The 56,975-nt window shown below is 69.3% G+C and carries 56 protein-coding genes and 1 riboswitch (1 of these 57 only partly in view); of the genes, 23 read left to right on the top strand and 33 right to left on the bottom strand.

Annotation, left to right across the window (positions count from 1 at the left end):
• The first annotated feature begins 282 nt into the window (after positions 1–282).
• Positions 283–347: riboswitch (guanidine-III (ykkC-III) riboswitch) on the top strand.
• A gap of 11 nt (positions 348–358) precedes the next feature.
• Positions 359–673 carry a DMT family transporter gene (locus ACYVLQ_RS03145; RefSeq protein ID WP_460695874.1) on the top strand — a complete coding sequence of 105 codons (315 nt, stop codon included), beginning with the start codon at positions 359–361 and terminating at the stop codon, positions 671–673.
• A gap of 34 nt (positions 674–707) precedes the next feature.
• Here ACYVLQ_RS03145 and ACYVLQ_RS03140 read toward each other — a convergent pair whose 3' ends face one another.
• Positions 708–2,144 carry a mannitol dehydrogenase family protein gene (locus tag ACYVLQ_RS03140; protein ID WP_460695837.1) on the bottom strand — a complete coding sequence of 479 codons (1,437 nt, stop codon included), beginning with the start codon at positions 2,142–2,144 and terminating at the stop codon, positions 708–710.
• Positions 2,145–2,213: 69 nt separating this feature from the next.
• Here ACYVLQ_RS03140 and ACYVLQ_RS03135 point away from each other — a divergent pair, with 69 nt between their 5' ends.
• The 6 genes from ACYVLQ_RS03135 to ACYVLQ_RS03110 all read left to right on the top strand — a co-directional run bounded on the left by ACYVLQ_RS03135 (position 2,214) and on the right by ACYVLQ_RS03110 (position 7,908).
• Positions 2,214–3,197 (top strand): sugar-binding transcriptional regulator, encoded by a 984-nt coding sequence (locus ACYVLQ_RS03135; RefSeq protein WP_460695836.1) that lies wholly within the window; start codon positions 2,214–2,216, stop codon positions 3,195–3,197.
• 6 nt (positions 3,198–3,203) lie between these two features.
• Positions 3,204–4,580, top strand: coding sequence for an ABC transporter substrate-binding protein (locus tag ACYVLQ_RS03130; protein WP_460695835.1), 1,377 nt, complete (start codon positions 3,204–3,206; stop codon positions 4,578–4,580).
• A 2-nt stretch (positions 4,581–4,582) separates the two neighbouring features.
• Complete coding sequence (locus ACYVLQ_RS03125; RefSeq protein WP_460695834.1) at positions 4,583–5,536, top strand: carbohydrate ABC transporter permease; 954 nt, start codon at positions 4,583–4,585, stop codon at positions 5,534–5,536.
• Positions 5,536–6,396 (top strand): carbohydrate ABC transporter permease, encoded by an 861-nt coding sequence (locus tag ACYVLQ_RS03120; protein ID WP_460695833.1) that lies wholly within the window; start codon positions 5,536–5,538, stop codon positions 6,394–6,396. The genes ACYVLQ_RS03125 and ACYVLQ_RS03120 overlap by 1 nt, the downstream gene beginning before the upstream one ends.
• A 10-nt stretch (positions 6,397–6,406) precedes the next feature.
• Positions 6,407–7,519, top strand: a complete 1,113-nt coding sequence (locus ACYVLQ_RS03115) for an ABC transporter ATP-binding protein (protein WP_460695832.1) — start codon at positions 6,407–6,409, stop codon at positions 7,517–7,519.
• A 74-nt stretch (positions 7,520–7,593) separates the two neighbouring features.
• Entirely contained in the window at positions 7,594–7,908 is a 315-nt protein-coding gene (locus tag ACYVLQ_RS03110; protein WP_460695831.1) for a DMT family transporter, read from the top strand.
• Between the two features lie 517 nt (positions 7,909–8,425).
• Here the strand turns inward: ACYVLQ_RS03110 and ACYVLQ_RS03105 are convergent.
• A complete protein-coding gene (locus ACYVLQ_RS03105; protein ID WP_460695830.1) occupies positions 8,426–9,145 on the bottom strand; it encodes a haloacid dehalogenase type II in 720 nt (239 codons plus the stop codon).
• 325 nt (positions 9,146–9,470) lie between these two features.
• Between ACYVLQ_RS03105 and ACYVLQ_RS03100 the strand changes: the two genes are divergently transcribed.
• Genes ACYVLQ_RS03100 through ACYVLQ_RS03090 form a run of 3 tightly spaced genes read left to right on the top strand, consistent with a single transcriptional unit; the run spans position 9,471 to position 10,652 of the window.
• Positions 9,471–9,746 (top strand): YggT family protein, encoded by a 276-nt coding sequence (locus tag ACYVLQ_RS03100; protein WP_460695829.1) that lies wholly within the window; start codon positions 9,471–9,473, stop codon positions 9,744–9,746.
• Positions 9,747–9,792: 46 nt separating this feature from the next.
• The gene (locus ACYVLQ_RS03095; protein ID WP_460695828.1) at positions 9,793–10,161 is read left to right on the top strand and encodes a metalloregulator ArsR/SmtB family transcription factor; all 369 of its coding nucleotides are present in this window, start codon (positions 9,793–9,795) and stop codon (positions 10,159–10,161) included.
• Positions 10,158–10,652 carry an SRPBCC family protein gene (locus tag ACYVLQ_RS03090; RefSeq protein ID WP_460695827.1) on the top strand — a complete coding sequence of 165 codons (495 nt, stop codon included), beginning with the start codon at positions 10,158–10,160 and terminating at the stop codon, positions 10,650–10,652. Before ACYVLQ_RS03095 ends, ACYVLQ_RS03090 begins: the two co-directional genes overlap by 4 nt.
• Positions 10,653–10,698: 46 nt before the next feature.
• Here ACYVLQ_RS03090 and ACYVLQ_RS03085 read toward each other — a convergent pair whose 3' ends face one another.
• On the bottom strand, positions 10,699–11,451 hold the full coding sequence (locus ACYVLQ_RS03085; protein WP_460695826.1) for a YebC/PmpR family DNA-binding transcriptional regulator: 753 nt from the start codon (positions 11,449–11,451) through the stop codon (positions 10,699–10,701).
• A gap of 115 nt (positions 11,452–11,566) precedes the next feature.
• Positions 11,567–12,175, bottom strand: coding sequence for a pyridoxal 5'-phosphate synthase glutaminase subunit PdxT (gene pdxT, locus ACYVLQ_RS03080; protein WP_460695825.1), 609 nt, complete (start codon positions 12,173–12,175; stop codon positions 11,567–11,569).
• 239 nt (positions 12,176–12,414) lie between these two features.
• Here pdxT and ACYVLQ_RS03075 point away from each other — a divergent pair, with 239 nt between their 5' ends.
• Both ACYVLQ_RS03075 and ACYVLQ_RS03070 read left to right on the top strand, forming a co-directional pair.
• Positions 12,415–14,100 (top strand): APC family permease, encoded by a 1,686-nt coding sequence (locus ACYVLQ_RS03075; RefSeq protein WP_460695873.1) that lies wholly within the window; start codon positions 12,415–12,417, stop codon positions 14,098–14,100.
• 120 nt (positions 14,101–14,220) lie between these two features.
• Positions 14,221–15,192 (top strand): Acg family FMN-binding oxidoreductase, encoded by a 972-nt coding sequence (locus tag ACYVLQ_RS03070; RefSeq protein WP_460695824.1) that lies wholly within the window; start codon positions 14,221–14,223, stop codon positions 15,190–15,192.
• Positions 15,193–15,194: 2 nt separating this feature from the next.
• On the opposite strand, the gene ACYVLQ_RS03065 is transcribed toward ACYVLQ_RS03070, so the two are convergent.
• The 4 genes from ACYVLQ_RS03065 to ACYVLQ_RS03050 all read right to left on the bottom strand — a co-directional run bounded on the left by ACYVLQ_RS03065 (position 15,195) and on the right by ACYVLQ_RS03050 (position 19,429).
• The gene (locus ACYVLQ_RS03065) at positions 15,195–15,845 is read right to left on the bottom strand and encodes a response regulator (RefSeq protein WP_460695823.1); all 651 of its coding nucleotides are present in this window, start codon (positions 15,843–15,845) and stop codon (positions 15,195–15,197) included.
• A gap of 126 nt (positions 15,846–15,971) precedes the next feature.
• Positions 15,972–16,793 (bottom strand): acyl-CoA thioesterase, encoded by an 822-nt coding sequence (locus ACYVLQ_RS03060; protein ID WP_460695822.1) that lies wholly within the window; start codon positions 16,791–16,793, stop codon positions 15,972–15,974.
• Positions 16,794–17,329: 536 nt separating this feature from the next.
• A complete protein-coding gene (locus ACYVLQ_RS03055) occupies positions 17,330–18,268 on the bottom strand; it encodes a toprim domain-containing protein (RefSeq protein WP_460695821.1) in 939 nt (312 codons plus the stop codon).
• 177 nt (positions 18,269–18,445) lie between these two features.
• Positions 18,446–19,429, bottom strand: coding sequence for a helix-turn-helix transcriptional regulator (locus ACYVLQ_RS03050; protein WP_460695820.1), 984 nt, complete (start codon positions 19,427–19,429; stop codon positions 18,446–18,448).
• 153 nt (positions 19,430–19,582) lie between these two features.
• Between ACYVLQ_RS03050 and ACYVLQ_RS03045 the strand changes: the two genes are divergently transcribed.
• Entirely contained in the window at positions 19,583–20,044 is a 462-nt protein-coding gene (locus tag ACYVLQ_RS03045) for a VOC family protein (protein ID WP_460695819.1), read from the top strand.
• Between the two features lie 40 nt (positions 20,045–20,084).
• Here ACYVLQ_RS03045 and ACYVLQ_RS03040 read toward each other — a convergent pair whose 3' ends face one another.
• Complete coding sequence (locus tag ACYVLQ_RS03040; RefSeq protein WP_460695818.1) at positions 20,085–21,734, bottom strand: ABC-F family ATP-binding cassette domain-containing protein; 1,650 nt, start codon at positions 21,732–21,734, stop codon at positions 20,085–20,087.
• Positions 21,735–22,089: 355 nt separating this feature from the next.
• Complete coding sequence (locus ACYVLQ_RS03035) at positions 22,090–23,070, bottom strand: LysR family transcriptional regulator (RefSeq protein WP_460695817.1); 981 nt, start codon at positions 23,068–23,070, stop codon at positions 22,090–22,092.
• A 165-nt stretch (positions 23,071–23,235) separates the two neighbouring features.
• Here ACYVLQ_RS03035 and dnaE point away from each other — a divergent pair, with 165 nt between their 5' ends.
• A complete protein-coding gene (dnaE, locus tag ACYVLQ_RS03030) occupies positions 23,236–26,766 on the top strand; it encodes a DNA polymerase III subunit alpha (protein WP_460695816.1) in 3,531 nt (1,176 codons plus the stop codon).
• A gap of 111 nt (positions 26,767–26,877) precedes the next feature.
• On the opposite strand, the gene ACYVLQ_RS03025 is transcribed toward dnaE, so the two are convergent.
• From ACYVLQ_RS03025 to pdxS, 3 genes are all read right to left on the bottom strand, one after another.
• A complete protein-coding gene (locus tag ACYVLQ_RS03025; protein WP_460695815.1) occupies positions 26,878–27,801 on the bottom strand; it encodes a cytochrome c oxidase subunit II in 924 nt (307 codons plus the stop codon).
• Complete coding sequence (locus ACYVLQ_RS03020; RefSeq protein WP_460695814.1) at positions 27,794–28,171, bottom strand: hypothetical protein; 378 nt, start codon at positions 28,169–28,171, stop codon at positions 27,794–27,796. The genes ACYVLQ_RS03025 and ACYVLQ_RS03020 overlap by 8 nt, the downstream gene beginning before the upstream one ends.
• A gap of 680 nt (positions 28,172–28,851) precedes the next feature.
• Positions 28,852–29,754: a pyridoxal 5'-phosphate synthase lyase subunit PdxS gene (gene pdxS, locus ACYVLQ_RS03015; RefSeq protein ID WP_460695813.1), complete on the bottom strand. Its 903-nt coding sequence runs from the start codon at positions 29,752–29,754 to the stop codon at positions 28,852–28,854.
• A gap of 375 nt (positions 29,755–30,129) precedes the next feature.
• On the opposite strand from pdxS, the gene ACYVLQ_RS03010 reads away from it, so the two are divergent.
• Positions 30,130–30,561 (top strand): OsmC family protein, encoded by a 432-nt coding sequence (locus ACYVLQ_RS03010; RefSeq protein WP_460695812.1) that lies wholly within the window; start codon positions 30,130–30,132, stop codon positions 30,559–30,561.
• A gap of 22 nt (positions 30,562–30,583) precedes the next feature.
• Here the strand turns inward: ACYVLQ_RS03010 and ACYVLQ_RS03005 are convergent, their stop codons facing one another.
• A complete protein-coding gene (locus ACYVLQ_RS03005; protein WP_460695811.1) occupies positions 30,584–30,796 on the bottom strand; it encodes a hypothetical protein in 213 nt (70 codons plus the stop codon).
• On the opposite strand from ACYVLQ_RS03005, the gene ACYVLQ_RS03000 reads away from it, so the two are divergent.
• A complete protein-coding gene (locus ACYVLQ_RS03000) occupies positions 30,791–31,105 on the top strand; it encodes an alpha/beta fold hydrolase (RefSeq protein WP_460695810.1) in 315 nt (104 codons plus the stop codon). The two genes, ACYVLQ_RS03005 and ACYVLQ_RS03000, sit on opposite strands and share 6 nt — an antisense overlap.
• Positions 31,106–31,128: 23 nt before the next feature.
• Here ACYVLQ_RS03000 and ACYVLQ_RS02995 read toward each other — a convergent pair whose 3' ends face one another.
• Entirely contained in the window at positions 31,129–31,572 is a 444-nt protein-coding gene (locus ACYVLQ_RS02995) for a pyridoxamine 5'-phosphate oxidase family protein (protein ID WP_460695809.1), read from the bottom strand.
• 256 nt (positions 31,573–31,828) lie between these two features.
• Here ACYVLQ_RS02995 and ACYVLQ_RS02990 point away from each other — a divergent pair, with 256 nt between their 5' ends.
• Positions 31,829–32,194, top strand: a complete 366-nt coding sequence (locus ACYVLQ_RS02990) for a hypothetical protein (protein WP_460695808.1) — start codon at positions 31,829–31,831, stop codon at positions 32,192–32,194.
• 5 nt (positions 32,195–32,199) lie between these two features.
• Here ACYVLQ_RS02990 and ACYVLQ_RS02985 read toward each other — a convergent pair whose 3' ends face one another.
• From ACYVLQ_RS02985 to ACYVLQ_RS02930, 12 genes are all read right to left on the bottom strand, one after another.
• Positions 32,200–33,240, bottom strand: coding sequence for an NUDIX hydrolase (locus tag ACYVLQ_RS02985; RefSeq protein WP_460695872.1), 1,041 nt, complete (start codon positions 33,238–33,240; stop codon positions 32,200–32,202).
• 55 nt (positions 33,241–33,295) lie between these two features.
• Positions 33,296–34,420: a glycosyltransferase family 4 protein gene (locus ACYVLQ_RS02980; protein ID WP_460695807.1), complete on the bottom strand. Its 1,125-nt coding sequence runs from the start codon at positions 34,418–34,420 to the stop codon at positions 33,296–33,298.
• Positions 34,417–35,409, bottom strand: a complete 993-nt coding sequence (locus tag ACYVLQ_RS02975; protein WP_460695806.1) for a phosphatidylinositol mannoside acyltransferase — start codon at positions 35,407–35,409, stop codon at positions 34,417–34,419. Before ACYVLQ_RS02975 ends, ACYVLQ_RS02980 begins: the two co-directional genes overlap by 4 nt.
• 207 nt (positions 35,410–35,616) lie before the next feature.
• The gene (gene pgsA, locus ACYVLQ_RS02970; protein ID WP_460695805.1) at positions 35,617–36,285 is read right to left on the bottom strand and encodes a phosphatidylinositol phosphate synthase; all 669 of its coding nucleotides are present in this window, start codon (positions 36,283–36,285) and stop codon (positions 35,617–35,619) included.
• An 82-nt stretch (positions 36,286–36,367) separates the two neighbouring features.
• Positions 36,368–36,961 (bottom strand): ATP adenylyltransferase, encoded by a 594-nt coding sequence (locus ACYVLQ_RS02965; protein ID WP_460695804.1) that lies wholly within the window; start codon positions 36,959–36,961, stop codon positions 36,368–36,370.
• Positions 36,958–39,030 (bottom strand): threonine--tRNA ligase, encoded by a 2,073-nt coding sequence (thrS, locus tag ACYVLQ_RS02960; RefSeq protein ID WP_460695803.1) that lies wholly within the window; start codon positions 39,028–39,030, stop codon positions 36,958–36,960. Before thrS ends, ACYVLQ_RS02965 begins: the two co-directional genes overlap by 4 nt.
• A gap of 183 nt (positions 39,031–39,213) precedes the next feature.
• Complete coding sequence (locus tag ACYVLQ_RS02955) at positions 39,214–39,861, bottom strand: (2Fe-2S)-binding protein (protein ID WP_460695802.1); 648 nt, start codon at positions 39,859–39,861, stop codon at positions 39,214–39,216.
• 116 nt (positions 39,862–39,977) lie between these two features.
• Positions 39,978–40,382 carry a TIGR02611 family protein gene (locus ACYVLQ_RS02950; protein ID WP_460695801.1) on the bottom strand — a complete coding sequence of 135 codons (405 nt, stop codon included), beginning with the start codon at positions 40,380–40,382 and terminating at the stop codon, positions 39,978–39,980.
• Positions 40,383–40,601: 219 nt separating this feature from the next.
• Positions 40,602–42,824: a SulP family inorganic anion transporter gene (locus tag ACYVLQ_RS02945; RefSeq protein ID WP_460695800.1), complete on the bottom strand. Its 2,223-nt coding sequence runs from the start codon at positions 42,822–42,824 to the stop codon at positions 40,602–40,604.
• 380 nt (positions 42,825–43,204) lie between these two features.
• Positions 43,205–45,421: a SulP family inorganic anion transporter gene (locus ACYVLQ_RS02940; protein ID WP_460695799.1), complete on the bottom strand. Its 2,217-nt coding sequence runs from the start codon at positions 45,419–45,421 to the stop codon at positions 43,205–43,207.
• Between the two features lie 230 nt (positions 45,422–45,651).
• Positions 45,652–46,053, bottom strand: a complete 402-nt coding sequence (locus ACYVLQ_RS02935; RefSeq protein ID WP_460695798.1) for a YaeQ family protein — start codon at positions 46,051–46,053, stop codon at positions 45,652–45,654.
• Positions 46,054–46,065: 12 nt separating this feature from the next.
• Positions 46,066–46,650, bottom strand: a complete 585-nt coding sequence (locus ACYVLQ_RS02930) for a winged helix-turn-helix transcriptional regulator (RefSeq protein ID WP_460695797.1) — start codon at positions 46,648–46,650, stop codon at positions 46,066–46,068.
• 94 nt (positions 46,651–46,744) lie between these two features.
• Between ACYVLQ_RS02930 and ACYVLQ_RS02925 the strand changes: the two genes are divergently transcribed.
• Positions 46,745–47,956 (top strand): pyridoxal phosphate-dependent aminotransferase, encoded by a 1,212-nt coding sequence (locus ACYVLQ_RS02925; RefSeq protein WP_460695796.1) that lies wholly within the window; start codon positions 46,745–46,747, stop codon positions 47,954–47,956.
• Positions 47,957–47,958: 2 nt separating this feature from the next.
• On the opposite strand, the gene ACYVLQ_RS02920 is transcribed toward ACYVLQ_RS02925, so the two are convergent.
• Together ACYVLQ_RS02920 and ACYVLQ_RS02915 are read right to left on the bottom strand one after the other, a co-directional pair.
• Positions 47,959–48,291: a nitroreductase family deazaflavin-dependent oxidoreductase gene (locus ACYVLQ_RS02920; protein WP_460695795.1), complete on the bottom strand. Its 333-nt coding sequence runs from the start codon at positions 48,289–48,291 to the stop codon at positions 47,959–47,961.
• Between the two features lie 43 nt (positions 48,292–48,334).
• Positions 48,335–48,517: a hypothetical protein gene (locus ACYVLQ_RS02915; RefSeq protein WP_460695794.1), complete on the bottom strand. Its 183-nt coding sequence runs from the start codon at positions 48,515–48,517 to the stop codon at positions 48,335–48,337.
• Positions 48,518–48,879: 362 nt separating this feature from the next.
• Between ACYVLQ_RS02915 and ACYVLQ_RS02910 the strand changes: the two genes are divergently transcribed.
• Positions 48,880–50,469, top strand: a complete 1,590-nt coding sequence (locus ACYVLQ_RS02910; RefSeq protein ID WP_460695793.1) for an amidase — start codon at positions 48,880–48,882, stop codon at positions 50,467–50,469.
• 14 nt (positions 50,470–50,483) lie between these two features.
• Here ACYVLQ_RS02910 and ACYVLQ_RS02905 read toward each other — a convergent pair whose 3' ends face one another.
• The 4 genes from ACYVLQ_RS02905 to ACYVLQ_RS02890 form a co-directional block, all read right to left on the bottom strand.
• Positions 50,484–50,648, bottom strand: coding sequence for a hypothetical protein (locus ACYVLQ_RS02905; RefSeq protein ID WP_460695792.1), 165 nt, complete (start codon positions 50,646–50,648; stop codon positions 50,484–50,486).
• 27 nt (positions 50,649–50,675) lie between these two features.
• Complete coding sequence (locus ACYVLQ_RS02900) at positions 50,676–51,746, bottom strand: alpha/beta hydrolase (RefSeq protein ID WP_460695871.1); 1,071 nt, start codon at positions 51,744–51,746, stop codon at positions 50,676–50,678.
• A 97-nt stretch (positions 51,747–51,843) separates the two neighbouring features.
• Entirely contained in the window at positions 51,844–52,056 is a 213-nt protein-coding gene (locus ACYVLQ_RS02895) for a hypothetical protein (protein ID WP_460695791.1), read from the bottom strand.
• 77 nt (positions 52,057–52,133) lie between these two features.
• Positions 52,134–52,367 (bottom strand): hypothetical protein, encoded by a 234-nt coding sequence (locus tag ACYVLQ_RS02890; protein WP_460695790.1) that lies wholly within the window; start codon positions 52,365–52,367, stop codon positions 52,134–52,136.
• Between the two features lie 430 nt (positions 52,368–52,797).
• On the opposite strand from ACYVLQ_RS02890, the gene ACYVLQ_RS02885 reads away from it, so the two are divergent.
• The 4 genes from ACYVLQ_RS02885 to ACYVLQ_RS02870 all read left to right on the top strand — a co-directional run.
• On the top strand, positions 52,798–54,255 hold the full coding sequence (locus ACYVLQ_RS02885; protein WP_460695789.1) for a serine hydrolase domain-containing protein: 1,458 nt from the start codon (positions 52,798–52,800) through the stop codon (positions 54,253–54,255).
• Between the two features lie 64 nt (positions 54,256–54,319).
• Positions 54,320–55,702, top strand: coding sequence for a glutamine synthetase family protein (locus ACYVLQ_RS02880; RefSeq protein WP_460695788.1), 1,383 nt, complete (start codon positions 54,320–54,322; stop codon positions 55,700–55,702).
• Positions 55,683–56,426 (top strand): gamma-glutamyl-gamma-aminobutyrate hydrolase family protein, encoded by a 744-nt coding sequence (locus tag ACYVLQ_RS02875; RefSeq protein WP_460695787.1) that lies wholly within the window; start codon positions 55,683–55,685, stop codon positions 56,424–56,426. The genes ACYVLQ_RS02880 and ACYVLQ_RS02875 overlap by 20 nt, the downstream gene beginning before the upstream one ends.
• Positions 56,423–56,975 carry the beginning of an aldehyde dehydrogenase family protein gene (locus ACYVLQ_RS02870; protein WP_460695786.1) on the top strand. 809 nt of this gene lie beyond the right edge of the window, so the window shows 553 of its 1,362 coding nt (coding positions 1–553); it begins with the start codon at positions 56,423–56,425; its stop codon lies beyond the right edge, outside the window. The genes ACYVLQ_RS02875 and ACYVLQ_RS02870 overlap by 4 nt, the downstream gene beginning before the upstream one ends.

Raw genomic sequence — 56,975 nt, 5'->3', positions numbered from 1 at the left:
GCTCTACCTCACCTCCGGCACGTTCTGCCTCACCTCCGGCGCGCTCTACCTCACCTCCGGCATGCTCTGCCTCACCTCCGGCGCGCTCTACCTCACCTCCGGCATGCTCTGCCTCACTTCCGGCGCGCTCGGCCTCACTTCCGGCGCGCTCGGCCTCACTTCCGGCGCTCCTCATTCGTTTCCCGGCGTGTTTTTGGCCGGGATCCTTCGCTGGCTGACAAATGGCTCCGGGGTGGTGACGGAGTTGACATTGCTGGGTTGTGGGGGGTGTGACAGGTTGGAGGTGAGCCTGGCAAGGGGCTTCCGGACGAGGGTGCCGTACCCGGTGTGCGACAAGACGGCCTATTGGGAGGCTGTGATGTCGTGGGTCGTGCTGGTGTTCTCCGGGGTGCTCGAGGCGGTGTGGGCGACCGCGCTGGGCAAGTCCGCGGGCTTCAGTCGGCTGGGCCCGTCGGTGATCTTCTTCGTCGGATTGATCGCGAGCATGGCGGGATTGGCCTACGCGATGCGCGACCTGCCGGTGGGCACGTCCTACGCGGTCTGGGTCGGCATCGGCGCGGTACTGACCGTGGCCTTCGCCATGGCCACCGGCGAGCAACCGGTCACCGCTCTCGAAGTCGTATTCCTGGCCATGATCGTCGGCGGCGTCACAGGCCTCAAACTTCTGCACTGATTCCGGCAAGAGCGTGGCGGAAATTCTGGGATGGCTAACTCAGTAGGTCGGTCAGTGTCGCGCGGGATCCCTTGGCATGCAGGGATTCGAGGATCTCGGTGTAGGTGCGGACGAAGCGGGGGTGGTCGGGGAGGTCACCGAAGACGGGGTCGGCGAGGAAGGCGGTGGGGGTGGTGCGCTGGCGGCGGGCCAGAGGCCGCAACCGGTCCCGGAGGCGGTCGACTACCTCGATCGGGTCGCCCTGTTCGTCGACGCCCTCCGCGTAGCGCGCCCAGCTCGCCACGATCGCTGTCGCACAACGGATCTCGCCGCCCGACGCGAGCTGGTCCCGGATCACCGGAAGCACCCACTTGGGGATCCGGTCGGAGGATTCGGCGCACAGGCGGGCGATGGTGTCGCCGATCGCGGGATTGGCGAAGCGCTCGAGCAAGGTGCGGCGGTAGTCGCCGAGGTCGACACCCGGCACCGGGCGCAGGGTGGGCGTGGCCTCGTCGGCCATGTAGCGCAACAGGAATCGTTCGAACAGCGGATCCGCCGCCGCCTCGTCCACCATCCGGTAACCGCAGAGGTGACCGAAGTACGCCAGCGCCTGATGGCTCGCGTTGAGCAGCCGCAGCTTCATCGACTCGTACGGCGCCACGTCGTCGACCAGTTGCACGCCGACCTTCTCCAGCGCCGGGCGACCGAGCCCGAAGGAATCCTCCAGCACCCACTGCGTGAACGGCTCCGTCAGCACCGGCCACCGATCCCGCACACCGTAGCGCCGCTCGATCTCGATGGACGCCTCCACCGGCGTCGCCGGAGTGATCCGATCCACCATGGAGTTCGGGAACCGGACGTGCCGTTCGATCCACTCGCCCAGGCTAGGATCCCGCAGCCGCGCAAAGGAACCGAACGCTCGCCGCGCCACCGCTCCGTTGCCCTCGATGTTGTCGCACGACATCACCGTGAACGGGGCCAGGCCCCGCGCTCGCCGTCGCGCCAGCCCCTCCACCACGAAACCGAAAACCGTCGCGGGCGCGGCCCCCGGCGTCAGATCCGCGGCGATCGCCGGATCTCCCGCGTCGAATTCGCCGGTGCCCGGGGCGATGCCGTACCCGCCCTCGGTGATGGTCAGCGAGGCGATGCGCGTCGCCGGATCGGCGAGCTTGTCCAGCACGGCCTCCGGATCATCGGGGGCGTACAGATAGTCGACGATGGAGCCGATCATCCGGGTCTCCCAGCGGTCGGGCCGGACCACCGACAGCGTGTACTCGAAGTCCTGCCGCACCAATACATCTCGCATGGCCCGGTCGCCCGGCAGCACTCCCACCCCGCAGATCGCCCACTCGCGGGAACCACCGCGCTCCAGCAGCCGGTCCACGTACATCGCCTGATGCGCGCGATGGAAGCCGCCGACGCCGAAGTGCACGAGCCCGGTGGCCAATCCGGTGCGGTCGTAACCCGGTCGGAAAAGTGTTGTCTGCGTCACACTGCGATGGTACCGTGATTTGAGCAACAGTTCACACCGTGAGCATATAATCACTCGCCGAGGAGTGCCGTGGCGTCCGAACCATCCCGGCAACAGCATCCGGACGATGTCCGGCTCGCCCTGCGCGCCGCGCAGCTCTATCACCTCGAGGGCGCGACGCAGGCGGAAATCGCTGGGAAACTGGGGGTTTCGCGTCCCACGGCGGGCCGACTCATCGCCCGGGCCCGCGCCCAGGGCCTGGTCCGCATCGAGATCTCCGTCCCCGACGAGCTGAGCGCGGCCGTCCACACCGACCTCGAGAGCGATCTGGAGGCGCACTTCGGGCTGACCGAGGCGGTGGTGCTCGGCGACGCGCCGGACGGCTCCCCCTCCGGCCTGCAGCCCCTCGCTCATGCGGCGGTCGGAGTGCTGGCGCGCCGCTTGCGGGCTTCCGACACGCTCGGATTCACCTGGGGCCCGGAGACGATCGCGATCGCGCGCGAGCTGCGCCCGAGTTCCGCGCGCTGCGCCACGGTCGTCCAGCTCGACGGCTCGATGACCTCCTCCGACTACCAGACAGGCGTCGACTACACCCTGGGCCGCTGCGCCGATCGGCTACGGGCCACCGCGGTCCGCCTGCACGCCCCACTGTATGCCGACGCCGCGACCGTCACCGCGCTGGAACAGGATTCGGTGCTCGGCCGCGCCATGGCGATCGGCCGCGAGGCGCAGGTGATGATGTTCGGCGTCGGTCCGGTCTCCACCGCCACCACCTTGTTCGAGGGCAGCTACCTCGATGCCGCCATTCTGGACGAACTACGCGGCCTCGGCGCCGTCGGGGAGATCGGCGGGCGGTTCTTCCGCGCCGATGGCGGCGACGTCGACGGACCGCTGGTCGCCCGCACGGTCTCGGTGAGCCTAGGGGCTATTCGCGCCTGTCCCGCAACGCTGTTGATCTCGGGCGGCCCGGACAAGCACGAGGCCGTCCTGGGCGCGCTGCGCGGGGGTCTGGCCTCGATTCTCGTCACCGACGTCGACTGCGCCCGGTGGCTGCTGGAACAGAAGGAGGGGTAGCGCCCGATGACCGATGACGGCCCCCGATATCGACCGGGGCGCACAAGATCGCTTGCCGCCCTGGCGGCTACCACCATGCTGGCGCTCACCGGCTGCGCCGGAGCCGGATCGTTCACGTCCGGCGGCGGCGATACGGTGACCATCGCGATGGTGTCCAACTCGCAGATGCAGGACGCCATCGCGCTGTCCGACGAGTTCGAACGCGAGAATCCGGGCACCAAGCTGAAATTCGTCTCGCTGTCGGAGAACGAGGCCCGCGCCAAGATCACCGCCTCGGTGGCCACCGGCGGCGGCGAATTCGACGTCGTGATGATCAGCAACTTCGAGACGCCGCAGTGGGCGGCCAACGGCTGGCTGGTCGACCTGTCCGAGCACGCGCGCCGCGCTCCCGGCTACGACACCGAGGATTTCATCCCGTCGCTGCGAAAGTCACTGTCCTACCACGGGAATATGTACTCGGTGCCGTTCTACGGCGAATCGTCGTTCCTGATGTACCGCAAGGATCTGTTCGAACAGGCGGGGCTCGCCATGCCCGCCGATCCGACCTGGGAGCAGGTGGCGGAGTTCGCCGCGAAACTCGACGATCCGACGGACGGCCGATCGGGAATCTGCCTGCGCGGCAAGCCCGGCTGGGGCGAATCGCTCGCCCCGCTCAACACGGTCATCAACACCTTCGGCGGCCGCTGGTTCGACGAGCACTGGAACGCCCAGCTGACCAGCCCGGAAGTCGTTCGCGCCGTGCGGTTCTACGTCGACCTGGTGCGCACGCACGGCGAACCCGGCGCCTCCACCAGCGGTTTCAGCGAATGCGCGACGCAGCTGTCGCAGGGAAACACCGCAATGTGGTACGACGCCACCTCGGCGGTATCGGTGCTCGAGGATCCGGATTCCAGCAAGGTCGTCGGCAAGATCGGCTACGCGCCCGCCCCCGTGGCGCAGAAGCCGAATTCGGGCTGGCTCTACACCTGGTCCCTGGGCATTCCGACCTCCAGCGAGAAGCCCGACGCCGCATGGAAGTTCATCTCCTGGATGACCGGCAAACCGTACATCCGCATGGTGGGCGAGCGGCTCGGCTGGTCGCATGTGCCGCCCGGCAGCCGCCTGTCGACCTACCAGATTCCGGAGTACCGCGAGACGTCGAAGGCCTACGGGGAGCGCACGCTGTCGGCCATGGCGGGCGCGGATCCGGAACACCCCACGGTGCAACCGGTTCCGTACACCGGCGTGCAGTTCCTCACCATTCCCGAATTCCAGGATCTCGGCACCCGGGTGAGCCAGCAGATCAGCGCCGCGGTCGCGGGCCGGATCAGCGTGCGCGCCGCGCTCGAGCAGGCCCAGCAGTACGCCGACACCGTCGGCAAGTCGTATCGAGGGAATCAGTAGCCATGTCCGACACAGCCGTCGCCGCGGCGACCGTCGCCACACCGTTGGCGAAAGCACGACGACCACCCCGTATCTCGCGCGGCGAGAGCTGGCGCCGTCGCGGTCCCCTGCTCCCCGCGCTGATCTTCCTCATCGTGGTCACGCAGGTGCCGTTCGTGTTCACGCTGTACTACTCGACGCAGTCGTGGAACCTGGTGCGACCCGGCTCCCGGGAGTTCATCGGCCTGCGGAACTACGTGGATGTGTTCCGTGACAGTCAGTTTCGACAGGTCACGCTGAATACGGTGATCATGATCGTCGGCACGGTGATCGTCGCGGTCGTGCTCGGCCTGCTGCTGGCGCTGCTGCTCGACCGCGCCTTCCTCGGCCGCGGCATCGTGCGCACCCTGCTGATCACACCGTTTCTCGTGACACCCGTCGCCGCGGCGCTGATCTGGAAGACGACCATGCTCGACCCGGTGTTCGGCCTGATCAACTTCGTGCTGCAGCCGTTCGGGGTGGACCGGATCGACTGGGTGAGCCGGTATCCGCTGCCCGCGGTCATGGCCGACCTGGTGTGGCAGTGGACGCCGTTCATGATGCTGCTGATCCTGGCCGGGCTGCAGTCGATGCCGCGCGATGTCGTCGAGGCGGCCCGCGTGGACGGCGCCAACTCCCTGCAGATCTTCCGCGAGCTCACGCTGCCGCATCTGCGCCGGTTCATCGAACTCGGCGCCGTTCTCGGCGCGATCTACCTGATCAACACCTTCGACGCGGTGTACATGATGACCTCGGGCGGGCCGGGCATCGCCAGCTCGAATCTGCCGTTCTACATCTATCAGCGCGCCTTCCTCGGCTTCGATATCGGCCAGGCCGCCGCCATGGGCGTGGTCACCGTCATCGCCACGACCGTCGTCGCGACGTTCGCGCTGCGACTGCTGTTCAAATCCTTCACCGGGAAAGAGGAGGCGGCCTGATGACAACCACCGAAACCATTGCCGCACAGCGTGTTCCGGTGCGAAAGCGACGCTGGGGCGCGGGCATGCTCTGGGGTGTGCTGGCGTGGGTGGTCGGCATCGGGATGTTCTTCCCGGTGTTGTGGATGGTGCTCACGGCCTTCAAACAGGAGGGTGACGCCTACACCGATCCACCCAGGCTGTTCTTCACACCCACCCTGGACCAGTTCTCCGCCGTCCTGGACAGCGGCATCGGCACGGCGCTGCTGAACTCCACCTTCGCCACCGCGATGTCCACGATTCTGGTGCTGGCCCTGGGTATTCCGGCCGCGTTCGCGCTGTCGCTGCGCCCGGTACGCAACACCCGCGACGCCATGATGTTCTTCATCGGCACCAAGATGCTGCCGATCGTGGCCGCGATCGTCCCGCTGTATGTGATCGTCGGCGATATCGGCCTGCTGGACCACATCTGGGCGCTGGTGGTGCTCTACACCGCCATGAACCTGCCGATCGCGGTGTGGATGATGCGCTCGTTCTTCCTGGAGGTCCCGGGCGAGTTGCTGGAGGCCGCGAGCATGGACGGCGCGAGCCTGTGGACCGCGGTGCGCGAGGTGATTCTTCCGCTGATCTCCCCCGGGATCGCCGCGACCGCGCTGATCTGCGTCATCTTCTCCTGGAACGAATTCTTCTTCGCCGTGAACTTGACCGCCGTGCAGGCTCAGACGATGCCGGTGTTCCTCGTCGGATTCATCACCGGCGAGGGGCTGTACTGGGCGCGACTGTCGGCCGCGGCCGTGCTCGCCGCCCTCCCCGTCGTCCTCGCCGGGTGGCTCGCGCAGAACAAGCTCGTGCGCGGCCTGTCCTTCGGCGCCATCAAGTAAGGAAAAGTCCGTGGCCACAATTCATTACGATCAAGCCTCCTGCGTCTACGCCGGCGCCGACACCCTCGCCGTGGACGCGCTCGATCTCGATATCGACGACGGGGAGTTCATCGTCCTGGTCGGGCCCTCCGGGTCGGGCAAGTCCACCGCGCTGCGCATGCTGGCCGGGCTGGAGGAGATCGACGCGGGGTCGATCCGCATCGACGGCCGCGACATGGTCGGGGTGCCGTCGAAGGATCGCGATATCGCCATGGTGTTCCAGAACTACGCGCTGTATCCGAACAAGACCGTCGGCGAGAACATGGGTTTCGCGCTGAAGATGATGAAAGTTCCTGTCGCCGAACGCAAGCAGCGGGTGGCCGCGGCCGCCGAACTGCTCGGTCTGACGCCGTTCCTGGACCGCAAACCGGCGAAACTGTCGGGCGGGCAACGCCAGCGGGTGGCGATGGGCCGCGCCATCGTACGGGAGCCGCGGGTGTTCTGCATGGACGAACCGCTCAGCAATCTCGACGCCAAGCTGCGCGTGCAGACCCGCACCCAGATCGCTGCGCTGCAGCGGCGATTGGGCACCACGACGGTCTACGTCACCCACGACCAGGTCGAGGCGATGACCATGGGCGACCGGGTCGCGGTGCTGCGCGACGGGCGGCTGCAGCAGTTCAGCACCCCGGCCGAACTCTACGACCGCCCCGCCAACGCGTTCGTGGCCGGATTCTTCGGCTCACCGTCGATGAACCTGTGCACCGTGCCGGTCGTCACGGGCGGCGTCGACCTCGCGGGCAGCACGGTGGACCTGCCGCGGGAGCGGATGACCGCGATCGCGGCGGCGGGACTGGACCGGGTGACGATCGGTATCCGTCCCGAGCACCTCGAATTACGCCGCGACGGAACAGGTTTCGGCGTCACCGTCGAACTGGTCGAGGAACTGGGGAGCGAATCGTTCGTCTACAGCCGCCTCCCCGACGCCTCACCGACGCCTCTGGAGGGCGATTCACCCACACTGGTGGCCCGCTCCCCGCACCGCGCCCCGGCCCGACCCGCCGAATCCGTCACGCTCCGAGTCACCGATCCCACGGCCGTACACGTCTTCGACCCGGTGAGCGGGGCCCGCGTGGGCGAATGACCCGACAGCCGGGACTGCTCGGCGACGTGCCCAAATCCCCGGAAGCGACCATGCGGTCGCCTACGGTGACTGCCATGACCTGGATTCTGCTCGTCGTGTCGGGATTCATGGAAACCGCGTGGGCGATCGCGTTGGAGCGGTCGCACGGATTCAGCAAACCGCTGCCGACGGTCCTCTTCGTGATCACCCTGGCGCTCAGCATGGGTGGACTGGGGCTGGCCCTGCACAAGATCCCGGTGGGCACCGGGTACGCGGTGTGGGTCGGCATCGGTGCGGTCGGCACCGCCCTGGTGGGGATGATCTGGCTCGGCGAATCCACTTCCCTGCCCCGCATCCTGTGCCTGCTGCTGATCATCGCGGGCGTGGTCGGACTGAAGATCTTCACCTGAACGTCATTCGGTGTCGGCGGAGACTTCGCCGATCCCGCTGAGCGGTATCAGTTCGAGGTGGTCCGAGACCGGCGCGGAGCGCGTGCATCCGGTGCGGGCCGCGATCACGCTCACCCCACCCCCGTGCGCGGCCAGCCACCTGCCGCACACGCAGCGTAGATAGCGCACCGAGCCGTGCGAGGACACATGCATCGGCGACGGCCAGGAACAGGACGGGCAAGCCACGGACATACCGGCCCACCCTGCGCACCGATCGACCCATTTGCAATCACCTCGGCGGCGTGGCGGGCAAACTCGTTATCACACTCCGCAATTCGTCCGCCAGTTCGTCCGCCGTTCCTGCGACTACACCAGCACACCGTTCTCGGCCACCAGCGCGGGAAACTGCTGCTCACGGTAGGGCCCCGGTGGCGACGGGGCGATATGCCAGTGCGGATGCGAACTACCCTGGCGGCTGCCCGCCTCGGCCTCCGTGGTGGGCGCCTTGGCCGCGCTGCGCGACTGATCTCGGGGCGGTTCAGCAGCCCAGGAGGTCGGCCAGTTCGAAGAAACTCGCGACTGTCAGGTCGCTGGTGGTGCTCTCGGGGCGGTCGGCCTTGCGGTGCGGGCCCTTCTCGTCCGGGCGTTCGAGGAAGGCGGTGCGCAGACCCGCGGCGCGGGCACCGTCGATATCCCAGATGTGCGCCGCCACCATCAGCACCCGGGCGGGGTCGACATCGAGCAGGCTCGCGGCGGTGCGGTACACCTCCGGGGCCGGTTTGTAGGTGCGTGCCAGTTCCGCGGAGACGAGGCAGTCGAAGGGCAGTCCCTCGTTCTTGATCAGGCGGGTGAGCAGCGCGAACCCGCCGTTGGACAGCGCGGCCAGGGTGTAGCGCTCCCGCAGGCGGCCCAGCCCCGCGAACGCGTCCGGCCAGGCGGGCAGCAGGTGCCAGGCGAGCACCAGCCGGGCGCGCGCGGCCTCGTCCAGGTCCACCCCGTGGCGGGCGAGCAGGGTGTCCAGCGATTCGCGATGCAGGGTGTCGAGGTAGACCCACGAGCGCTCGCCGTCCCGAACCCGTTGCATCGCGGGCAGATACATGTCCCGCCATGCGTTGGTGAAGGCGCCCGCGTCGAGATCGACCCCCGCCGAACGGAATTCGGTGGCCGCCTGTTCACTGACGCCGGTGAACCAGTCCACCGTCGTGCCGAAGATGTCGCAGGCCACCACGTGGACGCTGTCCGTGTCGAATTCGGTCATGGAGCATCTCCTTCGAATCGTCCCGGCGGGTCGGCGCGCGGACCCGAGGCAGCCGTGCGAACGGGACGCGCCCACCAACGATTCTGCGCCCCCACACCGGACGCCCACCACCCCACGCTCCTGGCGCGACGTCGACCACCACCGCCCGCGCCGGAGCCGCCATGGTGGCGCGGCCCTTCCACTACCGTCGGCCGCGATAACCCGCAGTCGGGAAGGGTCACTGTTCTGGTGTCCGTTTCGTCCGGGGCACTTTCGCACACCGTGGAGCGTTGATACGGGTAGGACGACGCGGCCCCGCCCCGGGGCCGGTTGGGAAGGTGACGACATGAGTCTCATCGGAACCTTGCTCGGCTGGGTCTTGACGATCTTTCTGCTCCTGCTCATCGCCCGACTGGTCGTGGACTGGGCGGAGATGCTGGGCAACAACCCCCGCTGGCTGTGGAAGGTACGCAGGTTCACCCACTCGGCGACCGAGCCCGTGATCGCACCGGCGCGGCGCGTGCTGAAACCGGTCCGGATCGGAAATGTCGGGCTCGACCTGGCCTTCACCGTCATTTTCATCGCCGTTCTGATCCTGCGCTCGATCGCCTTCGGCCTCTGATGCGACCGGCTCGACAAACGCGTAACTAGGTCGTTACACTTTCCGTGTGGACGATGTGGCGGGCGCGATCGCCGATCCGGTCCGGCGGGAGATCCTCGAGATGCTGCGCGGGGCGCCGCTCACCGCGGGTGCGATCGCCGCGGAGTTCAGCATCAGTCGGCCCGCCGTCAGCAGGCACCTGCGTGTGCTTCGCGCGAGCGGGCTGGTGCGCGACGAACTCGTGGGAAGGCAGCGCCTCTACCGCCTCGACACTGAGCCCCTGCGCGAAATCGCCTCGTGGCTGGCGCTGTTCGACCGCGCCGACACCTGGGAGCACCACCTCGACGCCCTGGCGACCGAGGTCCATCGGACGCGTCGCGAACGCCGCGGGCAGGCCGCCGAAGATCCGCACAGCACAAGGGAGAACACCGCATGACCACACCGCCCACCGGCCGCGTCACACGCACCGCCACCGGTCGCGACCTGACGCTCAGCAGAACCTTCCGGGCGCCGATCGACGATGTCTGGGCCAGCGTCACCGAATCCGACCGCACCGCACGCTGGTTCGGCCCCTGGGAGGGCGAGGGCGGGCCGGGCCGGAACATCAAGGTCCAGCTGGCCCTCGAGGAGGGCACGCCCTGGACCGAGGCGCATATCGACGCCTGTGAACCGCCGCGACACCTCGCGATCACGATGGTCGACGAGCACGGCACCTGGCGGCTGGAGCTGCACCTGTCCGAGCAGGGCGGTACGACGGAATTGCTCCTCACCCACCATCTGGAGCCGGGCGACGACATGTCCGGCGTCGGCCCCGGCTGGGAGTACTACCTCGACGCGCTGGTAGCCGCACGGACAGGCGGCGAACTACCGGACTTCGACGACTACTACCCGGCGATGAAGGGGTACTACGAGGAGTTGGCGCGGTAAGATCAAGGGCCGGCCCCTGTCGGAGGCGGCCTTTTCCTTGCGGAGACTAGGCGTCGAGTTCGGCGAGGATCTCGTCGGAGACGTCTACGTTGGTGTACACGTTCTGTACGTCGTCGCTGTCTTCCAGCGCGTCGACCAGCTTGAACACCTTGCGGGCGCCGTCGGCGTCCACCGCGACGGTGGTCGAGGGCTGGAAGCCGGAGTCGGCCGACTCGTAGTCGATCCCGGCAGACTGCAGCGCGGTCCGCACCGCCACCAGATCGCCCGGCTCGCTGATGATCTCGAACGACTCGCCGAGATCATTGACCTCCTCGGCGCCGGCGTCGAGCACCGCCATCAACACATCGTCCTCGGACAGGCCGTTCTTCTCGAGGATGACCACGCCCTTGCGGCTGAACAGGTAGGACACCGATCCCGGATCGGCCATGTTCCCGCCGTTGCGTGTCATCGCGACGCGCACCTCGCCCGCGGCCCGGTTGCGGTTGTCGGTGAGGCATTCGACCAGCACCGCAACGCCGTTGGGCCCGTAACCCTCGTACATGATGGTCTGCCAGTCGGCGCCACCGGCCTCTTCACCGCCGCCGCGCTTGCGGGCCCGCTCGATGTTGTCCAGCGGCACCGAGTTCTTCTTCGCCTTCGTGATGGCGTCGTACAGCGTCGGGTTGCCTTCCGGGTCACCACCGCCGGTCCGGGCCGCCACCTCGATGTTCTTGATCAGCTTCGCGAACAGTTTGCCGCGCTTGGCATCGAGGGCGGCTTTCTTGTGCTTGGTGGTGGCCCATTTGGAGTGGCCGCTCATTCCCTACTTCCTTCAGGTCGATGTGCTCGGGTCGAGGCAGTAAAACCGCATCAGTCTACTGCCCCGCCCTCCTGTCTCAACTGGACGGTTGCGGCGTCCGTGCGCCACGGACCGGTCATACGGTCGCGCGCTCGCGCACCGAGTCGACGAACATCCGGTGCACCCGCAGATCCCCGGTCACCTCCGGGTGGAACGAGGTCGCCACGACACCGCCCTGACGCACCGCGACGATCCGTCCTCGCGCCGGACCAGACGGTACCCGCGCCAGCACCTCGACGCCGTCGCCGACACGCTCGACCCACGGGGCGCGGATGAATACCGCGCGCATCGGGCCGTCGGCGATGCCCGCGAAATCCAGATCCGTCTCGAAGGAGTCGACCTGCCGCCCGAAAGCGTTGCGCCGCACGGTGATATCGATGCCCGACAGCGATTTGGCGTCGGGGCGGGTGTCGAGCACCTCGGCGGCCAGCAGGATCATTCCCGCGCACGAACCGAACGCGGGCATGCCGTCGCGCAGTCGTCGCCGCAGCGGTTCCAGCAGCCCGAACACCTCCAGCAGCTTGCTGATCGCGGTGGACTCGCCGCCGGGCAGCACCAGCGCGTCGACGGCGGCCAGTTCGGACTCCCGGCGCACGTTCACCGGATCGGCCCCACAGGCCTCGAGCGCGTGGAAATGCTCGCGCACATCGCCCTGCAGCGCCAGCACGCCAATCGTCGGTCTCACGCCCCGAGCATACGTTTCCGCGGCTACCGCCCTGCTCGCGGCCGCCGCGGGTGTGGGCCTGCTCACCCGCCCGTCAAGGTTCCGCAAGGAATCCATTCGTCTGTCCAGTACGGGGGAACACTCGCGCTGTGACCGAAGTACTTCCGAAACCCGAGCCCGCGCCCGCGGCCACCGGTCCCGCGGCCCGGCGGCGCGGGCTCACTGTCTCCACCGGCCTGGCCGGACTGTCCCTCGACGCGATGGCGTCGGTGTCCTACGGGCCCGAGGCGATCGTGCTCGTGCTGGCGGCCGCGGGCAGCGCCGGGCTCGGCATGACGCTGCCGGTGACGCTGGCGATCGTCGTGCTGCTGGCCGTCCTCATCGCCTCCTACCGGCAGGTGATCGCCACCTTCCCCGATGGCGGCGGCGCCTACGCGGTGGCCAGGAAGCACCTCGGGCACCGCACCGGCCTCGTCGCCGCGGCCTCGCTGATCGTGGACTACGTGCTCAACGTGGCGGTCTCGCTGGCCGCCGGGACCGCCGCGCTGACCTCGGCGTTCCCGCAGCTGCTGCCCTATACGGTGTGGATCTGCCTGGCCGTGCTGGCTGGTGTCACGGCATTGAACCTGGCCGGGATCCGGGAGAGCGCGCGCGCCTTCATGGCCCCGACCGTGGTGTTCGTGATCGGCATCCTGGTCGTCATCGTGGCCGGACTGCTGCGGTCGGAGCCCGCGCTGACCGAGACCGGGGCGGCCGTCGCCACCGACAGCCGCACCATCGGAGTCCTGTTGCTGCTCAAGGCATTCTCCAGCGGGTGCGCGGCGCTGACCGGCGTGGAGGCGATCGCGAACGCGGTGCCCAGCTTCGAGCAGCCGCGGGTGCGCCGGGCGCAGCGCGCCGAGGTGGCGCTGGGCGCGCTGCTGGGCGTGATGCTCCTCGGCCTGGCGACGCTGATCGGCAAGTTCTCCATTCATCCGATCGAGGGCAGCACGGTGCTGTCGCAGCTGACCGAGGCGGCGCTCGGTCACGGAATCGGTTACTACATCGTGCAATTCGCCACCGTCGCGCTGCTGGCGCTGGCCGCCAACACCTCCTACGGCGGCCTGCCGACGCTGACCAAGATCCTCGCCGACGACAACTGCCTGCCGCACCGGTTCGCCGTCGCCACCCCGCGGCTGGTCTACCGCTACGGCGTACTGACACTGGGCATTTCGGCGGCAGTGCTGCTGATCGCCTCGGGCGGCAATATGAACGCGCTGGTGCCGCTGTTCGCGATCGGCGTCTTCGTCGGGTTCACCATCGCCCAGGTCGGCATGGTGGTGCACTGGCGCCGCACCGGTGACGGCGGTTGGCGGTTGGCGCTCAACGGATTCGGCGCGCTGTTGACCTTCGTCGCGGCGATCGTGACCACCGCGATGAAGTTCACCGAGGGCGCCTGGCTGATCGTGCTGGTGCTTCCGCTGCTGGTCCTGGGCATGGAGCGGATTCGCCGCACCTACCGCAAGATCGACCACCAGCGCGGGACCGGCTGCGTGCCCGCCCGGCCGCAGCCGACCGGGACCGTCATCGTCGTCCCGGTCTCGGAGGTGTCGGAGCTGAGCCGCGAGGCGCTGTCGGCGGCCCTGTCGCTGGGGCACGATGTGGTCGCGGTGCACGTCTGCCTGCCCGAGGAGAACACCACCGCATTCACCAAGGCGTGGGAGGCGTGGCATCCGGAGGTGCCGCTGGAGATCATCGACGTCGGTGACTGCGAGGTCGGCGGCCCGGTGGCCCGCTACGTGCGCGACAACTTCGACGGCCGCCGCAGGGTGGTGCTGATCGCCGAGGTGGACCCGCCGACCGGCTGGGATCGGCTGCTGCCCAGCCATCGCAGCGACGAACTCGAGCGCCAGCTGCGGCGCCTGCCCGATACGGTGGTGTGCCACCTGCGCGTTCAGACGGCCTGACGCGACCGAGGCCGGGCCCACCGGCCCCGGATTTCGGGACCTTCCTCCCACTGCCGTCCGGCGCGTATCCGGGCAATCTTGCGGAGGCAGTTGGTTCGACATGGAAGGACACGCCGACGCATGGCCCGTACCCGGCCGGATGCCGACACCATCGAGGTGGCCCTGAGCATGGCCGTCCGCGCCCCCTCGGTACACAACACCCAGCCGTGGCGGTGGCGGGTCACCGGCGACCATATCGAGCTGTGGGCCGATCCGGACCGGCATCTGCCCTGCACCGATCCGCAGCAGCGCGCGCTGGTGGTGAGCTGCGGCGCGGCGCTGCATCACCTGCGCGTGGCGCTGGCCGGGCTGGGCTGGGCGCCGACGGTGACCCGGCTGCCCGATCCGGAGCGTCCCGACCTGCTGGCGGTGGTCGAGACGACTCCGCACCCGCCGACGGACACCGATATCGAGATGACCGCCGCGATCCTGCTGCGGCAGAGCGACCGCCGCCGGTATGCCGACTGGCAGGTTCCGGCGGGCTATCTCCGGACGGTGTCCGCCACTGCCAATCGGTTCGGCGCGGCGGTCCGGCACGTACCCCGCGGCCTGCGGACGCTGCTGGCCGGGCCCATGCGCTGCGCCACCGACCGTCATGCCGACGACCCGGACTATCTGCGCGAACTCACGGCGTGGAGCGGGCGGCACGGCACACCGGACGGGGTACCGGCCCGCAACACGCCGCCGCGGCGGCTGTCGGACGAGATCCCGAGCCGACCGTTCGCCGACCCGATTCTGCGCGACGCGGACGCCACATCGGACGGGGCGGAATGGCTGGTGGTGTGCACGGCCGCCGACGGACGGCGCTTCCAACTCTCCGCGGGCGAGGCGACCAGCGCGCTGCTGCTCACCGCGACCGATCTCGGGCTGTCCACCTGCGTTCAGACCGAACCGCTCGGAATGCAGGATCTGCGGCACGAGATCCGGCGGACGGTGCTGCACGATTGCGCGTTCGCGCAGACGATGGTGCGGATCGGCTGGGTCCCGGCCAATACACCCCCGCTGCCCGCCACCCCACGCCGGGCGATAGACGAGATCCTGGAGGTGAACTGAACTCACCCGTTGCGGGTGTGCGCCAATCCCATCCGGACGGCGAGCACGGCCGCCTCGGTGCGACCCCGCACGTCGAGCTTGCGCAGCACCCGCGACACATAATTCTTCACCGTCTTCTCGGACAGGTACATGCGCTGCGCGATCTGGCGGTTGGTCATGCCGCGGCCCAGTAGTCCCAGGACGGTCCGCTCGCGGTCGGTGAGTTCGGCGAGCGGGCCGCCGTGCCATTCGGCCTGCGCGCGCAGCGCGGCCATCACCGCGGTGGTCGCGCGGGAGTCCAGCAGCGAGTGTCCCACCGCGACCTGCCGGATCGCCTCGAGCAGTTCCGGGCCGCGCACGTCCTTGACCAGGTAGCCGGAGGCCCCGGCGAGGACCGCGCCGATCATCGACGGTTCGTCCGCGAACGCGGTCAGCATCAGGCAGCGCACGCCGGGTACGGACGCCAGCAGGTCCCGGCAGAGTTCGTCCCCGCTACCGTCCGGCAAACGGACATCGAGGAGGACGACGTCCGGCCGGGCCGCGGGCACGCGGGCGCGGGCCTCGGCGCAGGTCGCGGCCTCGCCGATCAGCGTGAGATCCGCCGCCTCGTCGAGGAGATCGCGCAGTCCGCGCCGGACGATTTCGTGATCGTCGACGATGAACACGTCGACCATCGCAGCCTCCTCCCGTCGAGGGTCCACCGGTCCCTGCCCGGATCCGCGGCAAACGGACAGCAGGGACCGGCCTGGCGGCTATCGATCGGCTACCCGCCCCACCGGCACTCAAACCGAGGCCCGGCGTCAGGCCTCGCGCCACGTGCGGATGAGCCCCTCCTGGACCACGGCCGCCACCAGCTGCCCCTCCTGGTTGAAGATCCGCCCGCCGGTCAGCGCCCGGCCGAAACCCGCCGAGGGCGAGGCCTGGTCATAGAGCAGCCAGTCGTCGGCGCGGAACGGGCGCAGGAACCACATGGCATGGTCGAGCGAGGCATTCTGCGTCGGCTCGTCGGGATGGATGACCTTCGACGAACCGAGCAGCGTCATATCGCTCATGTAGGCGAGCGTGCAGACGTGGAACAGCGGGTCGTCCGGCAGCGGGTGGCGGTAGCGGAACCACACCTGCTGCTGGGCGGCCAAGCCGCTCTTGCGGGCCACCTGCTCCTGCGGGATGGTACGGATATCCCAGTGCTCCCATTCCCGCATGGCCCACAGGCGCTCGGGGCTCATGGAGGTGCGGGCGTCCGGAAGTTCGTGCGGCGGCGGCACTTTCGGCATCTCGTCCTGATGCACCGGGCCCGCGTCGCCGACGTGGAAAGAGGCCGACATCGTGAATATCGCCTCGCCGTTCTGCACTCCGGTCACCCGGCGGGTGCAGAACGACCGACCGTCGCGGATGCGCTCGACCAGGTACACCGTGCGCTCCTGCGGGTTGCCCGGACGCAGGAAATAGCCGTGCAGGGAATGCACCTGGTAGTTCGGTTCCACCGTGCGCACCGCCGACACCAGCGCCTGTCCGGCAACCTGCCCGCCGAACGTGCGCGGCAGCTGGGTCTTCGTGGACGCGCCACGGAAGATGTCCCGCTCGAGCCGCTCGATCTCGAGGGCCTCTTCGATCGTCGCCATCAGCCGTCCTTCCGGAATCGCACCAGCTCAGGTTAGACAATGGCGAACGGCGGGCGGCCCCCGGCTCACCGGGGCGGCGATCTCGGCTCAGCGAACGGTGCTAGTGGCGAGGATGAATCGAAGCCCTCCTGACCCACCGCACCGAACACCCCTCCACTCCCGACATCCAGATCACCTGGGACCACCCGCCCCGCCCCGCCATCCACACCCGCCCAACCCCGTAATTCCGCACCCCGCTCCCCGCCGTCCACCCACTCCCCGATCACCGCCACCACCAATTCCCGATTCGCGCCACCACCTTTCCCGACCTACGCCGCCACCATTACCGGCATGCGCCACCACCTTTCCCGACCTGCGGCACCACCAATCCCCGGCATACGTTCACCACCAATCTCCGACATACGCCCACCACCAATTCCCGGCATGCGCCGCCACCACCCACGCCCGACACGCGCCGCCACCATTCCCGGCATGCACTTGGACGGGATCAAGTTCTCGCACAGGTAGATTCCAGTCGAGAGCGCGCCGGAATAGGGCTAGGTCAGCTGGTGGCCGCGGGTCGCGTAGGCGTCGAGGATCGGGACCGGGTCGAGGTCTTCGAGGTGGTGTCCGGCGTCGAGGTGGTCGGTGAGGTCGTTGCCGTCGCGGGGTTGGACGATGCGGAGTTCGTGGACGAAGCCGAGCAGGGTATCGGCGGCCTTGGCGGCGCGGCGGTAGCCCGGGGCGTCGCGATCGGTGACGATCCAGACGCGGTGTGCGCCGCGCAGCCAGGCGGCGTGGGCCGGGGTCCACGCGTGCGCCCCACCGGCATTGGTCGTGGCGACGACTCCGGTGCGCAGCGCGCTCTGGACATCCCGCTCACCCTCGCAGAGGTAGATGTCCGCACTCGCCGCCAAGGCGACGGCGACCTCCGGAAGCCGGTACGGGATCCGCGCGAATCCACCGGGCCGCCAACCGTTCTCGGTCATGCGCTCCTGCCAGAAATATTTGACGCGGCCGTGTTCGTGCGGTGCGTGCACTCGGTGCACACGACCCTCGGGACGATGGTCGGGCCACCGATAGAGATAGCGCGCCACCTCCCGGGACGGTCCGACCGCGGGACCGAGGCCGGGCTTGTGGACCGCCAGCGGCAGACCCGCGGCCAGCAGCGCCCGGTCCACCGGGGACAGTTCCGGCCGCCGCGCCCGCGGGATGTGCCCGGCACCCGCGACGTGGTGTGGCGGCCGGTCGAACAGGTCTCGCACCCGCAGCCCGAGGCGGTCGAGTACGTCCTCATCCGAGCATCCGGCGAAACAGCGCAGGACGGTGCGGCGCGCGGCCCGGTTGTAGATCACGCCGAGGGACGGATTGTGGTGGCGCCCATCGCCTTCGTGCACCGGACACAGATATCGGTACCACGCGCCCGACTTCCGACCGGGCCCGCTCACCCGGTCGAGCGCGGCGGTGATGACGTCGAAGGAGAGTGTGGTGTTCATGATGCGCTCCTGTGAACCCATCATCCCCGTTCGCTCCCGTGAAACGGCGGATCGCAACCATTCCGATAGCGCGAGATCCGGCCCCGGCGTGCACAATTCGTGCCGATCGATGCCGCGGCGGTCTACTCCGCGACAGGAGCGGGTCGCCGACGATCGGCGCCTGCCGCTACCAACCCCTCATGAACTGTCCGCGTTCGGCGTGGCCGCACCGGCCGACCGCAGCCGTTCCGCCAACTCGCGGCTGCGCGTTCGGAGTTCCGGAGGGTCGAGCACCTCGAAGTCGTGCCCCAGCACAGCCATGTGGATCAGGACGGCATCGAGATTGTCCGCGCCGCTGCGCACCTCGCAGCGCCCGTCCGCGCGCGGACAGACGACGGCGGCCGATGCCGGGATCTGCGCGCGCACCGTCTCCCCGGGCGCGTGCACCAGAAATCGAGCCTGCCGCGCGTACACCCGGCTGGCCACGCCCTCCTGCACGTAGGTCGCCGCATCGGGCACCGGGCGCGGCCGGAAATGCCAGGTCCGGGCCTCCACCGCGGTCATCCGGTCGACGCGGAAGCTGCGCCAGTCGTCGCGATCGAGATCGAAGGCGAGCAGGTACCAGCGCCGATCGGAGGCGACCAGGCGATAGGGCTCGACCCGCCGCGGCCGCACCGCGCCGCCGGAGGGGTAGTCGAATCCGGCCTCGGCCCGGTCGCGGCAGGCCCGCGCCAGCGTCATGAGCGGCTCGGGGTCGACCGGTGTGCGCCCGCCGCCGAAGGACTCCACCGCCCCGGAGAGCGCGCGCACCTCGTGCCGCAGCCGCGCGGGCAGCACCCGGTCGAGTTTCGTCAGCGCGCGGAGGGCGGCGTCGCCCGCGCCCGCGACGGCGCCGCCCGCGCCCGCGAGCAACGAGACCGCGGTCGCGATCGCCTCCTCGTCGTCGAGCAGCAGCGGCGGCAGGTCCTGTCCGGCCCTCAGCCGGTACCCGCCGCCCACGCCCTGGCTGGCGTGCACCGGATAGCCCAGCGTCCGCAATCGCTCGACATCGCGCCGCACCGTGCGCGGCGTGACGCCGAGCCGCTCGGCGAGTTCGGGACCGGTCCAGACCCGGCGCTGCAGCAGCCCGAGCAGCGTGAGCACGCGCTCCGTCGTGCCTCGTTCGTCGCCCGCCGCGTCCACGCCACCCACCTTGCCAGAAATAGCGGACCGATTCTGTCCGCCTGCCGTGCCAGGGTGAGCCGGTGCGGCAATTCGCTACAGCCGCGGGCGCGGAGCAGACTTGGTGCCACGCGTCCACGACCCCACCGCCCCAGCTACGAACGGAGCCGACAGATGAGCCGTGATATCCAGATCACCTTCGACGCCCATGACCCGGCAGCACTGTCGACTTTCTGGCGGCATGCCCTCGGCTATGTCCACCCCGCGCCGCCCGGAGTCGACCTGCCCGAGGGCGCCGACCCGCTGGCCGCGTGGGACGAATTCCTCGCGCGGCTCGGCGTACCCGAGGACCAGCGCAATACCAGATCCGCCATCGAGGATCCGGACGGTCAGCGCCCCCGGCTGTTCTTCCAGCGGGTGCCGGAGGACAAGATCGCCAAGAACCGCGTACACCTCGATGTCCGCGCGGCCCCCGGGTTGAGGGGTGACGAGCGGATGGCGGCCCTGGAAGCCGAGTGCGACCGCCTCGTCGCCCTGGGCGCCGAACGACTCCACCGCCACGAACCCGAGCCCCCGCTCGGCTTCGGCCACATCGTCATGGCCGACCCCGAGGGGAACGAATTCTGCCTCGACTGACGTCCCGCGCCCCGTGCGCGAATTGAGTCGAGCCGCCGGATCAGTGCCTTGCGAACGTCGGTTTCGCCGCGTGCAGGTCCAGGTGCGCCCAGTCCCGCACGTCGCGTTGCAGTTGCCGGTCGTGGGTGGCGACGACGACGGCCGCGGCGGTCGCGCGCAGCGCGTCGGTGAGTTCGTCGACCAGCGCGATGGACAGGTGGTTGGTGGGCTCGTCCAGCAGCAGGGCGTGCGGGCGAGTCGCCAAGGCGCAGGCCAGATCCAGGCGGCGCTGCTGCCCCATCGACAGGTCGCCGACCGGCTTGTTCGCCTCGCGGGAGGACAGCAGGCCGAGCGAGGCGAGTCCGATCACCTCGCCCTCCGCGAGCAGTCCCGCCGTCACCGCCCGCGCCAGGTACGCGTCGTAGATCTCGCGCGCGCGACGATGCGTGGAACGCCGAGATTCCTGCTCCAGCAGCTGGATTCGCGCCTTACGCGCTCGGTGCACCCGGCCGGTCGTCGGCTCCAGCGCGCCGGACAGCACGTTCAGCAGCGTGGACTTGCCGGTACCGTTGGCGCCCGTGATCACCAGGCGGTCACCGGAATCCAGCGACAGCTCGACCGGTCGCGGCAGTCGCCCCGCCACCGTCACCTCCTCGGCCCGCACCAGGGTGACGCCGGGCCGCGCCGGGAGTTCGGGCATGGCGAACCGCCGCGGCGGCGTCGGCGCGGTGATGCGGTGGCGTTCCAGGTCGTCCTGGCGGCGGTGCACGGCCCGCGCCAACGACCCCGCGCGCGTGGCACGTTGGTGCTTACCGGTGCCTTTATCCGGCCGCCAGCCGGTGACCAGGCGGTTCTGCGCCGCCGACAGGTCGTTCGCGAGGCGCCCACGTTCGGTCTGCTGCTGTTTGTACTCCTCCTCCCACCGTTCGCGTTCGGCGCGGCGGCCTTCCCGATACCCGGCGTAACCGTCGCCGTAGCTGCGCGGCAGGCCGTCGCGGGTCGGATCCAGGTCGAGGATCGTCTCCGCCACATCGGTCAGCAGCGCCCGGTCGTGACTCACCACCACCACGCCGCCGGGGAAGGCGCGCAGCCGCGCGGTCAGGAACTCCAGTGCGGCACGGTCGAGATGGTTCGTCGGCTCGTCCAGCAGCAGGAAATCGTCCCCGGCCGCCAACAGCACGGCCAGGCGCACGCGATACCGCTGCCCCACCGACAGCGTGGCGAGTGGCCGATCCCGGTCCGATACCGCCCCGAGCCCTTCCAGCGCCACATCGACGCGGCGGTCGGCGTCCCAGGCGTCCAGTAGCTGCACGAGATCCAGTGCGTCGCTGTATTCCCGGTCGGCGCCGGGGCGTTCGTCGGTGAGTGCCGCGGTCGCGGCGTCGAGCCGCTCCATCGCCTCGCGGGCGGCGGTCAGGTGCTCGTCGACGACGTCGCCGACGGTCCGCTCGTCGTGGTCGGGCATCTCCTGGGTCGCCAGCGCCAGCGTGCCGACCCGCCGCACACTGCCCGCGTCGGGCGTGAGCAGGCCCGCGAGCACGTGCAGCAGCGTGGACTTGCCGCGGCCGTTCTCGCCGACGATCCCCCACCGCGAACCGGGCGGTACGGTCATCTCCACGCCGTCGAGCACGGTGTGCTCGCCGCGCTGTACGCGAACGGCCGAACAGGTCAGTTGCGCCCGCCCGCGGGCAGGCTGAGTCCAGTTGGTCATAAAACTTCCTCCGGGCACACGGCATCCGCGATGCGGGAAGGGAATGTGCCTTGGTCGATGAGTGCGCGCGAGGGCGCGACGGGACATCGAATGCGGGGCCGTCAGCGATCCGTCGACGCGGATGCGGGCCCGGAACTCTCAGAGGAAGTACAAGTGCACGATCACGAGAGTAGCAACCTCCGCCGATCCGGCGCGAAGGGTTTTCCGGGTGGGCGACGACGCAGAGAACTGGCTGCGGCCGGTCGTCGTAAACGACGAAGCGGCCATCCTGCGGGCCTACACGACGGCCCTGCGACAGCAGCTTCGGTGAGCTCCCGCCCACTTTCCTTGCCGGGCAAGGTGGTTCGGCCTGGAATCAGCAGAACAGCGCGCGATCGGGTCGCGGGATCCAGCAATCCGCCGCGAGATCGCCGTTGTAGTTGTCGCGGAAGTAGTCGATCAGGTGCGGCAGTCCCGGATGGGTGTTGGCGGTGGACCACAGCAGCGCGTGCGGGTACGCGGGGGTCGGGTCGACGAGCGGCAGCCGCCGGATGCGCGGATGCCACGGGTTGCGGAAATTGTCACCACTGATGGTGGCCAGGGTGTCGGAGGCGGCGATGAGGTCGAGCATGGCCGCCATGCCGTCGCCGCCCGCCCCCTGCCGTCCCGGGCTCGGACTCCGGTGCGCCTGGGGCGTGGTATCGATGGTGACGCCGCAGAATTCGCTCAGTTCGCGGTAGAAGTCGGCCCATTCCGACGGGATCGCCGCGCCCGGAATCCACACGGTCGTGCCCGCGAGTTCGCCGAGCGGCACCGACGATCGCTTGGCCAGTGGGTGATCCTTCCCGACGAGCAGATGCGCGGCGTCCACATAGGCGGGGGCGGCGGCGATGTCGGGCGGGAGCGGCCGCGGCCCGCCGTGCGGCCGGGCGAACGCCGCGTCGGCGCGGCCGCCGACCAGCATGTCGCGCGAGGTCACCGCCACATTCGAGATGACGATCTCGGTATCGGATTCGGGGTTGTGGTCCAGGTAGAACCGCATCTGCTCGAACGCGCCCTGCCGCTCGCCCTGGACGGCCACCCGCAGCGGACGCGGCTGCTCCCGCACCGCCGCCACCGCGGCCTCCGCCACGGCCAGCAGCGACCGCGCGTGCGGCAGCAGGCGGAGACCGGCGGCGGTCGGCGAGATCCCGGCGGGTACGCGGTCGAACAGCGCCGTGCCGAGCCGGGACTCCAGCTTGGCGATCCGCTTGGACACCGCCTGCTGGCTGACGCCCAGCACGGCCGCGGCATGGCTGAACTGCCCCTCGTCGAACGCGGCGACGAACGCGCGGACGGACGCCGGATCGAGATCCATCGGACCACCTCTTTACACAACTGCAGGTTGTTCACACTAGCGTGTCTTTTGTTCGACTCACTCCGCTGTCACCTGGTCATATCACTGCGAAACGACATGGTCGACACCGCCTTTCGCACAACCGGGAGGCGGCCGCGGCCCCGATCCACGGCACAGGGTGATTCGATGAGCGACGCGTCCTTCGTCCATCTGCACAACCACACCGAGTTCTCGATGCTCGACGGCATGGCGAAGATGGCGCCGCTGTTCGCCGAGGCCGAACGCCTGGGCATGCCCGCTGTCGGGATGTCCGACCACGGCAACATGTACGGCGCGGCGGAGTTCTTCCGGCAGTCGCGGCGGGCCGGGATCAAGCCGATCATCGGGATCGAGGCCTATGTCGCGCCGGAGTCCCGGTTCTCCACCCGGCGGGTGCGGTGGGGAGATCCGTCACAGAAGTCCGACGACGTCGCGGGTTCCGGCGCCTACCTGCACATGACCATGTTCGCGAGAAACGCCGCCGGGCTGCGGAACCTGTTCCGGCTGTCGTCGCTGGCGTCGTTCGAGGGACAGCTCGGCAAGTGGCCGCGCATGGACGCCGAGCTGATCGCCGAACACGCCGAGGGCGTCATCGCCACCACCGGATGCCCGTCCGGGGAGGTCCAAACCCGTTTGCGGCTGGGGCAATTCGACGCGGCGTACGAGGCGGCGGGACGGTGGCGCGACATCTTCGGCGCGGAGAACTTCTACCTCGAGGTCATGGACCACGGGCTGTCCATCGAGCGGCACGTCCGGGAGGACCTGCTGGCCGTCGCCGACAAGGTCGGCCTGACGCCGCTGGCCACCAACGACTGCCACTACGTCGTGCGGGCGCAGGCGGCGGCGCACGAGGCCATGCTGTGCGTGCAGACCGGCAAGACCCTGTCGGACCCGGCCCGGTTCCGCTTCGACGGCGACGGCTACTACCTGAAGTCGGCCGCCGAGATGCGCGCGTTGTGGGACGGCGAGGTCCCCGGCGCCTGCGACGCCACCCTCGCCGTCGCCGAGCGCGTCGAACCGTACGACGAGGTGTGGGAGTTCCGCGACCGCATGCCGGTGTTCCCGGTCCCGGGCGACCACACCGAGGACAGCTGGTTGCGGCGCGAGGTGGACGCGGGCCTGCGCTGGCGCTTCCCGTCCGGCGTTCCCGACGACTATCTGCGTCGGGCGCGGTTCGAGCTGGGTATCATCCGGGACAAGGGATTTCCCGCCTACTTCCTGGTCGTCGGCGACCTGGTGGCGCACGCCCGCGAGGTCGGCATCCGGGTCGGGCCGGGCCGCGGATCGGCGGCCGGCTCCCTGGTCGCCTACGCGCTGGCGATCACCAATATCGACCCGATCGAGCACGGCCTGCTGTTCGAGCGGTTCCTCAACCCCGAGCGGCCGTCGGCGCCCGATATCGATATCGATTTCGACGACCGACGCCGCGGCGAGATGATCCGCTACGCCACCGAGCGCTGGGGTGCGGACAAGGTCGCGCAGGTCATCACGTTCGGCACCATCAAGACCAAGGCCGCGCTCAAGGACGCGGCCCGAGTGCATTTCGGCCAGCCCGGATTCGCGATCGCCGACCGCATCACCAAGGCGCTGCCACCCGCCGTGGCCGCCAAGGACATCCCCGTCGCGGGCATCACCGATCCCGCCCACGAGCGCTACGGCGAGGCCGCCGAGGTGCGCGCGCTGCTGGAGTCGGACCCCGATGTGCGCCGAATCTACGACACCGCAGTGGGTTTGGAGGGCATGGTGCGCGGCGCCGGCGTGCACGCCTGCGCCGTGATCCTGTCCAGCGAACCGCTCCTGGACGTGGTTCCGCTGTGGCGGCGACCGCAGGACGGTGCGGTCATCACCGGCTGGGACTATCCCTCGTGCGAGGCCATCGGCCTGCTCAAGATGGACTTCCTGGGGCTGCGCACGCTCACGGTGATCGGCGACTGCCTGGCCAACATTCGCGCCAACCGCGGACTCGACATCGACCTGGACACTCTCGCACTCGACGACGAGAAGACCTACGCCATGCTCGCGCGCGGGGACAATCTCGGTGTGTTCCAAATGGATTCGGCCGGAATGCGGGAGTTGCTGCTGCGCATGGCGCCCACCGAGTTCAACGACCTGATCGCCTCCAACGCGCTCTATCGGCCCGGGCCGATGGGTGTCGGCGCGCACTGGTCCTACGCCGACCGCAAGAACGGCCGGGAGTCGGTCACCCCGATCCATCCCGAACTCGACGACGCGCTGCGCGACATCCTGTCCGAGACCTACGCCCTGATCGTCTATCAAGAGCAGATCATGCAGATCGCGCAGCAGGTGGCCGGATACTCGCTGGGGCAGGCGGATCTGCTGCGCCGCGCGATGGGCAAGAAGAAGCCGGAGGTGCTGGCGCGGGAGTTCGAGAACTTCCGGAAGGGCATGCGCGACAAGGGATACGGCGAGGCGGCGATCACCGCGCTGTGGGAGGCGGTGCTGCCGTTCGCCGGATACGCCTACAACAAATCGCACGCCGCCGGGTACAGCCTGGTCATGTACTGGACCGCGTATCTCAAGGCCAACCATCCCGCCGAATTCATGGCGGCGCTGCTCACCTCGGTCGGCGACGACAAGGACAAGTCGGCGATCTACCTGGCGGACTGCCGCAAACGCGGTATCCGGGTGCTGCCGCCGGACGTCAACGACTCCGCGGCCACCTTCACCTGTGTCGGATCCGATATCCGTTTCGGGCTGGGCGCCGTGCGCAATGTGGGCGAACCGGTCGTCGAATCCATTGTGCGGGCGCGCGAATCGGCCCGGTTCGCGAGCTTCTCCGATTATCTGGCCAGGGTCGACGCCACCGCCTGCGGCAAGAAAGTGGTCGAATCCCTGGTCAAGGCGGGTGGATTCGACTCGCTACGGCATCCGCGCAAGGGGTTGCACCTGGTGCACAGCGAGGCCGTGGACGCGGCGATGAGTACCAAGAAGGCCGCGGCGCGTGGGCAGTTCGACCTGTTCTCCGGCGCCGCGGACGAATATCGCGAGGCCGCGGCGGTTTTCGAGGTTCCGGTGCCGGACCAGGAATGGGATGTGCGGCAGCTGCTCGGATTCGAGCGGGAAATGCTGGGGCTGTATGTATCCGGGCATCCCCTCGACGACGTGGCTCCCGCGCTGGCCGCCCGGTGCGACACCTCGATCGCCACGCTCGCCGCGGGCGGGCTCGGGCACGGCCGCAAGGTGGTCGTGGGCGGACTCGTCGTCTCGGTCGACCGCCGGATCACGAAGAGGGGGGAGCCCTGGGCCATCGTGCGGCTCGAGGACCTGGAGGCGGCTGCGGAGGTGCTGTTCTTCCCCGCCGCCTACGCCGCCGCGGCCGCCGCGCTCGCCGAGGACGCGGTGGTGCTGGTCACCGCGCACGTCAGCGTCCGCGAGGGCCGCACGTCCCTGCTGGGCGACCAGGTCACCGTGCCGGACCTCGCGGGATCGCGGGGACCGATCACGGTCACCGTCCCGGTACCGGCGTGTACGCCCGGCACTGTCCGCACCCTGCGCGAAACCCTGCAGCAGCACCCGGGGCCCACCGAGGTGCGAATCCGCTTGGTGGGCAAGTACGGCCCTCAACTCCTGGCCATCGACCCCCGCTTCCGCGTCCAGCCCTCCCCCGCCCTCATGGGCGAACTCAAAGCATTGTTCGGCCCAACCTGCCTGCGATGAGTACCGGCCGCCGCCCACACTCCATCATTTCCGGCAGGCTGTCGGTCGGAATCCACCTGCATGCAAGGGACCCCAGCCAATGCGCGCCGGGGATGACAGGTGGTGGGTGGCTCAACAGGTGGGCGCCGGTCCACGCTGCCAGGCGTATTCGTAGCGGGTGGCGCCGGGGCCGTTGCGGGGCAGAACTATTGCCGCGCCGTCGCGCGGGGTCCAGGTGCGCGGGAGGAGGACCAGGTTGTCGGTCGTGGTCATGATCAGGACCAGTCCGTCGTATCGGAAGCGGTAGGCCGCTTCGGGTTCGGTGCAGCGGGCGGTGGTGACGCCGCGGACGCCGAGCGCGAGGTTCTTCTCGCTGTAGATGGTGATCCCGGGATCGGTGCGCAGCGTCAGCCGCGCTATGTCGTCGGCCCGGCCGCGGCCCACCGCCATCGAGTAATCCGTTGCGCCCCAGAAGAACGCGCCGCCCACCAGCAGCAGGATGAGGCCCCATTCGAGGGGTGTGCTGGTGCGGGCGGAGGAGTCCTCCGCGTCGTCGTTGTTCTGTTTCCGGCGGTTGAGCACCACCGCCCACAGCAGTAGTACGCCGACGATCAGGCAGATCGGCGCGACTCCGAGGGACCGGTTCAGCGGCGTCTCGAACTGCGGCCTGGACAGTCCGTTGAGCATCAGCAGAAAGCCGACGACGGTGAGGACCGCGAGCAGCCACCGTGGCCAGGCGGCCCCGCGGATCCGGCTCGGCAGCACCGCCCACAGCCACAACAACCCGAGGGCCGTCGCACCGCACAGCGCCAGTGGTACGAAAAGCCCGTCGGCGCTGCGCATCACGTAGTCGGTGGTGCTGAGACCGAGGACGGAGGAATCCACCCCGAAGTACTTGCAGAACCCCCGGGCGTGGAAGAAGCCCCAGTAGAACAGCAGACCGGCCAGAAGTGTTGCCGGAGCGACGAATTGGCCGATGATCGGGGCTACCACCGCCAGCCCCGCGAACGGTCCCGCCCGGTCTTCGGCCTTGCCGGCGGACTCTGTCTCAGCCACCGGCGTTCTCCGTGGCCGGAGCTGCGGTGTGGCGATCGACGGTGGCCGACGGTCGCAGCACCTCCGGCGTAATCGTCGAGACGGCCGACGGTTTCGAGGCCTCGGTGGTCGCGGTGGGTGCGATCGTCGTCGTGGTCGTCTCACCCGCCACGCAGCGCGTCCAGTACACCTTCACGATGTCGGGCGGCTGGCGACCCGCCATCGCGGTACCCGCGCCCTCGCCTCCCGACTGCAACGGCCGGTCGATGCCGCTCACCCCGTAGCTCGCCAGCAGCTCCGTGTTGTTCGGGAACTGTTCGGAACCCTGCGGCGGGATCTCCGGACAGGGCGGCAGTTCGTCCACGAGACCATCCGCGTTGACCAGGTCCACTTGCACACAATCTTCGGGCAGCCCGTACGCCCGGCACCCGGGCGCGGCGGCCGACAGAATCCGATACCTGACGTACGCCGCCAGGGTCGTCCCCGGGTTGAAGTCGTAGGTGCCCAGGTCGACGGGCAGTCCGCGCGCGGTGACCTCACCCGAGTTGCCACCGGGATTCCCCGGCGCCCCACCACCGATACCCGAGCCCGCGGGATTTCCAGGCGCCCCGCCACCGGAACCCGGAGGGCCACCACCCGAACCCGGACCGCCGCCACCGGAACCGGGAGCGCCGCCGCCGGAATCCGGAGCCCCCGTGATCGGCCCTCCGCTCGAATTGTGACCCGTCCCCGGGCCGGAGCCGGAAGTGCCGCCTCCTGCACCTCCGTCTCCACAACCGGGTAGTAGGAGCAGGCAAGCCGCGGCGGCGACGCCCACCGCGAGCCCGCGCCCGTCATACCCTCTGCGCCGAGGCAATCCGACAGTGAGCATGACGTCGCCACCCCTTCCGAGAATCTTCCCCCTACCAGACAATCGCACCGAGACCCGGAAACGCACCGACACCGGGCCGCGCGGTGACACAAGTCCCGAGACGCCAGGGACCAACGACCCACGCGCGGCCACGATCCGCTCACCCGAAACACACCGACGCCCCTCCGGCGGACCGGAGGGGCGTCGGGAGTTCGCGGCGTCTACCAGCCGCGCTCGGCGAGTCGGTGCGGCTCCGGGATGTCGTCGACGTTGATGCCGACCATGGCCTCGCCCAGGCCGCGCGACACCTTCGCCAGCACGTCCGGATCGTCGTAGAAGGTGGTGGCCTTGACGATCGCGGCCGCGCGCTGGGCCGGGTTGCCGGACTTGAAGATGCCCGAGCCGACGAAAACGCCCTCGGCGCCCAGCTGCATCATCATCGCGGCGTCGGCCGGCGTGGCGATGCCGCCCGCGGTGAACAACACGACCGGCAGTTTGCCGGTCTCGGCGACCTCGCGGACCAGTTCGTACGGCGCCTGCAGCTCCTTGGCGGCCACGTACAGCTCGTCCTCCGGCAGCGACCGCAGGCGGCGGATCTGCTGGCGGATCTTGCGCATGTGGGTGGTGGCGTTCGAGACGTCGCCGGTACCGGCCTCGCCCTTGGAGCGGATCATCGCCGCGCCCTCGGTGAGGCGGCGCAGCGCCTCCCCCAGATTGGTGGCGCCGCAGACGAACGGCACGGTGAACTGCCACTTGTCGATGTGGTGCTCGTAGTCGGCGGGGGTCAGCACCTCCGACTCGTCGATGTAGTCGACACCGAGGCTCTGCAGGACCTGCGCCTCCACGAAGTGGCCGATCCGCGCCTTGGCCATCACGGGAATGGAGACCGCGTTCACGATGCCGTCGATCAGGTCCGGGTCGCTCATGCGCGCCACGCCGCCCTGCGCGCGAATATCGGCGGGGACTCGCTCCAGCGCCATGACGGCCACCGCGCCCGCGTCCTCGGCGATCTTGGCCTGCTCCGCGGTGACGACGTCCATGATCACACCGCCCTTGAGCATCTCGGCCATGCCGCGCTTCACGCGGGCGGTGCCGGTCGTCGGGGTGGTTTCGGGCGTAGCCACGGCAAACTCCTGATCATCGGGGATTGGGACCCGTTCGGAAACGAACGCCACAATTCTAGGCGGGTGGATCAGGCCACTTCATAGCCAGTCGGAGAGGACTGGACTGATGACCCGATCTCACCCGTCGTGACCAGGGGTTCTGGCTATCTCGCCGCTACGACGCCGCTAGATCGGATTGATGACGAGCAGCTGCGCCCAGTAGGTCGCGGCCTCCTGCCCCAGGTGGGGCAGCAGGAAGTCGTAGAGCAGGTAGGACATCGGCATTCGGAACTTCACCTCCACAGCTCGGTTCGCCGCAATGCGCCGACGGCGAACCGGTTCCGACCATATCCGATCATGGCGGGTCGCACAGGGCGGTCACCTAGAGTCGTGGCCATGACTGACGACAGCCTGCGATCGGTACGAATCGAGCGGACCGCTCCCGGGCGATTCGCCGCCACCAACCCGCGCGGCGGGCAGATCGTCTTCGGATCCGGGGACGATGCCGACTTCACCCCGGTCGAACTGCTGCTCGCGGCGCTCGGCGGCTGCACCGCGATCGATGTCGATATCGCGACCGCGCGGCATGCGGAGCCGGTCGAATTCACCGTCTCCGTCAGCGGCGACAAGATCAGCGACGAGTTGGGCACGCATATGACCGACCTCGAGGTCCGTTTCCGGGTCGCGTTTCCCGAGGGCGCGGGCGGCGACAACGCCCGCAAGATCCTGCCGCGCGCCGTCCGCACCTCGCACGACAAGCTGTGCACGGTCAGCCGGACCATCGAACTCGGCACGCCCGTGACCTCGTCGGTCGAGGGACAGGACTGACCACCCGCGCTCGCGGACGCCCCTAGGTCGCCGCGGGCGACTCCCCGATCGTCGCGAACAACCCGCCGATCACGAAGCCGATCTGACCGGTCGCGCGCTCGACGGTGCCGGTGGGCTGTTCCAGGTGCACGGCGCCGCGGAGTCGGTGCTCGCCGCGAATCGCGATCTCGTCGACTACCTCTGGTAGACCTGGTCGCCGGGCCTGGATCCGGGCGCCCACCGCGAGCGCGTGCACGCGCTGTACGGCGATCCGGCGGGCATCGCCAACGCACTGCGGGTCTACCGGGCCAATTTCGATACGTCCCTGCACGATCCGCGGCTGGCCGCGCTGGCCGCCACCACCGAGACGCCCGCGTCCGTTCCGCTCCTGGTGCTCAGCGGCGCCGACGACGGCTGCCTACCGCCCTCGGCCTTCGCCGACGCCCCGGCCGCGCTCGCCCCCGGTTCGCGGGTCGAGATCATCAGCGGTGCTGGGCATTTCATGCAGCTCGACCGCCCCACCGAGGTCGCGAGGCTCATCCTGGACTGGTTGGACGAGCGATAACGCGCATTACCTCCTCGCGGTTCTCACACCGGCGGTCGGCGGAGCTGATCCCGATTGCCTACCGACGCAGTGGGTTCCAGGTATTCCACGCCGGTGACGATCTCGGGGTAGATGCGGATGATCCGGTCGCGGGAACCGGGGAGGGTGGCCGGAAGCAGTTCCCGGCAGCGCGCGATCTCGGCCGGATCGTCGACCTCCTCGGCGGTGCCGGTGACGATGACGCACCAGCCGAGCAGGGTGTCGTGGTCGATCGTGTCGGCCTCGTAGGCGACGACCTGCCGATCGGTGGTCAGGCCGATACCGGGGTTGGCATGGATGACGATCGTGTCGTCGTCCATGAAGTGGTTCACCGGTCGGATGGTGGGGAGTGCGTAGCGGGAGAACACCACGCGCCCGAAGCGCACGGATGCCAGCAACCGCAACGACTGCGCGGTCGACAGTTCCCGTGATCCGTGCGTGCCCTCCACAGTCCCACTCCGTGGTCATCGAACCCGTTGTGTCACCGATACTTCCACGTTCGAGCAGCCGTGGCGAGGGGAAATCGGCACGTACCGGAAAGTACGACGCGGGGCGCCCCGTACCGACTCCGCCGTCAGGGACCAACGACTCTAGCGACCACCGGATACGAACGTAATCTATGTGTCAGGTCCTTGTGTACAGCGGCGCACCGATCACCGAACCGCGACTGGGGATCGCGTTCGACCCCGGAACCAGGAGACGGACATGAAAGATGTCCTGTTACCCACCCGACCTGCCGGTTCGAGTGTCGATGCGGTCGACATGACGCTGCCTCCGCATCCCTTCCTCGAACCCGTGCTCCCGGCCGCGGCCGATACCGGCGACTTCGTCGATTCCAGCGACCGCCTCGTGCGCCATCTCTTCGACGTCGGCCTGCGGCTGCACACGATGCGCGCGGTGTTCGACCGGCCCGACGGGACCGCGACGGAGGCCGAGGCCGTCGGCGCACTGGTCGCCGACCTGGACACGCTCATCCGCGATGCCGGTCTGGCGATGCTCGCGCTGACCCTCGAACGCACCGCCACCGACCACGGCCACCCGGGCCGCAGACGCCGCCATCGGGTCGGGTAGCCCGGTCAGCGGATCGACCGCACCTCGGGCTCATCGTCGCCGCCCGCGACGACCACCGCCTCCGGCAGCAACTGGTCGAGGTGATACGGGTAGACCGTCTCACCCATGCCGTCGAGCCGGGCGATCTCCTCGGCCGTGCACCACCGGTTGTCGGTGACGCAGCGCCGCTCCCACACAGTGGGGTTGGTCGCCTTGGGCTCGAAACCCGTTGTGCGGGCGACGAAGAACAGCTCCTCCGAGCGGACCAGTTCACCGTCGAACGGGAAGACCGCCACCCGCCGCCAGATCGGGCCGCGCAGCGCGGTGGAGTCCAGCGCGCGCCCGGTCTCCTCCCAGACCTCGCGAACCGCGGTGGTGCGCAACGTTTCCCCGGGTTCCATGCCCCCGCCGACGGTGAACCAGAACGGCAGATCGGGGGTCCTGGGGTCGTGGCCCCGCATGAGCAGCACTCGATCCTGCTCGTCGAGCAGCACCACCCGCGCCGAGGTCCGCACCGAATCCACCTCGAGCCCGGTGGTCGCCGCGGCCGTCACCCGCTCGGTGATCTCGAAATACGTCGGCAGCGGTGCGGTTCCGCCCAGGTGTAGCAGCCGCACCAGCCGCCGGGTGCGCAGGGCGAGGGTGTCGCGCACGGCGTCGTTGTGGAAGCGGCGGGCGATCAGCACCCGCGCCTCGGCGTCGGCCAGTTCGGCCACCAGCTGCGGCGGCAGCAGGGAGATATCGATCGTGGACAGCGCCGCGGCGAGCTGGTTCTCGGCGGTCTCGCGGTCCGCCCAGTCCGCACGCTCGGCGCGATCCGCCAGGGCGGCCAGCCGTCGCGCCTGCTCGACGACCGCGTCGGAGCCGACGTTGGTCAGCGACAACGCCACGGCGCGTGCCACCACGGCGCGCCGGGCCAGCGCCGCCTCCAGGGCGTGACGGGCCTGGTCACTGCGCACGTGCAGGCGGTCGAGCCGGTTCGCCGTCGAGTACGCCCAGACTCCGGCGGTGACGATGAGGGCCGCGACCAGCGCGAGAACGAGGATCGTGGTCGCGGAGAAGGTGATCATGCTGTGCCGCTCCTCCTCCGAGCGCGAGCGGCCGCGCCGTGTGCCCGCTCGCTCATCCCGCGGTCCGCACCCGTATATCGCCGACCGTCACCGTTTCGTACACCCGCAGAATCTGCTCGGCTACCACGGGCCAGTCGTATTCGCCCACAACCTGATTCGCGGCGCGGACCAGATCCGCACGGCGCGCCGCGTCGCTGAGCAGCTCGTCGATCGCCGCCGCGGTGCGCGCCGAATCACCCACCGGGACCAGGACTCCCGCGCTGCCGTCGCGCAGTACCCGGCGAAACGCGTCCAATTCGCTGGCCACGACGGCGGTTCCGGCCGCCATCGCCTCCACCAGCACGATGCCGAAGCTCTCGCCGCCGATATTGGGCGCGCAGTAGACATCCGCGCTGCGCATCGCCGAGGCCTTCTCCGCGTCCGACACCTGCCCGAGGAACCGCAGGCGCCCGGCGAGCGCGCCCGCCTCGCGGCGCAGCCGCTCCTCGTCGCCGCGCCCGACAATCAGGATTTGCACGTCCGGATGCCTGCGCGCCAGCTCGGGCAGCGCGCCCAGCAGCACCGCCATGCCCTTGCGCGGCTCGTCGTAGCGGCCCAGGAACAGCACCGTGCCGCCGGGGCGCGGGTAGCCGTCGAGCAGCGGCGCGCGCGCGAAGGCAGGGACGTCCACGCCGTTCGGGATCTCGACCGCGTCGCCGCCCAGCGCCTCGACCTGCCAGCGCCGCGCCAGCTCCGAGACCGCGATGCGGCCGCTGATCTTCTCGTGATAGGGCCGCAGTACGCCCTGAAAGGTGCTGAGCACCAACGATTTCGTGGTCGAGGTGTGGAAGGTCGCCACGATCGGGCCCTCGGCGATCTTCAGCGCCAGCATCGACAGGCTCGGCGCGTTCGGCTCGTGAATATGCAGCACGTCGAAGTCGTTGTCGGCGATCCAGCGGCGGATCCGGTTGTAGGCGGTCGGCCCGAACGACAGGCGGGCCACCGATCCGTTGTACGGGATCGCCACGGCCTTACCGGCCGAGACCACGAAGTCGGGAAGCTCGGTCTCCTCGGACGACGGCGCCAGCACGCTCACCTTGTGCCCGCGCTCGATCAGCACCTCCGCCAACTCCACGACGTGGGACTGCACGCCGCCCGGCACGTCGAACGAGTACGGGCAGACCATGCCGATCCTCATACCGCATCGTCTCCCGCGACCGCGTTGTCCGCCCGCGCCGCCTGCGCCGCGGCGATCCTGGACCGGCGAGCATCGGAGAGATCGGTCTCCCACAGCGGCTGCAGCATATGCCAATCGGCGGGATGCGCGGCGATATTCTCCGCGAACCGGTCCGCTACCGTCTGGGTTGCCGTCGCGATGCCACCCGAAACGTCCACCGCCGCACCGACCTTCATGCCCCAGCCCTCCCGGCCGTCGGCGTCGGTGGTGTACCAGGTATGCACCGGCAGCAGCGCGGCGCCGGTCTCGATCGCCAGTTTCGCGGCGCCCGCGGGCAGCCAGGTGCGTTCGCCGAAGAACGTCACCGGCACGCCGCGGCCGGTGAGATCGCGCTCCCCCATCAGGCAGACGACCTTGTTGTGCCGCAGGCGATCCGCCAATTGCGGGAACGGTGGCTGTTCGCCTCCGGTGAGCGGGAACACCTCGAAGCCCAGGCTTTCGCGGTAGGCGACGAACCGCTCGAACAGCGACTCCGGCCGCAGTCGCTCGGCCACCGTCGTGAGTCCGCCGTGGTGCTGGACCAGCCACACCCCGGCCATATCCCAGTTGCCCGAATGCGGCAGCACCAGCACCGCCCCGCGGCCCTCCGCCAGCGCCTGTTCCAAATTCTCGACGCCGAGCGGTGGCGGCATGAGCGGCGACCGCACCACCGCCGCGTGGTCCATGGTCGGCAGCCGGAACGCCTCGCGCCAGTAGCGGGCATAGGACCGCATGCTGTCGCGGATCAGGTCGTCGGGCACGTCCATCGGCTCGACGCCGACAACCCGGGCCAGGTTGCGGCGCAACTGATTCGGCACATCGTCGCGGTGCACGGCGCGGTTGGCCCGCCGCCCCGCCCAGTCGCCTCCGGCGTCGAACAGTCGGCGGGCCGTACGCTCGGGCAGCGCCCGGACCAGCCGCCATCCTGCCGCGTACGCCTTGTCGGTCAGCGCGGATTTCAGATCAGTCATGTAGTGCGCCCTTAGGATCCCCATCACGAGAGCTGTACCGGCCCAGGTGGATTCCGGCCAAGAGCATGCCGGAATGACGGGAACCAGTCACGCCGGAACGACGGGAACCAGGCACACCGGAACGACGGGAACCAGGCACACCGGAACGACGGGAGCAGGGCATGCCGGAATGACGGGAGCCGGGCATGCCTGGATGACGGGGGCCGGTCACTGGCCCGCCTCGCGGGCCTTGCCTGGCATCGCGATCACGTCGCGGGCTCCCGTCGAATTGCGCACCGCCAGCACCCGCTGGACCACCGTCACCACACTGAGCACGGCCAGCACATACATCGCCAAATACACGGCGTAGCTGAGCCATTCGATGCCCCAGTACCCGCCGATCCCGGTGAATCCCGCGCCGACCAGCACGATCACCAGCCGGTCCGGCCGCTCGATGAGGCCGCCGTCTGCCGACAGACCGCTGGCCTCCGCGCGCGCCTTGGCGTAGGAGATCACCTGCGAGGTCACCAGCACCACCAGCGTCGCGACGAACAGGTGCTTGCTCTGCGCGTGGTAGACCGCCCACCAGGCCAGCCCGCCGAAGACGGCGCCGTCGGCCACCCGGTCGCAGGTGGCGTCGAGGACCGCACCGTATTTCGTGCCGCCGCCGCGGGCGCGGGCCATCGCCCCGTCCAACATGTCGAACATGACGAACAGCCAGATCACCATCGTGCCCCAGAACAGGTGTCCGGTCGGGAACAGCATCACCGCCGCCGCGATCGAGGCCGTGGTGCCGATCAGCGTCACCGCATCGGGCGTGAGCCCGGTACTCACCAGTGCCTTGCCCAGGGGCGCAGTCGCTTTGGCGAATGTCTCACGACCGAAGAAGCTCAGCACGCTACCCGATGTCCTTCCGTGCCATGCGGGACACCCGCACCCGGGAGGCTCCGAAGAGCAGGGCTGCGCAAGAGTAGCTCATCTACGCCTCCTTCCAGGCTGTAGCCAGCAGGGCCCTGGTCTCCCGTAACAGTTGCGGCATCACCTTCACCCCGCCGACGACGGTGATGAAGTTCGCGTCCCCGCCCCAGCGCGGCACGATGTGCTGATGCAGGTGGTCGGCGAGCGAACCGCCCGCCACCCCGCCGAGATTCAGCCCGACATTGAATCCCTCGGGCCGCGACACCTGCTTCATCACCCGGATCGCCCGCTGGGTGAACGCCATCAGTTCGGCGCTCTCCTCGGCGGTGAGGTCCTCGAGGTCGGCCACCCGGCGGTACGGCACCACCATCATGTGGCCGGGGTTGTACGGGTACAGGTTGAGCACCGCGTACACCCATTCGCCCCGCGCGACGACCAGTCCGTCCTCGTCGGTCATCTTCGGGATCTCGGTGAACGGATGCCCGGATTTCTTCGGCTCGTCCGCTTTTCGCGCATCCCGATCCGCGACCGCGCCGGTGATGTAGGACATCCGATAAGGCGTCCACAGCCGCTGCAGGCGGTCCGGGTCACCCGCGCCGGTATCCATGATCTGGTCCTGCGGTGTCACTGCCTCGTCCACGGTCCGCTCTCTCATTCCCCACCGGTCCGGATCCGAAATCCGTCCGCGGTGGGTGAGGCGTTCTCGCGGCGCCGAATCCAGTCCACGATGGTGGCGACCGCATCGGCGACGGGTACGCCGTTGACCTTGGTGCCGTCGCGGAACCGGAAGCTCACCGCGCCCGCCTCCACATCGCGCTCACCGGCGAGCAGCATGAACGGCACCTTCTGGCCGGTGTGGTTGAAGATCTTCTTCTGCATCCGGTCGTCGCTGCGATCGACCTCGGCGCGCACCCCGGCCGCGTGCAACCGAGCCACCACCTCGTCCAGGTGCGGTGCGAAATTGTCCGCGACCGGGATGCCGACCACCTGCACCGGCGACAGCCACGCCGGGAACGCGCCCGCGTAGTGCTCGGTGAGCACGCCGAAGAACCGCTCGATCGAGCCGAACAGGGCGCGGTGGATCATCACCGGGCGCTTCTTGGTGCCATCGGAGGCGGTGTACTCCAGCTCGAACAGTTCGGGCTCGAAGAAGTCCAGCTGAATGGTCGACATCTGCCAGTTGCGGCCCAGCGCGTCGCGGGTCTGCACCGAGATCTTCGGGCCGTAGAAGGCGGCGCCGCCCGGGTCCGGCACGAGTTGCAGGCCCGAGGTCTCGGCGACCTCGGCCAGGGTGGCGGTGGCCTCCTCCCACAGCTCGTCGGACCCGACGTACTTCTTCGGGTCCTTGGTGGACAGCTCGAGGTAGAAGTCGTCGAGGCCGTAGTCCTTCAGCAGGTCGAGCACGAAGCGGAGGATGCTGGTGAGCTCCTCGACCACCTGCTCCTGGGTGCAGTAGATGTGCGAATCGTCCTGGGTCATGCCGCGCACCCGGGTCAGGCCGTGGATGACGCCCGACTTCTCGTACCGGTACACCGAGCCGAATTCGAACATCCGCAGCGGCAGTTCCCGGTAGGACCGCCCGCGTGACCGGAAGATCAGGTTGTGCATCGGGCAGTTCATCGGCTTGACGTAGTAGTCCTGGCCGGGTTTGCGGACCGTGCCGTCCTCGTTGTACTCCGCGTCCAGGTGCATGGGCGGGAACATGCCGTCTGCGTACCAGTCCAGGTGCTTGGACACCTCGAACAGGTGGGCCTTGGTCAGGTGCGGGGTGTTGACGAACTCGTAGCCCGCGTCGACGTGCCGCTGGCGCGAGTAGTCCTCCAGCTCCTTGCGGATGATGCCGCCCTTGGGGTGGAACACCGGCAGGCCCGAGCCCAGCTCGTCCGGGAAGGAGAACAGGTCCAGCTCCAGTCCCAGCTTGCGGTGGTCGCGCTTCTCGGCCTCCGCCAGCAGGTGCAGGTACTCGTCCTGCGCCTCCTGCGACTCCCACGCGGTGCCGTAGATGCGCTGCAGGTCCTCGCGGTTCTGGTCGCCGCGCCAGTAGGCGGCCGAACTGCGGGTCAACTTGAACGCCGGAATGTACTTGGTGGTCGGGATGTGCGGGCCGCGGCACAGGTCGCCCCACACCTTCTCGCCGCTGCGCGGGTCCAGATTGTCGTAGATGGTCAGCTCGTTCGGTGCGGTATCACTGCCGCCGACTTCCATGATTTCCGGGTCGTCGATACCCGACTTGTCGCCGATCAGTTCCAGCTTGAACGGCTCTTTCGCCAGTTCGACGCGGGCCTCCTCGACCTCCACCACCCGGCGCGAAAACCGCTGCGCGCCTTTGACGATCTTCTTCATCCGCGATTCCAGCTTGGCCAGATCCTCGGGGGTGAAGGGGCGGTCCACCTGGAAGTCGTAGTAGAAACCGTCCTTGACCGGCGGGCCGATGCCCAGCCTGGCCTCCGGGAACTCCTGCTGCACCGCCTGCGCCAGCACGTGCGCGGCGGAATGCCGGATCACGCTGCGGCCGTCCTCGGTGTCGGCGGCGACGGGCTCGACCTCGGCGTCCGCCTCGGGAACCCAGGCCAGATCCTTCAGGTTCCCCTCGGCGTCCCGGACGACGATGATCGCGTCGGGTCCCTTGCTCGGCAGGCCCGCCTCGCGCACCGCGGCGCCCGCCGTCGTCCCGGCCGGCACCCGAACGAGGGCGGCTGGGGTGGTGCGGGCTGAGGTGGTCACGGCTGCGCTCTCCTTGGTATTCGGGGCGGGCGGGTGCCCGCGGCTTCGGGGTGCGGGGCGGCTCCCCGCCGCTGGAACTCCTGGAAGTCCAGGCCGGACACGCAAAAGCGCCCAGCGCGACCATGCTATCGGGAGCATGCCGAGCGCGCGCCGATGGACCGGCCTGTCGCGCCGCGAGATCGGTCAACGTCGCGCGGCCAACTCGCTCAGCATCGTGTGCCGCTGCGCCGCGGGACGTTTGGGGCAGCTGGTGCACATCTCGCAGCCCGGGACCTCGAACACCAGGCAGCACGAGATGCGCCGGACGAAGGTCCGCCCGCCGATATCGGCGAAGCGCGGGACCGGCAGCCGTCCCGCCACCTCGCGGGCCAGCCGCGCGCCGGCCTCCGGATCACCGGCGTCGATGGCCCGGTTGCCGATCGCGTCGGCCACCACCGCCCACAGCGAGGCGACGCCCGCACCGGAGACCTCGGCGACGCCCGGGATGATGCGCCCCAACGTCTTTCGCAGGGCTTGGCCGACACTGTCCTCCGCCGCGGAAGACTCCGGGTGCACGGGCGCCACGCGCTCGACTCCACCGTCCGGGCGGATCTCGCACAGCAGGTGGTCGAGTTCGGGGAGATACGCGGGGCGGCCCTGGGCGTAGGCGGTGGCGATCGGATCCACCAGCGACGAGGCGGCCATGCACCACCACAGCGTGCCCGCCACCCGCGAGTTGCCGGTCCCCCACGAGATGCCCATATCCGCGATGCGCTCGGCCAGCCACTGCGGCCGCGTCAGCATCGTGCCCGGCACCACGGCGCCCCGCGACACCGCCGACTCCGCAACCATGTCCCTCCGACTCCGATCCCGGCCGACTCGCCGAATGCCTGCGACTACCACCCTGGCGCGCCCGCAAAGCCTAGGACCGTCGGCCATCCGAACTTCGCAGCCACGCCCGCCCATGATCAGGACAGCGGGCTGCGCAGCCATCCCCAGTCGAGGCCGAACCAGCCGCCGACCAGACCGAAGGTGCCCAGCAGCCATAGCGTCGCGATCACCACGACCGCGGTGAGCAGCGCCCCCAGCACCTTGACCACGACACCCTGTGCGGTGTACCAGTCCATCACCCGCCGGTACCGCCCGCGCGTCCAATGCAGGGTGCGGTGCGCCCACACGAACTCCGTCGCCAGAATGCCCAGCCCCGCGAACACGACCAGCCACCCGGGCCCCGGATACGGGATCGCCAGGATCCCCACCACCAGCACCGCGACACCGACCACGCCCACCGCGATCCGATAGGCGAGATTCAGCGTCGGCCGCTCCGCGACGGAGGCCCGCAGCGCCCGCAACCGATTGGAGTCCGTAACCACCCCGCCCAGACTACGGGCATTTCTCCCATCCGCCCACGTCCACGGCCCGGCCGTGACATGCACCGTACGATAGGCGAGTTCGCCGATGCCGCGATCGACACAGCGATCGAGGCGTTGTGGGCGTAAAGGTCAGCGGCGCACTGCGACAGATGCGTACCCCCGCCCCGGCTCGCTGATCAAGCGGGCCGGGGCGGGGGTGTCAGGTACCGAGCCCGGCGTTCAGGCCGGGGCGGGGGCGACGACCTGGTCGGTGATCTCGCTGATGCCGTCGGCGGTCACCTCGAGCACGCACGCGGTGGCGATGTCGAAGAACAGGCCCGACACCGTCAGGCCGCGTTCGGCGATCGCCGCGCGCACGACCGGATGGCCCTGCAGCGTCTCCAGCTGCACGGCGACGTTGACCATGGCGAGCTGTGCGGCGTCGTCGTAACCCGCGGCCGCGGCGGCCGCGCGGACCGGATGCCCGGCGGTGTAGGCGTCGAGGCTGGGGCGGGCCTGGGCGAGCCAGTTATCGAGGCCGGGTCCGGCCGAGGCGCCCGAGAGCACGGCCTTCATGGCGCCGCAGGACGAGTGCCCGCACACGACGACATTGCGGACCTTCAGGTTGTCGACCGCGAACGTCAGCGCCGCTTCGGCCGAGGTATCCGACCCGTCGGCGGGCACCAGGTTGCCGACATTGCGGACGGTGAACAGGTCGCCGGGGCCGCTGTTGGTGATCACGTTCGGCACGATCCGCGAATCCGCGCAGGTGAGGAACAGCGAATGCGGATCCTGCTTGTCGCGCAGTTCGTCCAGGTGCGGCCGCACCACGTGGGCGTGACTGCGGTGGTAGGCGGCCACGCCGTCGCCGACGGGGTTCTCGCTGCGCTCGCGCCACGGGCCGAGCACCTCGTCGAGCATGCCGCGCGCCCGGCCCCGCTTGGGCGGGCCGGCCGTCGCGTGCTCCATCCGCGCGGTGCCGATCTCCACGAATTCGACGTTGCCGCCGGTGGATTCGTGCTGGCGCGCCCAGTCGTGGATGGCCTCGTAGGCGGCGTGGTCGAGGAAGTCGACGGTCAGCTCGACCAGCACGTCGGTGCCGGTGGGCACCTTCGCGAGTTCCTTGGTGAGCTTGGGCAGCGCCAGGAACGTGCAGGTGCCGTCGATGCTGACGATCCAGCGGTCGGTGCCCGCCACCGGGGCGGCCTGCACCGATACCCGCACCACGCGCCACAGCAGCAGCGCGAAGGCCAACGCCAGGCCGATCAGCACGCCCTCGAGCAGGTTCAGGAACACCACGCACGCCATGGTCACCGCGTAGACCGCGAGGTCGCCGGTGCGGTGCGCGAGCCGGATGTGCGCCAACTTCACCAGCTGGATACCGACCACGATGAGCAGGCCCGCCAGCGCCGACTTCGGGATCTGCTGCACCACGCCGACCAACGCGATGGAGAACACCAGGATCCAGATGCCGTGCAGGAACGCCGACGCCTTGGACTTCGCCCCGGCCGCCACGTTGGTCGAGCTGCGCACGATGACGCCGGTGACCGGCAGACCGCCGAGCATGCCCGAGGTCGCGTTGGCCGCGCCCTGGGCCATCAGCTCACGGTCGAAGTTGGTGCGCGCGCCGGTGTGCAGCTTGTCCACCGCCACCGCCGACAGCAGGCTCTCCACGCTGGCGATCAAGGCGATGGTCAGCACCGCCAGCGCGATCCCGCCCCACTCGCCCGAGGGCATGCCCGGCAGGCCGATCGCGTCGAAGATCGAGCCGTCGATCTTGATGCGCTCCGGATTGCCCGGCAGCACCAGCGACAGCACGGTGCCCACCAGCACCGCCACCAGCGGCCCCGGGATCACCTTCACCTTCGCGGGCACCCAGCGCCACGCGACGATGATGCCGATCACGATCAGGCCGATGATGAAGTCGTCGCCGTGCAGGTTCAGCAGCTGACCGGGCAGCTCGGTGAGGTTCTCGAACGCCGAACTGAACGACGAGCCGCCCAGCAGCACGTGCACCTGCTGCAGCGCGATGGTCACACCGATACCGGCGAGCATGGCGTGCACCACCACCGGCGCGATCGCCAGCGCGGCACGCGCGATCCGGCTCAACCCGAACACGATCTGCAGCAGGCCCGCGCCGACGGTGATGAAACAGGTCGTCTTCCAACCGAATTGGTTGATGGTCTCGGCCACCACCACGGTCAGACCCGCGGCCGGACCACTGACCTGCAGCGGAGACCCACCGAGAATGCCGACGACGATACCGCCCACCGCGGCGGCGATCAGACCGGCGGCGATGGGGGCGCCGGAGGCGATGGCGATGCCCAGCGACAGCGGCAGGGCGACGAGGAACACAACGATCGAAGCAGGCAGATCGTGACGGGTGATCGACGAAAACCTGTCGGACCAGGGTGTCCCCGGCGGGGAGTCCGATCTAGGCGTCGTATCGGTGTCGGTGGACATATTTCTCCTTCACCAGGCCGGTGGGCCGGTCCGGTCGGTCGAACATGTTCTCCAGGCATCGAAAGCAGCTGTGGGAACGACGTTGTCCCCGACAGTCGCCCGGAAAGTGAGGGCAAGACTAATAGTAAAGACTTAGCAAAGCCTAAGAAAAGGGTATTTAGCTTGGGACACTTCCGCATCCCGACGTGATCGTCTTCACACCCCGGCCCTCGGGGGGTACGACAACTCTCGCAATCACGCACTACGAACTGGTTCCCGCACTGCAACGAACTGGTTTCACACTCCACAACATCGTTTTGCGCACAACAACGCCCCGGGAGCTCACCCCGGGGCGTTGCCCGACCTGCCGCCCCCGGCCGTCGCCCGCGGCCAGGGTCCCCCTAGACCGGCAGCGCCGTGCCTCGCGTTGCGGCGTCATCGATCTCGCCGATTCCAGCGGTAGTGATCTCGACCACGCGCGCGGTGGCGATGTCGAAGAAGAGCCCGGACAGCACCACGCCCCGCTCCTCGATGCCGCGCCGCACCACCGGATGCCGCGACAGCACCTCCAGTTGCACCGCGACATTCACCATGCCCAGTTGATCCACCGCGCCGAATCCGGCCGCGGCCGCCGCGACCGCCACGGGATGCCCGGCACGGAACCGCTCCAGCGCGGGGCGGCCGTGCGCCAGCCAGGCGTCCAGGCCGGAACCGCTCACCCGCTCGTGGAACAGGGCGTCCATCGCCCCGCAGCCGGAGTGCCCGCAGACCACCACGGACCGGACGTCCAGTTTGTCCAGCGCGTAGACCAGCGCCGCCTCCACCGAGGTGTCGCGGCCGTCGGCGGGGATCAGGTTGCCGATATTGCGGACGGTGAACAGGTCGCCCGGGCCGCTGCTGGTGATCACGTTCGGCACGATCCGCGAATCGGCACAGGTGAGGAACAGCGAATCGGGATTCTGGCCGTCGCGCAGCTCACCCAGGTGCGGCCGGACCACGTGGGCGTGCCCGCGGTGGTAGGCGGCGACCCCGGCCGAGATCGGGTCGGTGCGGGCCGTGCGCCGCCACGGGCCCAGCGTCTCGTTCAGGATGCGCCGGGCATGCCCGCGGGTGGGCGGGCCGGAGGCCAGATCCGCGATGCGGGCCGTGCCCATCTCCACGAATTCGACGCGCCCGCCGCCGATTTCGTGATTGCGGGCCCACTCGTGCAGCGTGTCGGACGCGGCGTGGTCGACGAAGTCCACCGCCATCTCCACGGTCACCACGGTTCCGGCCGGAATCGCCGCCAGTTCCCCGGTCAGCCGCGGCACCGCCATGAATGTCAGGGTGCCGTCGATGGTGACCACCCACCGCGCGCCGATCGGCTGCGCCGCGATGGACACCTTCGCCACCCGCCACAGCAGCAGCGCCAGCGCCAGCGCCAGGCCGACGAGCATGCCCAGCAGCAGATTCGCGAACACCACCACCAGCACCGTCGTCGCGTAGACGATCAGATCGCCGGTGCGGCGGGCCAGCCGGATGTGCGCGAGCTTCACCAGCCCGATCCCGATCACGATGAGCAGTCCGGCCAGCGCCGCCTTCGGGATCTGGCGCACCACGTCGACCAACGCGACCGCGAACACCAGCACCCACAACCCGCTGAGCATCGTCGAGGCCTTGGTGCGCGCACCGGCCTTGACGTTGGTGATGCTGCGGACGATGACCGCGGCGATCGGCAGCCCGCCGAGCGTCCCGGAGGTCATATTCGCCACGCCCTGACCGATCAGCTCCCGGTCCAGATCGGTGCGGCGGCCGGGGCGCATCCGGTCCACCGCCACCGCCGACAGCAGCGTCTCCACGCTGGCGATCAGCGCGACCGTGAACATCGTCAGCGCGATCGTGCCCCAACCGCCGTGCGGCACCCGCGGCAGCGAGATGTCGTCGAACAGCGAGCCGGACAGCGTGATCCGCTCGACCGTGGTCGGGACGACCATGGCCAGCAGCGTCGCGGCCACCACCGCCGCCAGCGGCGCGGGCACCGCGCGCACCGGCTTCGGCAGGTACTTCCAGCCCAGCAGTATGGCGATGACGACGGTGCCGACCAGCGCGTCCCCGCCCCGCATCGACCCCAGCTGATGCGGCAGCTGGACGATGCTCTGCCACGACGAGCTCAGCGACTGCCCGCCGAGCAGGACGTGCAGTTGCTGTAGCGCGATGACGACGCCGATACCGGCGAGCATGCCGTGCACGACGACCGGCGCGATGGCGAGGGCCCCGCGCGCGAGACGGGTGAGCCCGAAGACGACCTGCAGCAGCCCGGCCCCGACGGTAACGAAACAGGTGACGGCCCAGCCGAATTGCTGAATGCACTGCGCGACCACGACGGTAAGACTCGCGGTCGGGCCGCTGACCTGCAGCGATGAACCGCCCAAGGCTCCGGCGACCAGGCCTCCCACGACGGCGGCCAGCAATCCGGCCGCGACGGGTGCGCCGGTGGCTACGGCAACGCCGATGGACAAAGGTAAAGCGACGAGAAAGACCACCACGGAGGCGGGTAGATCGTGACGAAGCAGACCTGGAAGCGCGCCGGAAAGACCGGGAAGCGACGTCCGTCGGGCCGGATCGGTGTCGGTTGACATATTTCTCCTTCGCCGAGCCGGGCTACCGGATCGGTTCATCGGTCAAACATGTACTGGCATCGAAAAAGCTGGCGGGCGAAGCCAAGTGGAGCCGAGACACTGTGGAGCTGTGAGACTTCCGAGCTGAAGACCCCATGACACAGGGTCTGCCCAATAGTAAAGAATCGGCAAAGGATTTGGAAAGCGTTTGCAGTAAGAATCGGACTTCCGCTACCAAATCGTGATCTCTATCACTTGGAAGTATCGAGGCCGTGCTCGTCGACCGCCGTGCTCATGCTCGCTCCGTTGAGTTCCAGGTACAGCAGGCGCTCGTGGCGGGACAGGGCGACGAGGTTGCGGCGTTGCAGCGCGGCCACGGCGGACTCGACGAACTCCCGGCCGAAGGCGTACAGCGGGATCGCCTCGGCACGATGAATTCGCTTGCCGATCAACGGACCCAACACCTTGGCGGGGTCGCGGTGGGTGTAGACGGTGACCCGATCGGCCAGCTTGCTGCCCCGGTGCGCGCGGTCGGCATCGGGCGCGCCGACCTCGATCCAAGCGGTGAGCCGCCCGGCCCGGTCCGGTCGCGCACCAGGACCGCGGGTTCGGCCGTGCACGGCGAAGGTGTAGACGGTTGCGCTGAGGGCCACGGAACCAGGAGCCTAGGGCCACGCGACATCCGGAACCACGTCGGCCAGCGACTTGGCGCCGGTGGCGACCGCCGTGGCGGCGGCCACGTCCAGGTGGAGTTGCACGTCCGGATCCGGCGTGGGGCCGTCGCGGTGGGTGATGCCGGTGTCGTCGATGATGACATGGAAGATCGTTTCACCGATCGTCACCGTGACGGTTCCCGCGGTGATGTGGCGGGCGAGGGCACGGCCGAGCGGCAGGGCGAACCAGTGGGCGCGCACCGCGTCGGTGGCGCGGCGCTCGCCGAGCAGCGGAGTCCCCCACGCCGACAACGCGTCCAGGACCGGGCGCAGCGCCGCGCCGTCGGGGGTGAGTTCGTAGGCCGCCGTCGCCCCGCGTGGCCCGGCGCGGTGCCGGGTCAGGACACCGTCGCGCTCGAGGTCCTTCAGCCGCGCCGCCAGCACGTCGGTGCTGATGCCTGGCAGGTCAGCGAACAGATCGCTGTAACGCCGCGGGCCGGAACACAATTCGCGAACCACCAGCAGGCTCCAGCGGTCGCCGACGACATCGAGGGCTCGGCTGGCGGCGCAGTAGTGGTCGTAGCTTCGGCGTGGCACGCTTCCCACTGTAGCCTCCAACTTGGAAAAACCAAGTACATACTTGGAACTTCCAAGTAGAGTGGGTGTCCACCGCACCGAGGAAGGGATGTTCATGCAGGTCAAGCAGTCGAGCAAGCTGTCGGGAGTGTCCTACGAGATCCGCGGTCCGGTGGCGGAACACGCGGCCCGCCTGGAGGCCGAGGGCCATCACGTGGTGAAGCTCAACACGGGCAACCCGCTGCAGTTCGGCTTCGAGGCGCCCCCGGAGATCCTGCAGGACATCGTCCGCACGCTGCCCGCGTCGAGCGGCTACTGCACGTCGAAGGGCCTGCTCTCGGCCCGGCGCGCGGTCGTGCAGTACTACGAGACCCTCGGCGTGGACGATCTCGACATCGAGCAGGTATTCCTCGGCAACGGCGTCTCCGAGCTGATCATGATGGCGATGACCGCGCTGCTGGAGAACGGCGACGAAGTGCTCGTTCCCGCACCGGATTTCCCGCTCTGGACCGCGTCCACCACGCTCAACGGCGGCCGCCCCGTGCACTACATGTGCGACGAGTCCGCGGACTGGTTCCCCGATGTCGCCGATATCGAGGCGAAGGTCACCGACCGCACCCGCGCGATCGTGATCATCAACCCGAACAATCCCACCGGTGCGGTCTACTCACCGGAGGTGCTGCGACAGATCCTCGAGGTCGCGCGCCGCCACAACCTCGTGGTGTTCTCCGACGAGATCTACGACAAGATCCGCTACGACGATGCCGAACACGTCGCCACCGCCGCGCTCGCGCCCGACCTGCTGTGCCTGAGCTTCTCCGGACTGTCGAAGTCCTACCGCTGCGCCGGATTCCGGTCCGGCTGGATGGTGGTCTCCGGCCCGACGCAGCACGCGGAGAACTACCTGGAGGGCATGACGATGCTGGCGGGGCTGCGCCTGTGCGCGAATGTTCCCGCGCAGCAAGCGATTCAGGCGGCGCTCGGCGGCCATCAGAGCATCCACGACCTGACCTTGCCGGGCGGGCGGCTGCGCGAGCAGAGCGAAAGGGCCTGGGAGGCACTCAATTCCATTCCGGGTGTGTCGTGCGTGCGACCCCGGGGCGCGCTCTACGCGTTTCCGCGGATCGATCTCGACATGTATCCGATCCACGACGACGAACTGTTCGTCCTGGACCTGCTGCTGCAGGAGAAGCTGCACATCGTGCAGGGCACCGGCTTCAACTGGCCGCGACCGGACCACTTCCGCATCGTGACCCTCCCTTACGCCGACGATCTCGAGGCCATCATCGAACGCATCGGGCGTTTCCTGGCCACCTACCGCCAGTAGCGCTACGGGTCGGCCCGCTCGGCGACCAGGAAGTCGCGGCGGCCGATCCGCAGCAGCCGAGGGCGGCGCATCGCGAGGCAGCGGCCGCGGTGTTCGAGCCGGAAGTCGCCGGACGCCAGGATGTTTCGCACCCAATCGCTGGTGCGGCCGTAGTTGACGGCGACCATCAACTCGTCGCCGTTCCAGGTGATCCCGATCGGGGTGCGGTAACTCCGGCCGGAGCGGCGGCCCACGTGCACGACGTTGGCGTAGCCGTCCACCCGCCCGGCGAACCAGCGGAATCCGGGATTGGTCGCACAACGGTTGACACGCGCGAGGAGTCGCATCGCTGTCATCGGTTCAGCCTACCGGTCGGCTTCGACTGTGTGCCCGACACCGCTACCGGGTGCGGCCGAGAGGAACACTGGCGTAGCTGGGCGCGGCCGGGTCCAGTTGGATGTGCTGGGGCTTCACTCCCGTGTCGAGCGGCATCGGCTGGGCCGGAACGCCTTTCGGAAGTTGGTCGGCGACAGTCGTTGCGGCATAACCCTTCTCGGCCACCACCTCCGATATCGCGAGCATCAACCGACCGCGACGCCGCGACCTCCTCCCGGGACAGTGCGTGCACACCGCGCGGCAGCCGCGTGGGCGGACTGGGCGATCGCCGGTGATTCACGGCCCCGATCGCGGGCGGTTCGCCGCGGTCGCCGGGCTCGCCGCGACACTCGGCGCGGTTCCCGGTGTCCCGGGCCCCGACGTGGCGCAATTGCGCCCTGCTGAGCGCGCGGGCCCCGCGGGGTCGTACCCTGACCGGGCTCGGCGCACAGGGCGCCGGGCACGGCGCGCGAACGTAACACGCACGTAGCCCGCGGCCGACACAACAGCAGCCTCACCTGGCGACAACGCGGTGCGGCGGTCCGGTATCAGCACATTCGGGAGGCGGGATGGCACACGACACGGCAATGCCGTCCGGCGGGAACGCGCGGCCGAAGCCGTCGCGGCGCGAATTTCTCGCCCTCGCGGGTGCCGCCGGTGCGGGCCTGGCCCTGCCGGGGCTCACCCCCGGGCGCGCGCTGGCGCACACCTCGGCGGCCGACGCGGCGGAGATGTCGATCCGGGAGTTGCGCGTCGCCCTCGACAGCGGCGCGTTCACCTCGCGGGACCTGCTGGACTACTACCTCGAGCGAATCGACGCCCACGACCGCGGGATCAACTCGATCATCACCGTCGCACCGAACGCGCGGGACACCGCCGCCGCGCTCGACGCCGAACGCGCCCGCACCGGCGCGCGCGGTCCGCTGCACGGCATTCCGATCATCCTCAAGGACAATTTCGACACCTCGGACCTCCCGACGACGGCGGGCAGCACGATGTTCCGGGACTACGTGCCCGCGCGCGACGCCACCGTCACCCGGCGGCTACGCGAGGCGGGCGCGATCGTGCTCGCGAAGGCGAATATGCACGAGTGGGCGGTGGGCGCGACCACCCTCAGCTCGCTGGGCGGGCAGACCCGCAACCCCTACGACACCACGCGCAATCCGGGCGGTTCCAGCGGCGGCACGGCCGCGGCGGTGGCCGCCGGGTTCGTCGCGGCCGGGCTCGGCACCGATACGCTGGGGTCGGTCCGGATCCCGGCCGCGCGCAACAACTGCGTCGGCCTGCGACCGACGACCGGACTGGTCAGCCGGGCCGGGATCATTCCGCTGTCGACGACGCAGGACATCGCCGGTCCGATCACCCGCACCGTCGCCGACGCGGCACAGATCCTCGACGTCATCGCCGGGCCCGATCCCGCCGACCCCAGCACGCTGGGCAGCGAGCGGCCGTCGTCCGGCTACCTGTCGCGCCTGGACTCGAATGCGCTGGCGGGCAGGCGCATCGGCATCGTCGACGCTTTCTTCGGCGATCCGGCCGACCCCGTCCGCGCGGCCACCAACGCGATCATCGACCGGGCGATCGAGGATATGGCCGCGCTGGGCGCACGATTCGTCCATGTCGGCGATCCTGGAGCGGCCGCATCGCTGGCCGCCGAGCTGACCGAGTTCGAGTTCCGGCAGGCCATCGACAGGTACCTCGCCGACGCCGCCACGCCGCCCGCCCGCAACCTGTGGGAGATCATCGCGTCCAACACCGCCGTGCCCGACGTGCAGGCGGTGCTCATCACCTACCTGCCGTTCACCACCGCGTCGCCGCTGTACTCCGCCGCCTCCGCGGCCCGCGCTGCGATGACCGATTACACGTTGCGCGTCCTCGACGACCTCGCGCTCGACGCCCTGCTCTACCCGACCACCCAGACCCCAGCGCCACCGCTGTCCACCAGCACGCAGGCGCAGCAGACGATGGACATGCTGGCCGAGGGCCGCAGCCCGGTCACCGGCCTGCCCGCCATCACGGTCCCGGCCGGATTCACCGACGAGGGCCTACCCATCGGTGTCGAACTGCTGGGCAGGCCGTTCGACGACGGCGCCCTGCTCGCCATGGCCTACGCCTACGAGCAGGCCACCGGGCACCGCAGGCCGCCGGCCCTGGGTTGAGCCCGCGCGGCGGGCTATCGGCGCAGCGAACCGATCAGCAGCGAGACCGCCGCGAGCATGTCCGCTCGCCGCCGGTCCCGCTCGGATTCCGGGGCGACCGCCACCCAGCGCGACGCGTCGACCAGCGCGCCGTTGCGCAGGACCGCAAGGCCACGCGCGGGCATCTCGGCGGCGATCACGCCCGCGTCCTGCCCCCCGGACCGGGATCACAGCCCCAATCCGGCGGCCAGGACGGGCCAGGACTGCTTGAACGCGTCCTGCCAGTAACCCCAGGAGTGGGTGCCGTTCGGCGTGTAGTCGAAGGTCGCCGGAATTCCCAACTCGCCCAGTCGATTCTGCAGATTGCGGGTGCAGGCGTTGACTCCCGCCTCGATGATCCCGCCGAGCAGGATCTGGTTCGCCAGGGTGTCGGGGGTGCGGGTGGTGCCGTAGGTCAGGAAGGGACTGTCGAGGGTGTCGTGCGGGCCCGGCAGGCCGTTGCCCGCCGAGACGAACAGGTTCAGCCCGCGCAGCCGGGCGGCGTGCACGTAGGGGTCGTTCGCCGCCCAGAGCGGGCTGTGGTCGGGCCCCCACATGTTGACCGGGTCGCCGTGGCCCCAGAACTCGACCATGGTCTTCACCACACGCTGCCCGATCGGGTCGCTGGTCTGGGCACAGCCGCTGTAGGAGGCCACGCTGCGATACAGGCCGGGCGCGCCCATGGCCAGCGCCAGCACCGAATCACCGGCCATCGACAGGCCCGCGATCGCATTGTGCCCGTTGCCGTCCAGGACCGCGTCGATCAACGGCGGGAGCTCCGCGGTGAGGAAGGTCGTCCACTTGTTGCGGCCGAGGACGGGATCGTCGGCGAGCCAGTCGGTGTACATGCTCCACGCGCCGCCGATCGGCTGCACGACATTGGCGTTCTTGTCGTCCAGGAACCGCAGGACGTCGGTCATCGTGTTCCAGGTATTGAGGTCCTCACCGCCGCCGGAACCGTTGAGCAGGTAGAGAACCGGGCGCGGCGCGGAGGCGTCGGCGGGACGCTGCACGTCGACCCGGATCTCTTTGCTCATCGCCGCCGAATACACCGACAGGGTCAGGCGCCGATCGTCGTGGATGGTGAAGTGCGCGATCCGCGATCCGTCGGCGGTGGTGGGCGATTCCGGTAACCGTCCCGAGGAGATGATCGGGTCGGCGGGTTCCGAGGCGGATGCCGCGCCGAGGCCGAGCGTGGTGGACAGCGCGATGGCCGTCGCCGTCACCGCGGCGGTCGCGGCAGCCCGCACCGCGTTCACTGGTGTCACTTTGTGAAATCTCCCCGTAGCTCAATGCAACTCGGCAATCTACCATCCGCCGAGCCGGGGGAAGCCGCCTTGCGGGCGACGGCTCGGGCTACGCGGCCTCGTTGTAGAGATGGTCGAAGATGCCCTCTTGCAGGGTGACGGCCCTGAGCCGGGATTCGGCATCCGCCAGCAGACCCGGCGGAACCGCGGAATCGCGCGCCGCGGTCCGGTGCACGTGATAAAGCCACCCGGAGGCCCGCAGCAATTCGACAATTGCCTGGTCGAAATCGGCTACAGCTTGTTCGAGATCGAGATTTTCCACGAGATTCCTTACACAAGGGAAAACTCGACTCTACCGAAGACCGTCCGCCCGGTTCGGTGACCTCGGCCACGACGCCGTCAGCGGCCGGTCCGATGTTCTTCGGCGATTTCCGGGAATCGGTCGCGGAGATTGTCCAGGCAGCGGTGTACCTCTCGCAGGTCGCGGCGGAGTCGTTGGGATTCGGCGGTCGCACGCGGTGTGCCCCGCCGGGTCCGCGCGATGGCCTGGACGGCGGCGGTCAGCGTCTCGGCCTCCGAGGTGAGCAGGCGGTAGAACTCCCGCGCCTGTTCGACGTCGGACCGAACGGCCATGTCAGCGGCACTGAGGCCGGGGCGGGCACCGGGTGGATCGTCGTGTCGAAGGTGCAGGGCCCGGGCGTCGTTCATAGTTCATGGTTACGTCGGGATGAACGGCCGTCAACCAGAACCTGTCGCGCAGGTAGCGCCTCGGCCGCGCGATATTCCGAACCGTGCATGCGCTGAAGCACAACGAAATTCGCGGAACGCTGAGCTATCCCGACCGGTGGGCCGCGTCGTACCACTGATGCGGGATGGATCAGTCCGGCTCCGGCAGGGGCTGATGTCTTTGACGGTACTTGACATATTGTTGGGTTTTTACAACACCCTGATGCATAATCAGAACGCCCACCGTGACCGACGAGGCAAGGGAGCACCCGCAGTGCCACGATCGTCGACTTCGAATGCCCTCCGCTCCACGCGACCGCGCCGGCTCGCGGTAGCGGTGTCGGCCCTACTGCTCCTGGCGGCGTGCGGCACCGGCGAGGACGACTCGAAATCGCTGCCTCCCGATCTCACCGCCGAGGTCGACCGGATCGTGCAGTCGCGCATGGCCGCCGGGATGATTCCCGGCGCCTGGGTCAGCATCGTCGACGCGGATCGGGGCGCCTATGCGCGGGCCTTCGGGCAGGCCGACCACGGCGCGGGCCGGGCCGCCACGATCGGCGACCACTACCGGATCGGCAGCGTGACGAAGACATTCACCGCGACCGCCGTGCTCCGGCTGGTGGATCAGCAGCGGCTGAGCCTCGACGACCCGCTCGAGCGATACGTCCCCGGGATCCCCCACGGCGGCGCCGTCCGGCTCGCCGACCTGCTCGGAATGCGCAGCGGCGTCTACGATTACACCTCCGATCCGGAATTCGTCGCCGCGGCCGACGCGGACCCACCCATGGCCGGGTGGCGGCCCGACGACGCGCTCCGGATCATCGCCGCGCATCCGGACGAGGCGCGGCCGCCGCGGACCGAGACCGTCTACGACAACGCCAACTACTTCCTGCTCGGCCGGGTCGTGGAGCAGGTCACCGGCCGCCCGATCAGGGACGTCGTCAACGATCTCGTCGCCGAACTCGGTCTGACCGAGACGTCCTATCCCACCGACGCTCGGCTGCCGGATCCGGCCGCCCGCGGATACGCCTACGAGGGCGCCGAGCCCGTCGACGTCACCGACCGCACCCCGCCGACCGTCTACGACGCCGCGGGTGCGATGGTTTCCACGATCTCGGACATGACGAGATACGCCCGCATGCTCGCCCGCGGCGATCTGCTCGGCCCGCGGACCCAGCGCGCACGGGCGCAGTTCACCGAACTCGGCACCAGCGAGTACGGCCTCGGACTGCTCCGCGTCGGCGCCTGGGTCGGGCACAACGGGGCCGTCGCCGGGTACCGCACGATGGTCGCCCACCTCCCCCATCGCGATGTCGGCATCGCCGTCGCGGTCAACCAGTATTCGTCCCCCGATCTGCTGGAAATGGGCGCGGAGGACATCTGGAACGCCATCGTCGACGAGCTGTATCCGCAGACGAGGGGCGACGGCCCGCCGCCCCCACCGGCGCCGCGTCCCGCCACCCCCGCCGCGGCGGATCTGCAGGCGGGGTTGCGCCGGACACTGGATCCCGCCGTCGCGGCGGCGGACAAGCCGCTCACCGTCGCCGACGCCGACCGCGATCCGCAGCTGATCGACCGGCTCGCCGCGAGCTTCGACGGCGCAGGCGCGACGATCCGGGTGGACCGGGTCACCGATCTGGGCGCCGCCGTCGTCGCCACCGCCACGATGGAGTTCCAGGGGCGGCCGCTGCTGGTCAATTTCCCGCTCGTCGCGCGCGACGACGCCTGGCGCATCCCCACCGATTGGGCCTGCCGGTCCATTCCGAACCCGAGCGCGTCTCCGGCCTGCGGGTGATCGGGAACCCGCCTTGCGTGTTCGGAAGCGCACCGCCTCGGATTCGCTTAGCGTGAGCACGTCGATGTCGAGAGGGGTCGTGATGCGAGCCGGGATGCTGAGTGTGGCCGATCTGGTGCGGCAGGTCGAGGCGGGGCAGCTGGACACCGTCCTGGTCGCGATGACCGACATGCAGGGCAGATTGCAGGGAAAGCGCTGTTCGGCCCGGTATTTCGTGGACGAGGTGCTCGACCACGCGACCGAGGCGTGCAACTACCTGCTCGCCGTCGACGTCGAGATGACCACGGTCGGCGGCTACGAGATGTCCTCGTGGGACACAGGGTACGGGGATTTCGTGCTGCGTCCCGATCTCGGCACGCTGCGGGACGTGCCCTGGCTGCCCGGCACCGCCCTGGTGCTGTGCGACGTGGAACACGTGGATCCGCACGGGAAACCCGTCGCCGCCTCGCCGCGGCAGGTACTGCGCACACAGCTCGACCGCCTGGCCGCGCACGGCCTGCGCGCCTACGTCGGCACCGAACTCGAGTTCCTGGTCTTCGACGACACCTACGAGCAGGCGTACCGCGCGGGTTACCGCGACCTGACACCCGCCAACCAGTACAACGTCGACTACTCCATGCTCGGCACCGCCCGCATCGAACCGCTGCTGCGCCGCATCCGCAACGAGATGGCCGGTGCGGGACTGTATGTCGAGTCCGCGAAGGGCGAGTGCAACCCGGGCCAGCACGAGATCGCCTTCCGCTACGACGAGGCGCTGGTGACCTGTGACAACCACAGCATCTACAAGACCGGTGCCAAGGAGATCGCGGCGCAGGAGGGCCGCAGCATCTCATTCATGGCGAAATACAATGAGCGCGAGGGCAATTCGTGCCACATCCACCTCAGCCTGCGCAATGCGGCGGGCGATCCGGTGTTCGCCGGTGACGATCCGGACGGCGGGTCGGCGCTGCTGCGGCACTTCCTGGCCGGGCAGCTGGACTGTCTGCGCGAACTCACCTACCTACTGGCGCCGAATATCAACTCCTACAAGCGGTTCCAGGACGGCAGCTTCGCGCCGACCGCGGTGGCCTGGGGGCGCGACAACCGGACCTGCGCGCTGCGGGTGGTAGGGCACGGGCCCTCGCTGCGGATGGAGAACCGAGTGCCCGGCGGGGACGTGAACCCGTACCTCGCCGTCGCGGCATTGATCGCGGCCGGGTTGCACGGCATCGACCAGCGCCTGCCGCTGGAGCCGGAGCTGCGGGGCAACGCCTACCGGTCCGAGCGGCCGCGAGTGCCGCGCACCCTGCGCGACGCCGCCCAGCTGTTCGGCGACAGCGAGATCGCGAAGGCGGCCTTCGGCGAGGACGTAGTGCGGCACTACCGGAACGCGGCCCAGGTCGAACTCGACGCCTACGACGCCGCGGTGACCGACTGGGAGCGAAGCCGTGGCTTCGAACGACTCTGAGCCCACGCTGCGGCCGGTGATCGGCCTGCCCACCTACTCCGAGCGCACTCGGTTCGGGCACTGGGAAGTCGACAGCGCCGTACTGCACCGTACCTACGTCGATATGACCGAGCGCGCCGGAGGTATCCCGGTGTTGTTGCCGCCCACCGGAATCGCGCGCCGGGAACTCGTGCGGCGGCTGGACGGGCTCGTGCTCACGGGCGGCGCCGACCTCGATCCGGCTCGCTACGGCGCCGCGCCGCATCCGGCCACGCGCGGACTGCGCCCGGACCGAGACGAGTTCGAGTTCACACTCTTCGAGCGGGCCCGCGCCGCGGGGATGCCGGTGCTGGCGGTCTGCCGCGGACTGCAGTTGGTGAACGTCGCGCTGGGCGGCACACTGCTGCAACACCTTCCGGACGTCCTCGGGCACACCGACCACTCCCGCGGCCCCGGCACGTTCACGGTCAACACCGTCCGGACGGTCGCGGGCAGCCGGGTCGCCGAGATCGCCGGGCCCGAGCTGAAGGTGCACTGCCACCACCATCAGGCCATCGACACGCTGGCGCCCGGGCTGACCGCCACCGCGCACGCCGCGGACGGCACCCTCGAGGCCGCGGAGGCCCGCACCGGTCCGTTCCTGGTGGGCGTGCAGTGGCATCCGGAGGAGAACGCGGCCGACCACCGGCTCGTGCGGGCACTGGTCGAGCAGGCGGCAACGTATGGAGAGGAGCGTATTCGGTGACAACGACGCAGGTCGTCAACCCCGCGACCGAGGAGGTCGTGGCCACGGTCGAGGCGGCCGACGAGGCCGCCACGGATGCCGCCATCGAGCGGGCCCAGCGGGCCCTGCCCGACTGGCGGGCCGTCGCGCCGGGAGAGCGCGCGCGGCTGCTGCGCCGGTTCGCCGAGGCGGTCGACGCCGATCTCGAGCACCTCGCGGCGCTCGAGGTGCGCAACGCGGGCCACACCATCGGCAATGCGCGCTGGGAGGCGGGCAATGTCCGCGACGTGCTGCACTACAGCGCCGGGCTCCCGGAACGGCTGCTGGGCAGCCAGATTCCGGTCGCGGGCGGGGTGAACCTCACCTTCCACGAGCCGCTCGGGGTCGTCGGAATCATCGTGCCGTGGAATTTCCCCATGCCGATCGCGGCGTGGGGGTTCGGTCCCGCGCTCGCCGCCGGGAACACCGTGGTGCTCAAACCGGCCGAACTCACGCCGCTGACGGCGATGCGGCTCGGAGAGCTGGCGGTGCGAGCCGGCCTGCCGGACAACGTCTTTCAGGTGGTTCCGG

The sequence above is a fragment of the Nocardia thraciensis genome, from assembly GCF_054782435.1.
The sequence above is the reverse complement of the archived record's forward strand: the minus strand, read 5'-3'. Positions and strand labels throughout refer to the sequence as shown.

Bases quoted from the DNA above. Each gene is read 5' to 3' on its own strand.
- ACYVLQ_RS03145 (WP_460695874.1), top strand. From the start codon at position 359: ATGTCGTGGGTCGTGCTGGTGTTCTCCGGGGTGCTCGAGGCGGTGTGG.
- ACYVLQ_RS03130 (WP_460695835.1), top strand. From the start codon at position 3,204: ATGACCGATGACGGCCCCCGATATCGACCGGGGCGCACAAGATCGCTT.
- ACYVLQ_RS03125 (WP_460695834.1), top strand. From the start codon at position 4,583: ATGTCCGACACAGCCGTCGCCGCGGCGACCGTCGCCACACCGTTGGCG.
- ACYVLQ_RS03120 (WP_460695833.1), top strand. From the start codon at position 5,536: ATGACAACCACCGAAACCATTGCCGCACAGCGTGTTCCGGTGCGAAAG.
- ACYVLQ_RS03110 (WP_460695831.1), top strand. From the start codon at position 7,594: ATGACCTGGATTCTGCTCGTCGTGTCGGGATTCATGGAAACCGCGTGG.
- ACYVLQ_RS03105 (WP_460695830.1), bottom strand. From the start codon at position 9,145: ATGACCGAATTCGACACGGACAGCGTCCACGTGGTGGCCTGCGACATC.
- ACYVLQ_RS03100 (WP_460695829.1), top strand. From the start codon at position 9,471: ATGAGTCTCATCGGAACCTTGCTCGGCTGGGTCTTGACGATCTTTCTG.
- ACYVLQ_RS03090 (WP_460695827.1), top strand. From the start codon at position 10,158: ATGACCACACCGCCCACCGGCCGCGTCACACGCACCGCCACCGGTCGC.
- ACYVLQ_RS03085 (WP_460695826.1), bottom strand. From the start codon at position 11,451: ATGAGCGGCCACTCCAAATGGGCCACCACCAAGCACAAGAAAGCCGCC.
- ACYVLQ_RS03075 (WP_460695873.1), top strand. From the start codon at position 12,415: ATGGCGTCGGTGTCCTACGGGCCCGAGGCGATCGTGCTCGTGCTGGCG.
- ACYVLQ_RS03070 (WP_460695824.1), top strand. From the start codon at position 14,221: ATGGCCCGTACCCGGCCGGATGCCGACACCATCGAGGTGGCCCTGAGC.
- ACYVLQ_RS03065 (WP_460695823.1), bottom strand. From the start codon at position 15,845: ATGGTCGACGTGTTCATCGTCGACGATCACGAAATCGTCCGGCGCGGA.
- ACYVLQ_RS03060 (WP_460695822.1), bottom strand. From the start codon at position 16,793: ATGGCGACGATCGAAGAGGCCCTCGAGATCGAGCGGCTCGAGCGGGAC.
- ACYVLQ_RS03055 (WP_460695821.1), bottom strand. From the start codon at position 18,268: ATGAACACCACACTCTCCTTCGACGTCATCACCGCCGCGCTCGACCGG.
- ACYVLQ_RS03045 (WP_460695819.1), top strand. From the start codon at position 19,583: ATGAGCCGTGATATCCAGATCACCTTCGACGCCCATGACCCGGCAGCA.
- ACYVLQ_RS03040 (WP_460695818.1), bottom strand. From the start codon at position 21,734: ATGACCAACTGGACTCAGCCTGCCCGCGGGCGGGCGCAACTGACCTGT.
- ACYVLQ_RS03035 (WP_460695817.1), bottom strand. From the start codon at position 23,070: ATGGATCTCGATCCGGCGTCCGTCCGCGCGTTCGTCGCCGCGTTCGAC.
- dnaE (WP_460695816.1), top strand. From the start codon at position 23,236: ATGAGCGACGCGTCCTTCGTCCATCTGCACAACCACACCGAGTTCTCG.
- ACYVLQ_RS03010 (WP_460695812.1), top strand. From the start codon at position 30,130: ATGACTGACGACAGCCTGCGATCGGTACGAATCGAGCGGACCGCTCCC.
- ACYVLQ_RS02990 (WP_460695808.1), top strand. From the start codon at position 31,829: ATGAAAGATGTCCTGTTACCCACCCGACCTGCCGGTTCGAGTGTCGAT.
- ACYVLQ_RS02980 (WP_460695807.1), bottom strand. From the start codon at position 34,420: ATGAGGATCGGCATGGTCTGCCCGTACTCGTTCGACGTGCCGGGCGGC.
- ACYVLQ_RS02975 (WP_460695806.1), bottom strand. From the start codon at position 35,409: ATGACTGATCTGAAATCCGCGCTGACCGACAAGGCGTACGCGGCAGGA.
- ACYVLQ_RS02965 (WP_460695804.1), bottom strand. From the start codon at position 36,961: ATGAGAGAGCGGACCGTGGACGAGGCAGTGACACCGCAGGACCAGATC.
- ACYVLQ_RS02955 (WP_460695802.1), bottom strand. From the start codon at position 39,861: ATGGTTGCGGAGTCGGCGGTGTCGCGGGGCGCCGTGGTGCCGGGCACG.
- ACYVLQ_RS02945 (WP_460695800.1), bottom strand. From the start codon at position 42,824: ATGTCCACCGACACCGATACGACGCCTAGATCGGACTCCCCGCCGGGG.
- ACYVLQ_RS02940 (WP_460695799.1), bottom strand. From the start codon at position 45,421: ATGTCAACCGACACCGATCCGGCCCGACGGACGTCGCTTCCCGGTCTT.
- ACYVLQ_RS02925 (WP_460695796.1), top strand. From the start codon at position 46,745: ATGCAGGTCAAGCAGTCGAGCAAGCTGTCGGGAGTGTCCTACGAGATC.
- ACYVLQ_RS02920 (WP_460695795.1), bottom strand. From the start codon at position 48,291: ATGACAGCGATGCGACTCCTCGCGCGTGTCAACCGTTGTGCGACCAAT.
- ACYVLQ_RS02915 (WP_460695794.1), bottom strand. From the start codon at position 48,517: ATGCTCGCGATATCGGAGGTGGTGGCCGAGAAGGGTTATGCCGCAACG.
- ACYVLQ_RS02910 (WP_460695793.1), top strand. From the start codon at position 48,880: ATGGCACACGACACGGCAATGCCGTCCGGCGGGAACGCGCGGCCGAAG.
- ACYVLQ_RS02890 (WP_460695790.1), bottom strand. From the start codon at position 52,367: ATGGCCGTTCGGTCCGACGTCGAACAGGCGCGGGAGTTCTACCGCCTG.
- ACYVLQ_RS02880 (WP_460695788.1), top strand. From the start codon at position 54,320: ATGTCGAGAGGGGTCGTGATGCGAGCCGGGATGCTGAGTGTGGCCGAT.